At 70.8% G+C, this 40,917-nt stretch carries 29 protein-coding genes and 1 pseudogene; 22 read left to right on the forward strand and 8 right to left on the reverse strand.

Annotation, left to right across the window (positions count from 1 at the left end; genetic code table 11):
- The 4 genes from B1729_RS12125 to B1729_RS12140 form a co-directional block, all read left to right on the forward strand.
- On the forward strand, positions 1-263 hold a 263-nt coding region (locus B1729_RS12125), incomplete at its 5' end, for an HNH endonuclease signature motif containing protein (protein ID WP_163632940.1).
- Between the two features lie 187 nt (positions 264-450).
- A complete protein-coding gene (locus B1729_RS12130; RefSeq protein WP_163632943.1) occupies positions 451-948 on the forward strand; it encodes a hypothetical protein in 498 nt (165 codons plus the stop codon).
- A 106-nt stretch (positions 949-1,054) separates the two neighbouring features.
- On the forward strand, positions 1,055-1,813 hold the full coding sequence (locus tag B1729_RS12135; protein WP_239539615.1) for a Pr6Pr family membrane protein: 759 nt from the start codon (positions 1,055-1,057) through the stop codon (positions 1,811-1,813).
- Positions 1,814-2,017: 204 nt separating this feature from the next.
- Complete coding sequence (locus tag B1729_RS12140; RefSeq protein WP_163616366.1) at positions 2,018-2,752, forward strand: Pr6Pr family membrane protein; 735 nt, start codon at positions 2,018-2,020, stop codon at positions 2,750-2,752.
- A gap of 70 nt (positions 2,753-2,822) precedes the next feature.
- On the opposite strand, the gene B1729_RS12145 is transcribed toward B1729_RS12140, so the two are convergent.
- Positions 2,823-9,884, reverse strand: coding sequence for a DUF5979 domain-containing protein (locus tag B1729_RS12145; protein WP_163632945.1), 7,062 nt, complete (start codon positions 9,882-9,884; stop codon positions 2,823-2,825).
- A 186-nt stretch (positions 9,885-10,070) separates the two neighbouring features.
- On the opposite strand from B1729_RS12145, the gene argG reads away from it, so the two are divergent.
- The 8 genes from argG (at position 10,071) to B1729_RS12185 (ending at position 20,741) form a co-directional block, all read left to right on the forward strand.
- Positions 10,071-11,513, forward strand: a complete 1,443-nt coding sequence (argG, locus tag B1729_RS12150) for an argininosuccinate synthase (RefSeq protein WP_163632947.1) — start codon at positions 10,071-10,073, stop codon at positions 11,511-11,513.
- A gap of 298 nt (positions 11,514-11,811) precedes the next feature.
- Complete coding sequence (locus B1729_RS12155; protein ID WP_163616359.1) at positions 11,812-12,468, forward strand: helix-turn-helix domain-containing protein; 657 nt, start codon at positions 11,812-11,814, stop codon at positions 12,466-12,468.
- Positions 12,465-13,301: a hypothetical protein gene (locus tag B1729_RS12160; protein ID WP_239539616.1), complete on the forward strand. Its 837-nt coding sequence runs from the start codon at positions 12,465-12,467 to the stop codon at positions 13,299-13,301. Before B1729_RS12155 ends, B1729_RS12160 begins: the two co-directional genes overlap by 4 nt.
- A complete protein-coding gene (locus tag B1729_RS12165) occupies positions 13,298-15,151 on the forward strand; it encodes a YhgE/Pip domain-containing protein (RefSeq protein WP_163616358.1) in 1,854 nt (617 codons plus the stop codon). Before B1729_RS12160 ends, B1729_RS12165 begins: the two co-directional genes overlap by 4 nt.
- Positions 15,152-15,356: 205 nt before the next feature.
- Entirely contained in the window at positions 15,357-18,023 is a 2,667-nt protein-coding gene (locus B1729_RS12170) for a penicillin acylase family protein (RefSeq protein ID WP_163632949.1), read from the forward strand.
- The gene (locus B1729_RS12175) at positions 17,960-18,433 is read left to right on the forward strand and encodes a hypothetical protein (protein WP_204318911.1); all 474 of its coding nucleotides are present in this window, start codon (positions 17,960-17,962) and stop codon (positions 18,431-18,433) included. The genes B1729_RS12170 and B1729_RS12175 overlap by 64 nt, the downstream gene beginning before the upstream one ends.
- Before the next feature lie 50 nt (positions 18,434-18,483).
- Positions 18,484-19,350 (forward strand): AraC family transcriptional regulator, encoded by an 867-nt coding sequence (locus B1729_RS12180; protein ID WP_163616354.1) that lies wholly within the window; start codon positions 18,484-18,486, stop codon positions 19,348-19,350.
- Positions 19,351-19,463: 113 nt separating this feature from the next.
- Positions 19,464-20,741 carry an FAD-dependent oxidoreductase gene (locus B1729_RS12185; protein WP_163632953.1) on the forward strand — a complete coding sequence of 426 codons (1,278 nt, stop codon included), beginning with the start codon at positions 19,464-19,466 and terminating at the stop codon, positions 20,739-20,741.
- A gap of 33 nt (positions 20,742-20,774) precedes the next feature.
- Here B1729_RS12185 and mnhG read toward each other — a convergent pair whose 3' ends face one another.
- From mnhG to B1729_RS12215, 6 genes are read right to left on the reverse strand one after another with little or no spacing between them, the layout of a single operon-like run.
- Positions 20,775-21,149, reverse strand: coding sequence for a monovalent cation/H(+) antiporter subunit G (gene mnhG / locus B1729_RS12190; RefSeq protein ID WP_163632955.1), 375 nt, complete (start codon positions 21,147-21,149; stop codon positions 20,775-20,777).
- The gene (locus B1729_RS12195) at positions 21,149-21,415 is read right to left on the reverse strand and encodes a monovalent cation/H+ antiporter complex subunit F (RefSeq protein ID WP_163616349.1); all 267 of its coding nucleotides are present in this window, start codon (positions 21,413-21,415) and stop codon (positions 21,149-21,151) included. Before B1729_RS12195 ends, mnhG begins: the two co-directional genes overlap by 1 nt.
- Positions 21,412-22,035 (reverse strand): Na+/H+ antiporter subunit E, encoded by a 624-nt coding sequence (locus B1729_RS12200; protein WP_163632957.1) that lies wholly within the window; start codon positions 22,033-22,035, stop codon positions 21,412-21,414. The genes B1729_RS12195 and B1729_RS12200 overlap by 4 nt, the downstream gene beginning before the upstream one ends.
- Positions 22,032-23,615: a Na+/H+ antiporter subunit D gene (locus tag B1729_RS12205; RefSeq protein WP_163616345.1), complete on the reverse strand. Its 1,584-nt coding sequence runs from the start codon at positions 23,613-23,615 to the stop codon at positions 22,032-22,034. The genes B1729_RS12200 and B1729_RS12205 overlap by 4 nt, the downstream gene beginning before the upstream one ends.
- Positions 23,612-24,175, reverse strand: a complete 564-nt coding sequence (locus B1729_RS12210; protein WP_163616343.1) for a Na(+)/H(+) antiporter subunit C — start codon at positions 24,173-24,175, stop codon at positions 23,612-23,614. Before B1729_RS12210 ends, B1729_RS12205 begins: the two co-directional genes overlap by 4 nt.
- Positions 24,172-27,108: a Na+/H+ antiporter subunit A gene (locus tag B1729_RS12215; RefSeq protein ID WP_163632959.1), complete on the reverse strand. Its 2,937-nt coding sequence runs from the start codon at positions 27,106-27,108 to the stop codon at positions 24,172-24,174. The genes B1729_RS12210 and B1729_RS12215 overlap by 4 nt, the downstream gene beginning before the upstream one ends.
- 298 nt (positions 27,109-27,406) lie before the next feature.
- Here B1729_RS12215 and B1729_RS12220 point away from each other — a divergent pair, with 298 nt between their 5' ends.
- Positions 27,407-29,254: a hypothetical protein gene (locus B1729_RS12220; protein ID WP_204318912.1), complete on the forward strand. Its 1,848-nt coding sequence runs from the start codon at positions 27,407-27,409 to the stop codon at positions 29,252-29,254.
- 163 nt (positions 29,255-29,417) lie between these two features.
- Here the strand turns inward: B1729_RS12220 and B1729_RS12225 are convergent, their stop codons facing one another.
- Positions 29,418-30,485: a LacI family DNA-binding transcriptional regulator gene (locus tag B1729_RS12225; protein ID WP_163616339.1), complete on the reverse strand. Its 1,068-nt coding sequence runs from the start codon at positions 30,483-30,485 to the stop codon at positions 29,418-29,420.
- Between the two features lie 82 nt (positions 30,486-30,567).
- Here B1729_RS12225 and B1729_RS12230 point away from each other — a divergent pair, with 82 nt between their 5' ends.
- From B1729_RS12230 to B1729_RS12270, 9 genes and pseudogenes are all read left to right on the forward strand, one after another.
- Positions 30,568-31,791 carry an MFS transporter gene (locus B1729_RS12230; protein WP_163616337.1) on the forward strand — a complete coding sequence of 408 codons (1,224 nt, stop codon included), beginning with the start codon at positions 30,568-30,570 and terminating at the stop codon, positions 31,789-31,791.
- Between the two features lie 140 nt (positions 31,792-31,931).
- On the forward strand, positions 31,932-33,146 hold the full coding sequence (locus tag B1729_RS12235; RefSeq protein WP_163616335.1) for a histidine kinase: 1,215 nt from the start codon (positions 31,932-31,934) through the stop codon (positions 33,144-33,146).
- Positions 33,143-33,799, forward strand: a complete 657-nt coding sequence (locus tag B1729_RS12240; protein ID WP_204259974.1) for a response regulator transcription factor — start codon at positions 33,143-33,145, stop codon at positions 33,797-33,799. The genes B1729_RS12235 and B1729_RS12240 overlap by 4 nt, the downstream gene beginning before the upstream one ends.
- A gap of 76 nt (positions 33,800-33,875) precedes the next feature.
- Positions 33,876-35,003, forward strand: coding sequence for a hypothetical protein (locus B1729_RS12245; RefSeq protein WP_163632961.1), 1,128 nt, complete (start codon positions 33,876-33,878; stop codon positions 35,001-35,003).
- Between the two features lie 58 nt (positions 35,004-35,061).
- Positions 35,062-35,757 (forward strand): endonuclease NucS, encoded by a 696-nt coding sequence (gene nucS, locus B1729_RS12250; protein WP_163616331.1) that lies wholly within the window; start codon positions 35,062-35,064, stop codon positions 35,755-35,757.
- A 115-nt stretch (positions 35,758-35,872) separates the two neighbouring features.
- Positions 35,873-38,803 (forward strand): glycosyl hydrolase, encoded by a 2,931-nt coding sequence (locus B1729_RS12255; RefSeq protein ID WP_163632963.1) that lies wholly within the window; start codon positions 35,873-35,875, stop codon positions 38,801-38,803.
- 50 nt (positions 38,804-38,853) lie between these two features.
- A complete protein-coding gene (locus B1729_RS12260) occupies positions 38,854-39,351 on the forward strand; it encodes a MarR family transcriptional regulator (protein ID WP_163616328.1) in 498 nt (165 codons plus the stop codon).
- Between the two features lie 57 nt (positions 39,352-39,408).
- A complete protein-coding gene (locus tag B1729_RS12265) occupies positions 39,409-40,128 on the forward strand; it encodes an HAD hydrolase-like protein (protein WP_163616326.1) in 720 nt (239 codons plus the stop codon).
- Positions 40,121-40,917 (forward strand): annotated as a pseudogene (locus tag B1729_RS12270) (hypothetical protein); the annotation flags it as partial. The gene B1729_RS12265 and the pseudogene B1729_RS12270, both read left to right, overlap by 8 nt.

Consider the following 40,917-nt stretch of genomic DNA (forward strand, 5'->3'; position numbering starts at 1 on the left):
GCTGCGGGATGCCGGCCTCCCGGTGCGATATCGACCACAACGTCGACTGGGCGCTCGGCGGACACACCGAACTCACGAACCTCGGGCCGCTGTGCGAAGGCCATCACACCGTGCGGCACCACACCGACTGGAGCATCCGACAAGTCGCCGGCTCCGGCGGCGCGATCCTCTGGACATCACCCTCCGGTCGTCGCTACCTGGTCGAGCCGGAACGCGCAGTTCCCGTGTTCCGCTCCACCGAAAGCGTCGGCGCCCCCTTCTGACTGCACGACACGTGCATCTCACCGCACGACACGTCCTTCTGATCGCACGACACGTGCATCTCACCGATTGACACGTCCGACGATGCGACATTCGCGCGGCTTCCTCGCGAATCCGACGGCGCGACCTCCTGTGTCCGATGCCGGCGGAGCGCAGAGACGGTCCGTGTGTCGCTAACCTGCTGTCGATATGAGCTTCGATGTGAATACGTGCGGCGCGAACGCCGTGACCTGGGCTCTCGCGCACGCGGGCTCGACCGCGTACGCGACCCGTTGCCTCGCGTTCGTCGAGGACGCGATCGAGCGCTCGAACGACCTCGAGATCTTCGGCGGCGACCACGCGGCCGAATCGGCGCAGCTGTACGGCGCGCCGGCGAACACCGGTGCGCCCCCTACCCACGCACTGGTGTTCTACGAGGGCGTCGGCGAGCTCTTCGGTGATCGCCGCGACTGGGGCCACGTCGGCCTGAGTCTCGGCGACCACCGCGTGGTCCACGCCTGGGATCGAGTGCGCGTCGACGACTACCGCGACCTCGAGGCGCTGCCACCCGCGCCGGGCTGGGAGCCCCTGCGCTGGGTCGGCTGGGTGCCCCTCGCCCGCGTGCTCGAGGGCGCTCAGCCGCGCATCTGGGATGAGGATGCCGCCACCGCCGCCCTGCGGATGCAGGTTGATCGCTTCGGCAGCTGATCAGCCTCTGGGTGCGAGCGGGACGCAGCACGCGGCGACGAGTCCCGCGCCACGCCGGGTCGCACCGCGCCGCGACACCACACACGCGGATCGCTATGGTGTGGCCATGACGCGTTCTCGGGCATGGGCGACGGTGTGGACGGTGCTGCGACTGGCGATGGCAGCTGTCACCGTCACGGCCATCACGGCGCAGATGGCGAAGTCGATCGGCACCGCGACCGAGCTCGGCCGCGACGTCACCACGACGGTCGTCAACTTCTTCAGCTTCTTCACGATCCTCTCGAACGCCCTGGCGGCGATCGTGCTGATCTGGGCGGCGGTCTGGTACTTCACCCGCGGACGCAAGGCGGTCGCGGAACCCCCCGTTCTGGCCCTCGCGCTCGCCTGTGTGAGCACCTACATGATCATCACCGGCATCGTCTACAACGCCTTGCTGCGCGGCATCACACTGCCGCAGGGAAGCGAACCCATCCCGTGGTCGAACGAGGTGCTGCATCTCATCGGCCCGCTGTTCCTCCTGGCGGACGTCTTCGTCGGCCCCCTGCGCCGCGCGCTGCCCTGGCGGAGCCTGTGGGCGGTGGTCGCCTTCCCGATCCTCTGGGTCGCCTACACGATGATCCGCGGACCCCTCATCACCAACCCGGTGTCGGGCGATCCCTTCTGGTATCCGTACCCCTTCCTGAACCCGAACAACCCGGGCGGGTGGCCCTCTGTGCTCGTCTACGTCATCGGCATCGCGGTCGCGATCGTCGCCGTGGGAGCCTTCGTCCTGTGGTGGGGCCGCCGGTCCGGCGCGACGGACACGGATGCCCCGGCCGCAGCGCCGGCGGCGGCATGGGTCCCCTCCTCCGCCCTGTCGGACTGACGCGAAACGGCCACGAACGGCCGTTTGTGAGTTCTGTCCCCCGAACGGTGGACACGTTGTAGATTCCGCACAACGAGCCCGAGTTTGCAGGGGCTTTCCCTCCCCTGCCGGCACACATGTTTCCGCCGCGACGGTATCGGCAGGAGTACATCTGTGCTCGGGGAAGACGACACGCATCCGCGTGGTGTCGAGAAAGGGGGGAACATGCATTGGTCATGGTTTCGAATCGTCGCGGCGATCACCGGGTTCTCCGGGGTCGTCGCCGGATTCATCGTCAACGTGGATCGCGCGGCGCGTCAGGGGCACGGACTCGACGAGGTGCTCGCGAACTATTTCAGTCTGTTCACGATCGTGTCGACTCTGCTCGCTGTCCTCACGCTGCTCGTCGCCGCATCATGGGGGATGCGGCACACGGGCACGGAGCGCGAGCCGCTCGGCATCGCGCTCGCCCTGGCCGCCGTCACGGGGCCGGTGCTGCTGCTCGGCCTCGTCTACAACGCGCTGCTGCGAGGCCTGCCGGCTCCGGTCGCCCTCGGCGACTCGGTCGGCATAGGGATGCTCGACAGCTACGCCGCTGAGGTGCTGCACGTCGTGCTGCCGATCTACTTCGTGCTCGACCTGCTGCTGGCACCGCACCGGCGCGGACTGCCGTGGTGGTCCCTCGCCGTGCTGGTGGGCTACCCGCTCGGGTGGACGGCGTACACGATGGTCCGCGGCGAGCGCGTCGGCAATCCCGACGGGACCACGGCGTGGTGGTACCCGTACCCGTTCCTCGACCCGCACGGTGCAGGCGGATACCCGTCGGCACTGCTCTACATCGGCGCGATCCTGGCGGGCTTCCTGGCGATCGGCACCGCGATCATCGTGATCGGCCGCTACCGTGAGCGGCGGGTGACGCGCCACGGCGCACCGGCGACCCGGGGAGCACTGCCGGCCTGAACGAGCGGCGGAGCCGCGGCAACAGCCGCCGCACATGTGGGCGGGGGCATGATGCCCCCGCCCATCGACGTCACACCGTGCGGTTGCGGCGGCGCACCACCACCGTCGCGAGCGCGCCCGCGAGGACCGCCAGGATGCCGATCGCACCGAGACCCGCCATACGAGCCCCGTCCGCTCCCGTCGCCGGCAGCGCGGTGTCGAACCGGTTGTCGATGGCGAGGGATGCCACTTCGTCAGCGCCGACGGTGACGAGGGCCTGGTTCGCGGCATCCGGATCCGCGGGTGTGTAGGTGACGGCATCCGCTCCGCCGTTCCCGGTCTCGAGCACCGCGCACTCCGCACCCACCGGCAGATCCTCGTAGACGACAGGGCCCGCCGTAGTGAGCTCCCGCAGCGCGCCACCGGGCACCTGGATGTCGGCGCCGTTCCACACGCACGTGGCGGTGACTTCGAACGTGTCGCCCCGGTGGAGGGCGGCGTCACCGCCCGAAACGGTCTTGACGACCTCGATCTGCCCGACGTCGAACGTGTTCGTGACGTTGACCTCGGTGTCGGCCTCGACGATCTCGATCGTCTCGACGGGCTCGCCCTCGGCATCCGTGATCGTCGACGCGTGGGCACCGCCGGCGTCGGTCTCGGTCAGCGTGCACTCGAGACCGACCAGCAGCGATTCATAGGTGTACGCGTAGTCGTTCTCCTCGTTGAGCGTCTGCTCGGCGCCGCCCGGGATGGCGACGGGTTCGCCCGACTCGTCGAGGCAGTCCAGCACGACGGTGAAGGGTCCCGCGCCCCACAGCTCCGCTCCCTCGCCGTCGATCACTTTCGTGACCGTCAGCGCGCCGGCGCCGAACGTGTTGACGGCCGCGATCTCCACGGTCTCTCCCGAGGCGACGGTGAACGCCGACGGCGTGATCTCGACGGATGTGGCGCCCGCGTCGTCACTCTCACGGATGGAGCAGTCCGCGCCTGCGGCGACGTCGTCGACCCGGCCCTCGTAGCCGTTGCCCTCATCGAGGGTGAGGAAGCCCGCCCAGACGATGCGACTGCCGCTGCCCGTGTCGAGCGTGCAGACGACGGCGAACTCGAACGGGCCGGCGCCGAAGTCGTCTGCCGCATCGCCGACACGCTGCTTCACGACGTGGAACGAGCCGACGCCGAAGGAGTTCGTCGCAAGAACCTCGACGGCGGTGTCCTGCTGGATCACGACATCGACCGACGTGCCCTCGACGGGCTCTGCGGGCTCGCCGCCGACGGTCACCCGCATCGTGGTGCCCGCGGCATCCAGGTCGTCCGTCTCTTCGATGGTGCACGTAGCGTTCACGGGAAGCCCGCCCAACGCCCACGACTGCTGGGGGGTGAGCTCGGCCATCATCGGGTCATCCGGCCCGTACCCGTCGGCGTATGCCGGCTGGCCATTCAGTTCACACGTCGCCTCGAAGGCGAAGGGGCCGTAGGGCACCGGATCGCCACCGCTGTCGACGGCGTCCGTGTCGACCGCCTTGCGGACGACCAGACTGGCGACGTCGTACACGTTCTCAACGGTCACGAGGCCGATCTCCTCGGTGTCGAGGGCGACCGTTGCGGTGCCGATGTCCTGCTCGGTCTGGCCCCACTGCCCCTCGGTCGCCGTGCACTCCGCTCCGAGAGGCAGCCCGTCGAAGACGACGGGCTCCGCCCCGGGCACCAAGTCGACCTCGGCCAGCCCTTCGACGGGCACGCCGTCGATGGTGCATGTGAGCTGCACCGGGAACGAGTCCGGTGCGAAGTCGGATGCCGGACCCGACACGATCTTCTCCAGCGCGATCGATCCCGTGGGATATGCGACGCCGACGCGACGGCCCTCGGTTGCCGGCACCAGCACGCTCGTCTGGCCGCTGAGGGCGGCGCCACCGGTCGCGATGGTGTTGTAGGCGGTCGGCTGGTCCGCGTCGACGACCGCGTTCGGTGTCGTGCGGGTCTGGAACTGCAGCGTCAGCGAGTCGCCGGGCTCGAACTTCTCCTCACCGGGGAAGCCCACGGTGATCTTCAGGCTCCGCACGATCGCCGGATCGACGGTGTCGTCGAGCGGCAGCCACGCCCCCGGCGCGCAGGGCGTGCCGAGAGGATTGAGATCGGCGGTGCACGGCGTCGAGGACGTCGAGTAGTACAGGGTGATCTGCGCGTTGGAGGGTGTCGTCGGCCCGACGAGCAGCAACGGGTTGCCCACATAGGTCGGCTCCCACTGGCTGCCGCGCGGGATCGTGACGATGAGTCCCTGGTCGCCCGGCGTCGGAAGGTTGTCGATCGACACGAGCTGGGTGATCGGCACCGTGCCGGCGTTGGTGATGCGCAGCCGCCAGGACTCGGTGTCTCCCGGCAGCGTCATCGGGACGCACGGGTACCGATAGAAGCCGTCGACAGTGGCCATGCCATCGCACTCGAAGTTGGTGTCATCACTGCGGACGTTCGGGATGCCGGGAAGGTTCGGAGGGCTGTCGGCGCGCACGTACTTCACCGTGCTGAGCGCCGGAACCGCGAGCGGGCGCACCGTGGCGGTGTCGGCGCAGAGTCCGGTGGCAGGGTCATAGCTGGGCACGCACTCGTCGAGCGGCTCGGCGATGTCGATCGTCGCGGTGTTGGTGACGGAATCGTTCGGAGTGAGCCCCGGCCGCAGCATCATGCGCAAGGTGATCGTGTAGGTCTGCCCCGGCTCGAGCACGGACCCCTCCGGCATCGTGAAGACGATGCTCGTACCAAGGTCCTGCACGTCGACCTCTTCGGGGTCGACAGGCAGGGGATCTCCGTTCGGCGGAGTGGGTGCGGCGCCGGTGAGCGCGAACGACCACGGTGGCACGCTCGGGTCGCGGTCCGGGTCGAAGATGAGCTGCGGCTCACCCGTGGCCGTGAGTGGCAGATCATCGGTGAAGACGACGTCTGTCAGCGCCCGCTCGCCGGTGTTCGTGTACGCGAGGGTGAACGGGATCTCGACGCCGGGCCGCACATCGCCGGTCGGCGACTTCGCCACGCTGACCGATGCCTGGAGGTGGACGTTCCGATACTCGGCCTCGGCCGTCTGTTCGTCGTCGAGCCGCACACCGGGCGCGATGAACGCGGACAGGCCCGAGACGGTGATCGTGTCGACGAAGACGCCGGCATCCTCCTCGCCGGGCGCCGGAATCTGGTCGCTGCGGGTCGTGGGCGTCGGCTCACCGGTGCGCAGGTCGGCTCGCCGCTCGACGAAGAACGGGACGTTGATGATCGGGTTGACAGGGTTCAGCCACCCGAGCTCGGCGGCGGACCAGAACTGGAAGCTCAGGCCGTGCAGCGTGCTCGGCGCGTTCTCGAGGAACGTCTTGGCCGCCGCGACTGAGAGATCCCCCAGACGCGGCATGCACGTCCAGGTTCCGCCGACGTCTCCGGTGATCACGTTCGCGTCGGTGAAGTCGCCGCCGTCGAGGTAGCAGACCTGGACCTTCGCGACGGGCGGCGGAAGCTGCCACCCGGGATCGGGGCCGACGAAGTCCATGGCGTTCCAGAAGGTCGGATCGTCGTCGTTCATCGTCATCGTGTAGGCGCGCGTCGAGCCGGCGGGCTGGCCCGAGAGCGTCACCGTGACCGGTGAGAAGTCGTCCTCTTTCTGCTGCGGGGGCGCGATCGTCTTGCCTGCCCTCACCGAGAACGTGGGTTCCTCGATCGCGATGGATGCCGCGCCGTCGTCGCAGGCCCAGCGCGCTCCCTCGGGGGGCGGGCAGGTCGTGAATGGATCGACGTCCGCGACGACACCCTCGGCGGTGTTCGCGATCGGCGAGTTCGCCGGCGAGACCCGCTCCGTGGTGCCGCGCCAATACGGCCGCAGCCGGAGATCGAACGCGACGACGCCGGCGGCATTGGACGCGATGCGCCCGGTGTACGTCACCTGGACCCCCGACACCTCGCACGGCACGGTCGCCGGGGTCAGTGCGAGCGCCTCGTCACGGGTGAGCTCGACCGGTGCTCCGTCGAAGCACGACAGGGTGACGAGTGTGGCGGTCGCACCTGTCGGCACGTCGATGCGCGCGAAGCTGTTGAGCGTGAATGCCTCGAACGGATTCGTCTGGGGCGGCGTCGGCGTGCCGGGCGCCAGGTCGGTGATCTGCAGCATGTCGACCTTGGCGGGAGTCGTGTTGCGTGTCGTCACGGTGACCCGGCTGAGCGGGAACTGACTGGCCGGGATGGTGGGGTCGGTCGGCGCCGCGATCGGTCCACCCGCCCAGTTCTTGTCGGTGGTCGTCGTCAGCGGCACATCGACGATGACGACGTCGTCTTCGTCGCTGGCGGTGAGGGAACCGCTGTCGAACGGATAGCCCGTAGCGCTCGCAGTGTTGCGGACAACACCTGGAGTCGGCATGTTGTACAGCTCGTCACCGAGAACCGGTGTTCCATCCGACCGTCGAGTGTCGCGGACCTGCCAGGTGAGGGTGACAGGGCGATCGTTCGTGAAACTCCGGGCGACTCCCGACCCGACCGGTGGCGCGGTCGGGTCGCCGACGGATGCCGCGGCTCGGTCGGGGCTCTCCTCGAAGATCAGTCGAACCCCGATGGCTGCCGCCCTCTCGGCCGCCGTCAGAGTCACGCCTGGGAACTGTCCGACGCAGGCGCTGGGGCAGGGGTCGTTCGCGGCATCCACCCATGTCGTCCCGGTCCACAACTCGACGCTGCGCACGGCGTCGTATGCGATGAGCGGATCGGTGGCGGGAGTGATCGGCTGGACGCGGACGAGGTCGAATGCGTCGTACACACTGTCGACCACGAGCGTGCGCGGCGGATCGGCTGAATCCATGATGTCGACATGCTCGAGGTTCGAGTAGCCGCCGGTCGACCAGGTCAGCGTCGACGGGATCGTGTCGCCCGAACGAGCGATGACCGACTTGATGCCGCCCGAGCTCGAGGTGCCGAACGACTTGTCGATGAGGTCGGCGTTGCCCGGGTCCGGCGGGATCAGCTCGAGCACGGGGCAGTCGTCGGGCGGAAGGACCGCCTGGCCGTCCGGCACTGCGGGGTTGGCGCTCGAGGCGGAGGTCTGCGCGCAGTTGGGGATGAGCGTGTTCGTCTCGTCGTCGTACGGCGGACCCGCTTCGTAGCGTCCGTCCGCCCGCAGGGACGACGTGAAGTTGGGTGAGAAGTCCGTGCCGGGGGCGAACCCGCCCGCGTCACCGGTGTAGTCGTAGACGAACCGCACTCCGCCGGCGACCTCGCTGATGTCGGCAGGCACCTGCTCCGAGTAGATGGTGGGGCCGTCGATCGGTCCCGCGAGGATCTCCCACGTCCCGGTCGTCGTGTCGTAGTACTCGACGGTCAGCGTGGAGTCCCCGGGCACCGCGGTCTGCGTGATCGCGGTGAGGTCGAACGCATTCCACCAGGGGTCTCCCTCGACCGGGTCCTCGGGATCCTGGATCACGACCTGCTGAGCGCGTCCGGTGGTGCCTGTGGGGTCGTCGGGCGGAGAGGGCCGCTCGGTGAGCCCGCCGTTGAGAGTGACCGTCACGACCTCGCCGGGTACGGCGAGGATCGGCGTCGGGCGGATCTGCTTCGAGATGTAGGGCTCGATCACCTCGTCGTAGATGTAGAGGTCGGCGGGCGCCTCGGCGGCGGCTGTCGCTCCGTCGTTCTCTCCGGCGACACCGACGACATTCGTCACCGTGAGCGGAAGCCCTCCCAGGTCGGGGTCGGTGTCGACGGTGAACGGGACCGAGGTCTCGCCGCCCGGGACGATCTCTCCGGTGAAGACGAGCTGCAACGACGCGACGTCGGCGGCATCGACGCCGGCGGGAAGCGCCGGCGTCGTGCCGTCCGCGAATGCGACCGTCTCGGTCCCGCCGCCCTCGAGCGTGTAGACGACTTCGCCGGAGGTCGCACCCGCCGGCCAGTCCACCGGACCGGTGAACCCGCCGAACGCGTACGCCGCCGGGAAGGAGCCGGCCTCGGGCTCGGTGATCGTGAGCGTGTCGATGGGAATCGCGGAGGTGTTGCGTCCGCCGATGGTCACCGCGGTGGACTCCCCGGCGACGACGAGGGTGGGATCGAACGACTTGCTCGCCCCGACGGCCACGGCGTTCTGGCGCAGGGTGAAGTCCGCACCCGCCGTTGCGGTCGCGGTCTGGTCGCCGACAGCGACGGTTGATACCACGCCGTTGGCGACCGTGGTGCCGTCAGGCTCGGCTGCCGCGGCATCCGTCACCGTCAGGTTCAGGGGGACAGACCCGGTGGCGCCCTCGGGGATGGCTCCGTTGAAGGTGACGCGGGTGCCCTTCACCTCGTCGGGCGTGATGTCGGCGGGCAGGGTCCCGCCGGGTGCGGGGATCCACGCGCCGCCGACGTACACCTCGTAGGTGGTGAGTGCCGGGTCGGCACCGGACGGCGGCGTCACCGTGCCGAACCCGGCGAAGGCGAGCGAGTCGAAGGGGTTGGGGACGGCATCCGGATCGACGGGATCCTGGATCGACAGCGAGTCCACGGTGGCGTTCGACGTGTTCGTGGCGCCGAGCGCCGCCGACACCGGCGTTCCGGGCGTCGCGATCGCCTCGGTGGGGGCGAACGACTTGCTGGCCGTCGTGGCGAGCTCCAGCGGAATGACCGGAGTCACCTCGACCTCGGCATCCTGATCCACGAAGTTGACGCCCTCGATCGTGGCATCGTTGACGACGGGCACGCCGTCGACGTCGGCGGATGCGTCCGCCGGCAGCTGCGCGGTGATCTCGATGATGCCGGTCGTGGAGTCGAGGATGCCGACCGTGCCGTCGCCGAGGGGTGTCGCCCACGTGACGGTGACCGAGTTGCCGTCGATGGCGGGCTCTGCCGCGGTGTTGTCGCCCGCGCCCACGACGGCATCGACCACGACGAACGGTGCGGGCACGACGTCGTTGACCACGGCGCCACGACAGCCGAGGTCGGTGATGGCCGAGCAGCCGACAGTCAGCGTGTAGGTGAACGTCTCGCCCGGCCCGACCTCGGTCACCGAGGCGGTCTTGTCGAGCGTCGCCGCCGCCGTGATGGCGGTGGGCTCCGGATCGGGCAGGATGGGCGCGGCCGCAGCCGCCGGTGCCACCAGCGTCGCCGTGGCGACCGCCAGAACCGCGATGGCAGCTGCGATGCGTGACCGCGCTTTCGAGAACACGTGACCCCCCGGTCCGGTGCCGCTGATCGAATCCCCGGTCGTGCTGCGAAAATGCGCGCCCGAGACATTGCTCGTGGTCAGCCTAGCCAGGCGCGAAGCCGGCCCGCCAGTGTTGCTGGTGGTACCGGTGTGACAGGAGAATGCCGAGCCGGGGCTGCGCCGCATCCCAAACTAGACTTAGGGACCATGTCGAAGGTCCTTCAGTCCCTGCCCGTCGGCGAGCGCGTCGGCATCGCCTTCTCAGGGGGCCTTGACACCTCCGTCGCGGTCGCGTGGATGCGCGACAAGGGGGCGATCCCCTGCACCTACACCGGTGACCTCGGTCAGCCCGACGAAGACGACATCGACGCGATCCCCAGCCGCGCACTCGAGTACGGCGCAGAGGTCGCGCGTCTGGTCGACTGCAAGCCCGCGCTCGTCGAGGAGGGCTTCGGCGCCCTCGCGTGCGGCGCGTTCCACATCCGCTCCGGCGGGCGCACCTACTTCAACACGACGCCGATCGGCCGTGCCGTCACCGGTACCCTGCTCGTGCGCGCCATGAAGGAGGACGGCGTCGACATCTGGGGCGACGGCTCCACCTACAAGGGCAACGACATCGAGCGGTTCTACCGCTACGGCCTGCTGGCCAACCCCGCCCTGCGCATCTACAAGCCGTGGCTCGACGCCGACTTCGTGACCGAGCTCGGCGGCCGCCAGGAGATGAGCGAGTGGCTCGTCGAGCACGGGTTCCCCTACCGCGACTCCGCCGAGAAGGCGTATTCGACCGACGCGAACATCTGGGGCGCCACGCACGAGGCCAAGACCCTCGAGCACCTGAACGTGTCGCTCGAGATCGTCGAGCCCATCATGGGCGTGCGGTTCTGGGACCCGTCGGTCGAGATCGAGACCGAGGACGTCACGGTCACCTTCGAGGCCGGCCGGCCGGTCGCGCTGAACGGCGTCGAGTACCCCGACCCGGTCGCGCTCGTGTTCGAGGCGAACCGCATCGGCGGCCGCCACGGCCTCGGCATGAGCGACCAGATCGAGAACCGCATCATCGAGGCCAAGTCGCGCGGCATCTACGAGGCCCCCGGCATGGCGCTGCTCTTCACCGCGTACGAGCGCCTGGTCAACGGCATCCTGAACGAGGACACCCTCGCGACCTACCACGAGCAGGGCCGCCGCCTCGGCCGCCTGATGTACGAGGGTCGCTGGCTCGAGCCGCAGTCGCTCATGCTGCGCGAGTCCATCCAGAAGTGGGTGGGATCGACGATCACCGGCACGGTGACCCTGCGCCTGCGCCGCGGCGAGGACTACACCATCCTCGACACCTCCGCCCCGCGCCTGTCGTACCACCCCGACAAGCTGTCGATGGAGCGCGTCGGAGACGCCGCGTTCGGCCCCACCGACCGCATCGGCCAGCTCACCATGCGCAACCTCGACATCGCCGACTCGCGCGTGCGCCTCGAGCACTACGCCGCGGCCGGCATCATCGGCGGCACGACCGGCGAGCTCGTCGGCCACCTCACGCAGGGTGAGGCGGGCGAGATCACCGAGCGCGCCGAGGGTTTCAGCGCCGAGCAGGAAGAGCTCGCAGAGGCGACGGATGCCGCGAACGAGGCATCCGCGTTCGACTCCGGCACGGACTGAACCGCGCACCTGAGCGGCCCGTTCTCTCCGGCGACCACAGCAGACAGGGGTTGCGGGGACCCCTGCGTCCGGACATCGCCGGTTTCGCGCGTTGAAAAGCCGCGATACCTGGACCGCAGAGCACCCGAACCCGCGGTATGCGGTCGGTCCAGCCTTCCCGCACGCGACGACGCTTCCGCCCGGTCCGCGGTCCGGACATCGCCGGTTCCAGGCCTCGAAAAGCTGCGATACCTGGACCTTGGCCGTGCGTTTGTTTGATAACTTGCACAGCTCTGTGCAAGATATCTAACCTATAGGCATGGATTCACGGATCGATGCCGCGCGCCGGCCGCGGCGCGACGCCCTGGAGAACCGCGCCGGCATCCTGGCTGCGGCACTCGTCGCTCTCGCCCACGACCCGCGTGCGTCGGTCGACGCGATCGCCCGGCAGGCGGGACTGTCGCGGCGAGCGCTGTACGGGCACTTCGACGACCGCGACGCACTGGTCCGCGAGCTCGTGACGCAGGGTGCGCAGCGGTTCAACGCCATTGCCGCGACGGTCGACGACGCAGACCCGCGCGTGGCACTGGCACGGCTGGCCGCGGCCCTCTGGACCGAGGCGTCGCACGTCCAGGTGCTCGCGGCGATCGCCCTCGACGAGGCCCACCTCGAAGAGACGGCGACCGCTCTGGCCCCGCTGCGCCGCACGGTGGTGCGCATGGTCCGCGAGGGCCAGGAGGCCGAGGTGCTGCGTACCGACGTCGCCGCCCCGACGCTCGCGCGGCTCGTCGAAGAGACCGCGCGCACCGTGATCACCCGGATGGATGCCTCGTCCCCCGCCGCCCGCGACCTCGCGGTGCGGTCGGTGCTCAGCATCGCCGGCCTCTCTTGGCGCGAGGCGGCGGCGCTGCTCGAGGCCCACCCCGACGTGCTGGTCCCCGCCACCGCGGCGACCCCCGAGGCTCCGGGCGCGTGAAGGTCGAACTCGACGCGGTCGGCAAAGGCCGTCGCGAGCACGCACTGCCGCTGACGTCCGCCGTCTTCGAGTCCGGCCGCGCCGCCCTGGTCGCTGCCGAGACCGAGCAGCGGCCCACGGTGCTCGGGCTCATCGCCTCGGGGCGCATGCGGCCCGACACCGGACGCGTCGCCGTCGACGGGCGGACGGACTCCTCGGCCCTCCGCCGCCGGGTCGCCCTGGTCGACGCCCCCGGGATCTCGGAGCCCGAGCCGAACGTCACGCTCGCCGGCGTGGCCGCAGAGGAGCTCATGTTCGCGGGCCGCCGCTCGGACCCTCTCGCCGTGCGGCGCTGGCTGGAGGAGCAGGGACTCGGAGATGCGGCATCCCTCCCCGTCTCGAACGTCGAGCCCGCCGACCGCGTGCGCGCGCTCTGCGAGCTCGCCGTGCTGCGCAAGGGCGTCGAAGGCTTCGTGCTCGTCTCACCCGACCGCCACGGCGGCGAGCCCGCCGCGTGGTGGGCGATCGCCGAGGACTTCGCCGCCCGCGACCTCGCCGTGCTCGTGATCGCCGGCCAGGCCTCGCAGTCCGTCGTTGCTTCCCCGGTCGCTCCAGCCCCGGTGTTTCTCCCCCCGGTCGTTGAGCGAGCGAAGAACGCGGTCGTTGAGCGACCTTGCGAGCCGAAACGCAGAGACGAAACGCCTCGGACCGTCCCGCACATTCAGGGCGTTTCGTCTCGGTCGCTGGCGCTCCCTCGCTCAACGACAGGAAAGCCCCGGCACCCGACAACCCCGGTGAACGGTCGTCCGCGACTGCGCCGCCTCACTACTCGCACGAAGGTCGTCGCGGCATGAAGGTCCCGCAGATGATCCTCGCCGAGCTCCGGCGGCTGACCTCGACGCGCATGTCGCTCATCGCCCTCATCGCGCTGATGGTGGTGCCGATCCTCTACGGCGGCCTGTACCTCTGGGCGAACCGCGACCCGTACGGCCAGCTCGACCAGGTGCCGGTCGCGCTCGTCGTCGCCGACACCGGCGCCCCGCTCAACGGCACAGACCGCAACCTCGGCGACGAGGTCGCCCAGGAGCTCATCGAGGACGGCACGTTCGACTGGCACCTCGCGACGGCCGACGAGGCGGACGCGGGCCTCGACGAGGGCGCCTACGACTTCGCGATCGAACTGCCCGCCGACTTCACGGCATCCATCGCGTCCATCACCTCCGGCGAGCCACGCACCGCCGACATCGTCTTGCACACCAGCGACGCCAACAACTACCTCGCCTCGACGATCGGCACGCAGGCGGTCGAGCGCATCCAGACCACGATCACCGAGAAGGTCGTCGCCGAAGCGGGTCTCACGATGCTCGATGCCCTCGACACCATCCGCATCCAGTTGACGGATGCCGCCACCGGCGCCACGCAGCTGGTCGACGGTCTCGCGCAGGCCGGCGACGGCGCGTCACAGCTCACCGTCGGCGCGTCACAGCTCGCCGAGGGGATCGCGCAGCTGCGCGACGGCGCCGCGCAGCTCTCGACGGGTGCCGGTCAGGTGGCCGACGGCGCCGCCCAGGTGGCAGAGGGGACCGCGCAGCTCGACGCGATCGCCGATCGGATCGGCACCGCCTCCGCCGACGCGGCATCGGCGCTGCCGCAGGTGCGCGACGACATCTCGACGGCCCTCACCGAGGCCGGGCTCGACCAGACGCGGATCGACGAGGTGCTCGCCAAGCTCGACCCCGTGGGTACGCGGCTCACCGCGGTCGATGAGCGGGTGCAGGGCGCGGTGGCGGAGATCGATCGTCTCGACGACGGCGCCCAGCAGGTGTCGGCGGGCGCCGCGACCGTCGCCACGGGTACTGCCACCCTCGCCACCGGCACGGCGACCGCCGCGGACGGCGCGGCGCAGGTACAGGGCGGCGCCGCAGCACTCGACGGCGGCCTGACTCAGCTCGAAGACGGCGCGACCCGCCTGCGCGACGGACTCGCCGACGGCGCCGCCCAGCTGCCCTCGTTCGACGCCGGCGTCCGCCAGGCGCAGGCCGACACGCTGGCGGCTCCGGTCCAGATCGAGCGGACGTCGCTCACGCAGGCGCAGAACTACGGTGCCGGCCTCGCGCCGTTCTTCGCCGCCCTCGCGGGGTGGATCGGCATCTACGCGCTCTTCCTCATCGTCAAGCCGGTCTCCAAGCGTGCCGTCACGGCGCTCCACTCCCCGATCCGCATCACGCTCGCCGGGTGGGCGACCCCGGCTCTCCTGGGCGGGCTGCAGATGCTCGGGCTCTTCGGCGTGCTCGCCCTCGCGCTGGGCTTCTCGTTCGCGCATCCGCTGGCGACGCTCGGCATCCTCGTGCTCGCCAGCGCGGCGTACGCGGCCATCGTGCTCGCCCTCAACGTCTGGCTGGGCTCGGTCGGGCAGTTCCTCGGACTCGTGCTGATGGTGCTCCAGCTCGTGACCGCGGGCGGCACGTTCCCCTGGCAGACGCTGCCGGCGCCGCTGGCGGCGCTGCACCACGTGCTGCCGATGGGCTACGTCGTCGACGCGATGCGGCAGGTCATGTACGGCGGCAACGCCGACCGGGTCTGGCTCGACCTGGCCGTGCTGCTCGCGTGGCTCGTCGGCGCGGGGCTCGTCGCGGCGATCGGAGTGACCCGCATGACCCACTTCCGCACGCTCCGCGACCTGCAGCCCAGCGTCATCGGCTGACCCTCGGCTCTCACGCCGCGGAGGCCGGCATCACCTCGATGCGACAAGCGGCCGGCCGCGCGCCGAAAAGCGAACACGATTCGGCACAACCTGCGAGTCGGGGTTAGCATGCGGAGCGGTGCCTGTGCCCCCCGAACGCAGGGACCCGATCCCGCGGTGCCTGGCACCGCGTCTCTCCCCCCACCCTCGCTCGGAAAGCCCTTCAATGCCGAAGCCCCAGCCATCGCCCTACGCCGTCGACGACACCGCTCCCCGTCGATCCGTCGGGCGGACGGTCGGCATCACCCTGTTCAGCATCGTCGCCGGCATCGTCGTGCTCGCCCTCATCGCCGTCGGCTTCGTGGCGTTCACCGCGCAGCGCTCGTTCCCGCAGCTCAGCGGCGAGGTGAAGGTGCCGGGCCTCGATGCACAGGTGACGGTGCAGCGCGATGTGCTCGGCATCCCGACCATCACCGCGGACTCTTCGCGCGACCTCTTCTTCGCGCAGGGATACGTCCAGGCGCAGGACCGCTTCTGGGAGATGGACTTCCGCCGTCACGTGACGAGCGGCCGTCTGTCGGAGCTGTTCGGCGAATCGCAGCTCGGGACCGACAAGTTCCTGCGCACCCTCGGCTGGCACGCGACCGCCGAGCAGGAGGTCGAAGCGCTCGACCCGATCGCGCGTGCCTATTACGACGCCTACGCCGACGGCGTGAACGCCTACCTCGCCGAGAACCCGGGCGCCGACGCTTCCTTCGAGTACGCTGTGCTGGGTCTGCAGAACCCGGACTACGTGATCGAGCCGTGGACCCCCGCCGACTCGGTCGCGTGGCTGAAGGCGATGGCCTGGGACCTCCGCAGCAACATCGAGAACGAGACGGAGCGGGCGGTCCTCGCCCCGGGCTTCACCGAGGCGCAGATCGACGGTCTGTATCCGGGGTACCCCTTCGACCGGAACCCCGTCATCGTACCCAAGATCTCGACCGTGCCCGCCGTCGGGACGGCCCCCGACCTCCCCGCGGAGGGCGAGGGCGCTGAGGGCACGGAGGGCGAGCCCGAGGGCGACACGGCAGGCGACGCTTCGGGCGACACGGATGCCCCCACCGCCGCCATCGAGTGGACCCGGGCCGACACCGTCATCGACGCGGTGAGCGAGCTGGTCGGCGACGCCGGCGAGGGCATCGGCTCGAACTCGTGGGTCGTGTCGGGCAGCGTGACCGAGACCGGGATGCCGCTCCTCGCGAACGACCCGCACCTCGGCGCCTCGCTCCCGAGCGTCTGGCACCAGATCCAGCTGAAGTGCTCGACAGTCACCGAGGAATGCCCCTTCGACGTCGCCGGCTTCGGCTTCTCGGGCCTGCCGGGCGTCGTCATCGGCCACAACGCGCGCATCGCCTGGGGCTTCACGAACCTGACCACCGACGTCACCGACCTCTACCTCGAGAAGGTCGACGGCGACTCGTACTGGTACGACGGCGCGCTCGTGCCGCTCGAGACGCACACCGAGACGTTCAAGGTCGCCGGTGGCGAGGATGTCGAGCTCGAGGTGCGCTCCACGGCGAACGGCCCGATCGTCTCAGGCCTCACCGACGACTTCACCGCCATCGCCGAGAACCCCTACATCGGCACCGGCGGCACGGTCGTCGCTCCGACCGATGCACCGGCGGGCGACTATGCGGTGAGCCTGCGCTGGACCGCCCTGGAGCCCGGGACGACGGCATCCGCCATCTTCGCGCTCAACACCGCGCAGGACTTCGACGACTTCCGCGGCGCTGCCGCCCTGTTCGACGTGCCCGCGCAGAACCTCATCTACGCCGACGTGGACGGCAACATCGGGTACCAGACGCCCGGAAAGCTGCCGATCCGCGGTGCGGGCGACGGCTCGATGCCGCAGCCCGGCTGGGACTCGACGTACGCGTGGCAAGGCTTCATCCCGTTCGAAGAGCTCCCGGTGTCGTACAACCCCACCGAGGGCTACATCGTCACGGCCAACAACGCGATCGTCGCCGCCGACTACCGGTACGGCCTCACGACCGACTGGGACTACGGCTGGCGCGCCGCACGCATCGACGAGCTGATCCAGCGTGCGATCGCGAAGGGGCCGGTCACGGCCGACGACCTGAACGCCATCCAGGCCGACAACTATTCCTTCATCGGCATGCGTCTGACGGCGGCCTACTCCGAGATCACGACCGGCGACGACGAGACGGATGCCGCCCTCGACCTGCTGCAGGAATGGGATGCCCAGAACAGCGCCGACTCGGCAGCCGCCGCCTACGCGAACGTGCTGTGGGACACCCTGGTCGAGAACATCTTCGTCGACGGACGCGAGAACCCGGCGCCGCTGAGCGGCCAGGGCCGGCTGTTCCTCGTCGTGGACGCGCTGCTCGAGGACGACGCATCGCCGTGGTGGACCAACGAGGAACTGGGTGTATCGGGCATGGCCGACATGCTCAAGCGCTCGGCGATCGACGCGTACGAGCGGCTCGTCGACGAGCAGGGAGACAACCACTCGCGATGGAACTGGGGCTCGCTGCACGCGCTGCCCCTGACCAACGAGAGCTTCGGCGAGTCGGGCATCGCGCCGATCGAATGGCTCTTCAACCGCGGACCCTTCCCGGTCGGCGGCGGCTCGTCAGTGGTCAACGCGACCGGCTGGGACCTCGGGCAGGGCTTCGAGACCGTCACCGTGCCGTCGATGCGCATGATCGTCGACCTCTCGGACTTCGACGACTCGCGCTGGAACCAGCTCACCGGCCAGAGCGGCCACGCCTTCCACACGAACTACACCGACCAGGTCGAGTCATGGCAGAAGGCCGAGCTGACGCCGTGGGCGTTCTCGTCGAAAGCGGTCGACGCCGCCGCCACCGACACCCTGGTGCTGATGCCCTGACGCGCCTCGACGAGCCGCCCTTCCCCGCAGGGGTGCAGGACGTTTCGTCTCGCTCGTTCCTCGCTCGCTCAACGACCGAGGTAAAGGTCCCGGTCGTCGAGCGAACGACGCCCACGACCGAGGTAAAGGTCCCCGTCGTCGAGCGAGCGACGCCCACGACCGAGGGACAGGTCCCGGTCGTCGAGCGAACGACGCCCACGACCGAGGGAAAGGTCCCCGTCGTCGAGCGAGCGACGCGCACGACCGAGGGACAGGTCCCCGTCGTCGAGCGAGCGACGCCAACGACCGAGGGAGAGGTCCCGGTCGTTGAGGGAGCGAGCGCTAGCGAGCGAGACGAAACGCCTGAGCCCGCGGCGAGCGCGGGTGGATCGATCGCGAGGTGCGCCGCCGATCGAATCGGACCGCGATAGTAGGGTGCGGATTGCCACCGACGGCCAGGCTGGATGTCGAAGGAGGAACCGTGATCGCGATTCTCAACCGCATCGTCGAGGACGTCGAGGACCACCTCGCCGACGACATCGACATCGCCGGCCTGGCGGCGAGGCTCGGCACGACCGAGTACCACGTCCGTCGGATGTTCTCGTCGCTGGCCGGGATGCCCCTGTCGGAGTACATCCGGCGACGGCGCATGTCCGTCGCGGCGGCCGATGTCGTCGGCGGCGATGACCTGCTCGGAATCGCGGTCCGCTACGGCTACAGCTCCACCGAGGCATTCGGTCGAGCCTTCCGGGCGGTGCACGGCGTCGGCCCCGGCGACGTGCGCCGGGACGGCGGTCCCCTTCGTACGCAACCGCAGCTCAGGTTCCGCCTGACCGTAGAAGGGAACACACCTATGGACACCCGTATCGCCGACCTCCCCGACCTCCGGCTCGTCGGCCACGCCGCCCGCGTGCCGCTCATCCACGAGGGCGTCAACCCGCACATCCAGGCGCACATAGCCTCGATTCCCGCCGAGGAGCATCTCCGCCTCAAGACGCTGGGCAACGCCGAGCCGGCCGGTCTGCTGCAGGTGAGCGCCGACGTCGACCCGGACTACACCGAGGGCAGCCACCTGACCTATCTGCACGGCGTCGCCGTCAGCGAGGGGACCACCGTGCCCGACGATCTCGACGTGATAGAGGTGCCGGCCGGAAGCTGGGCGGTCTTCCGCACCTCCGGCCCGTACCCGGCGGCCCTGCAGTCCACCTGGGCCGCGACCGCCGCCGACTGGTTCCCGTCCAACCCGTGGCGGCTGCGACCGGGGCCCTCGATCGTGGCCATCCTCGAGCGCGCCGACGACTTCAGCACGGCGACCACGGAGCTCTGGCTGCCGGTCGAACGCGGCTAGCCGTTCGGGGACGCGGCGGTCGTACCCTGGGTGCGGATGGTGCTCGGCGGAGCACGCGGACTCGAGGAGGCGTCGAAGGTGGAGACCCGACCGGTGCTGAGACGGATGCCGACATGACCGCCGATCCCGATGCAGACGGGTCGACGCGGACGACGTGCGCCATCGTGGGAGGTGGCCCCGCCGGCCTCGTGCTCGGCCTCCTGCTCGCCCGGGCGGGAGTGAGGGTCACGGTGCTGGAGAAGCACGCCGACTTCCTCCGCGACTTCCGCGGCGACACGGTCCATCCGACCACGCTCGGCCTGCTCGACGACCTCGGTCTGTTCGACCGGTTCGACGCGCTGCCCCATTCGCGGATCAGCCGGGTCGTCCTTCCCGGGCCCGCGGGGCAAGACATGCAGATGGCCGACTTCTCGCGCCTGCGGGTGCGGCATCCGTATATCGCGATGGTGCCGCAATGGGACCTGCTCGACCTCATCGCGGATGCCGCCGCCGCCGAGCCGTCGTTCACCCTGCGCACCGAACACGAGGTGACCGGTGTCATCCGCAACGGCGATCGTGTGGTCGGCGTGGAGTACTCGTCACCGGAGGGTGACGGCCGGCTCCTCGCCGACCTCACGGTCGCGTGCGACGGCCGCTGGTCGGTCGTCCGTCGGTCCGTCGGCCTGCCGGCGCGGCAGCTCCGGGTCGGCTTCGATGTCTGGTGGTACCGCGTGAACACCGCGAAGCCGCTCGGCGAGTCCCTGCTGCCTCGCATCGGCAAGGGTCGCGTCGCCATCGCGATCCCCCGCAAGGGCTACGTGCAGGTCGCGGCCCTGGGGCACAAGGGCACCGACGCCGCCGTCCGTCGCCGAGGAGTCGACGTATTCCGGGCCGACACCGCGCAGCTCCTCCCCGAACTCGCCGGAGACGTCGGCGGCATCGCATCCATGGACGACGTCAAGCACCTCGACGTACGCCTCGATCGCCTGCGCCGCTGGCACGCGCCCGGTGTGCTCTGCATCGGCGACGCCGCACACGCGATGTCGCCCGTCGGCGGCGTCGGCATCAACCTCGCCGTGCAGGATGCCGTCGCCACGGCCCGCATCCTCGCGAACCCGCTGCGTCGCGGCACGTTCCGCGTGTCGGCTCGCGACGGCGAGCGCGTGCTCGCGCGGGTGCAGCGCCGGCGGACGCCGCCCACGGTCCTGATTCAGGCGCTGCAGCGCTTCATCCACGCCCGGCTCATCATGCCCGCGCTCAGCGGTGCGGGTGTCACGCCGCCGCGCCAGCTGATCCGCCTCCTCCGTCGCCTGCCCGGACTGACCGTCATCCCCGCGTTCATCATCGGCGTCGGCCCCCGGCCCGAGAAGGCGCCCACCTGGGCTCGCCGCCCCCGGACCACCCCGAGCTGACAGCGCCTCGGGTCCCTGGCCTCAGCTCCCGCCTCAGCCGCCGGCGGCGGGCGGAGTCTGCTTGGAATCCGCGAGCTCGTCGACGTGAAGCGCCGTGTGGTCGATCGTGCCGTTGCGGTACGCCTGACGCCCGACCATGTGCGCCGAGAGCGGCGCCGTCGCGAGCTGGATGAGCACGATCGGCACGAGGAACGCCACCACCGGCCACGATCGCAGCGACAGCGCGACCGCGAGACAGATGAGGATCAGCCCCAGCACCTGGGGCTTGGTCGCGGCGTGCAGGCGGGTCGGCACGTCGCGGAACCGCAGCAGTCCGATGGCGGCGGTGAGGCACAGCACGGCGCCGATGAGGATGAGGATCAGCGACGCGACGTTCAGCCCGGCGTCGAGGGCGGTCGCGGCATCCATCACTGTCCCTGATCCCTTCTCGCCACGAACCGCGCGATCGAGATCGACCCGAACACGCCGACGGCGGCGATGATCAGCAGCACCGGGAGCGTCCGCGTGTGCTGGTTGATGGCCATCTCGGCCCCGAGCACGCACATCACCTCGGTGAGGAGCACATCGGATGCCACGGCCCGGTCGAGGATCGACGGCCCGATCACGATCCGCCACAGCGTCAGGAGCGCCGCCACGCCGAAGACGACGTAGATCGCCAGCATCAGCACGTTCATCGCCCACTCCCCCCGCTCTTCAGGGTCCCTGAGCTTGTCGAAAGGCCCCGGGCTGCGGCATCCGCCCGAATGGCCCGCAGCTGCGCCCGCGAACCCACCGCACGGACGATGCGCGCCTCCCAGGAGTGAACGCTCGCACGCTGCTTCTCGACGTCGGCGTCGTCGCGCACGCCGACCACGTGCAGGTACACGATGCGGCGGTCCCGATCGGTCTCGACGATCAGCGAGCCGGGGATGAGGGATGCCGTCACGGCGGTGTGCGTCATGATCAGGTCGTCGTCGGTACGCAGCTGCACGGCGATGATCGCGGCGCCGGGCTGCCGGCGGAAGTCGAGCACCTGCCACGCCACCGTGAGCGAGCCGCGCACCACCGCCACGAGGAACTCGAGCACGAAGATGAAACCCCACCAGAGGTTCACACGACCCGAGAGCTCGACGGGCGGCAGGCGGAAGATGCGCGTCACGATGACCGCCGCGATCAGTCCGGTGAGGAAGGCGAGCCACGTGAACTGCCCCCACAGCAGCATCCAGAGCGCGATGAGCCAGACGAAGAACGGCAGCTGCCGCCACACGGTCAGTGTCGCGCGGTGCAGGCGGTTCCGGGGCAGGTCGGGGCTCACGGCGTCTTCTCCGTACCCTGCAGGTCGTCCTGCAGCTGCGTGAGCGACACCGGCTGCAGCAGCGACTCGCCGATGCGCGTGCACACGTCGTAGAGCGGTCCGGCGAAGACCGTGAGCGCGACCGTGATCGCGACCATGCCGGTCGTCGCCGCGGTCATGATCTTCGGGATGACGCGGCGCTCGGTCTCGACGCCGGCCGCCGGCGCCGAGCCGAGGTACGAGATGCGGGCCTCGGTCTCGGCCGAGTCGTCCTCTTCGCGCCAGAACGACAGGTTCCACGCGCGCATGAGGGCGTAGAGCGTCAGCAGGCTCGTGACGATGCCGCCCACCATCAGCACGATCATGATCGGCGTGCCGACCTGAGCGGCGGCATCGAAGAGCGCGAACTTGCCGATGAAGCCGGAGAACGGCGGCAGCCCGCCCAGGTTCACGGCGGGGATGAAGTAGAGCACGGCGATTACCGGCGCCGCCTTCATCAGCCCCTTCACGCGGAGGATCGACGTCGAGCCGGCGCGGCGCTCGACGAGTCCGACGGCGAGGAACAGGGTCGTCTGCACCACGATGTGGTGGATCATGTAGTAGATCGTCGCCCCGATAGCCGCCGGGGTCGCGACCGCGAGCCCGAAGATCATGTAGCCGATGTGGCTGACCAGGGTGAACGAGAGGATCCGCTTCAGCTCCGCCTGCGCGACGGCTCCGAGCACGCCGACGATCATGGTCGCGAGCGCCACCCACATGAGCAGCTGGTTCACGTCGTTGTACAGGAACAGCTCGGTCTCGGTGCGGATGATCGCGTAGACCCCGACCTTCGTCAGCAGGCCCGCGAACACGGCGGTCACCGGCGCCGGGGCGGTCGGGTACGAGTCGGGAAGCCAGAACGAGAGCGGGAACACCGCCGCCTTGATGCTGAAAGCCAGCAGCAGCATAAGGTGCAGGATCAGCTGCGTCTCCTGTGGCAGCTCGCCCATCCGCTCGGAGATCTGCACCATGTTCACGGTGCCCAGCGCCCCGTAGATCATCGCGATCGCCGCGAGGAACAGGATCGACGACACCAGCGACACCACGATGTACACGACGCCGGTGCGGATGCGGGACTCGGTCGAGCCGAGGGTGATCAGCACATAGGAGGCGACCAGCAGGATCTCGAACCCGACGTAGAGGTTGAAGAGGTCGCCCGCGATGAACGCGTTGAAGATGCCCGCACCCAGGATCAGGTATGACGGGTGGAAGATCGAGACCGGGGTGTCGTCGTCGCCGTCCGCCGCGCCCTGGCCGACCGAGAAGAGGAGGACGGCGAGGAGCACGATGCTGGACACGACGACGAGCAGCGCCGAGAGGCGGTCGACGTAGAGCACGATCCCGAAGGGGATGGGCCAGCCGCCGACCGAGACCGCGATCGGCTCGTCGCCCGCGTCGACGACGTACAGCAGGACCGCCGCGATCACGAGCACCGCGGTGAGGGTCACCACCGAGACGGCGACCTGCGTCTTGCGGTGGCGTCCGGCGATGAGGGCGATGGCGGCGCCGAGCAGCGGCAGCGTCACGAGCAGCGGAACGAGGGCGGGGGCGATCTGCGTCATGCGTCATCACCCCGCTCGCGCTCGTCGGTGCCACCGCGAGGGCCCTGCTCGGGGCGGTCGACCGGGGCGTCGTCGCGGAGCCCGGCGAAGTGGCGTGTGCCGAGGATGATGATCGGAGCGGTGTCGGTTCCCACGAAGTCGGTCGTGGCGTCGTCGTCCGTGTGCTCGATCTCGGTCTCCTCATCCATCGTGTCCTCGTCCTCGGGGCCGCGCTCGCGCACCTCGAGGTCGGCGACGTCGTCGACCACCGTGTCGGCCTGGCCGAGCTGCCACGAGCGGTAGATGAGGGCGAGCAGGAACGCCGAGACGGCGAACGTGATGACGATGGCGGTGAGCGTGAGGGCCTGCGGCAGCGGGTCCGACATCTCTTCGACGGATGCCGCGCCGAAGAACGGCGCGACACCCGGCTCCCCCATCACGATGAGCAGCAGCAGGTTCGCCGCGTTGCCGAGCAGCAGGAAACCGATGAGCACGCGGGTGAGACTGCGTTCGAGCATCGCGTACACGCCGCATGCGAACAGCACGGCCATCACGATGATGAGGATGAGCGAGACGTTCACGAGACGCTCACCCCCTGCTGCTCGCGGGCTTCCTGCGCCTGACGGTCGACCTCCGCGCCGAGGCTGCGCAGCACGTCGAGCACCAGACCGATCACGACGAGGTAGACGCCGACGTCGAAGATGGTCGAGGTCACGAACTCGACATGGCCCAATACCGGCAGCGTGGTCTCGAAGAAGACGCTCGACAGCGGCGGCAGCCCGAAGAACACCGGCACCACCGCGCAGGCGACCGCGATGGTCATGCCGGCGCCGAGCAGGCGTCCGGCGTCGGTGGGCGCCGCGGCGCCGAGCTCGTAGCGGCCGCCCGCGACGTACCGCATGACGAGAGCCATGCCCGCCACGAGGCCGCCCGCGAAGCCGCCGCCCGGCAGGTTGTGGCCGGCGAAGAGCAGGTACAGCGACACGATGATGATCGTGTGGAACAGGATCCGCACGATCACCTCGAGCATGATCGAGCGGTTCTCGGGCCGCACCCGCTGGCCGCCGACCAGCCACGCCATGCGCCCGCTGCCGCGCTCGTCGCCCCGCTGCTTGAGGCCGTCCGACGTCTCGACGAGCGGGCGGCGGGCCCGCGTCGCGCCCGAGGGCAGCGGCTGGATGAACCGCGACAGCGTGTCGGCCCGGTGGGTGACGAACACGAGAGATGCCACACCTGTCGCCGCCAGGATCAGCACCGACAGCTCGCCCATCGTGTCCCAGCCGCGCAGGTCGACGAGCGCGACGTTGACGACGTTCTTCCCGTGCCCGAGCTCGTAGGCCAGCTCGGGGAAGCGCTCCGAGATCGGCTTCTCGACCCGCGCCCCGGTGGCGACGATCGCGACGAGTGCCATGGTGACGCCGACGGCCGCACCGAGCACGGCGCGGGCGACGGGCCAGACCGAGGCGTTGTGCTCGCCCAGCCGCGAGGGGATCCGCCGCAGCACGAGCGCGAAGGCGACGAGCGTCACGGTCTCGACGAGGATCTGCGTGAGCGCGAGGTCGGGCGCGCCGCTCGTCGCGAAGAGGAGCACCATGCCGAGCCCCGTGACCGAGACGAGCACGACGCCGGTGTAGCGCTTGCGGGCCCGGATCGCGATGAGTCCGGCGGCGATCATGAGCGGTGCGACGAACAGCTGCGTCGGCGTATGGAAGGCGTCGAGCTGTGCGCGCCACTCGTTGCTCGCGATCAGCGCCGTGCCCTCGGCCGCGACGAAGACGACGAAGATCGTGCCGACGTACACGGGCAGCGAACCACGCTGGGTGAGGCTGGTCGTCAGGACCGAGAGGCGCGCGATCCCGCGGAGCGCGCCGTTGTAGGCCTCGGCGGCTGTGAAGGGCAGCAGCCGCTTGACGGGACGCCAGCCGCGGGTCGCCCAGAAGACGAGCACCCCCAGCGCGATGGAGGCCAGCGAGATCCACAGCGCCGCCTCGAAGCCGTGCCAGACGAGCAGATGCGCGGGGTGCTCGGGAGCCGTCACGCCGACGGTCGCGGCGGGGGCCTGATCGGCGTACGGGGTGAAGACCTTGTCGAGCCACGGGGCCGCGACACCGGCGACTGCGGTGAGGCCGGCCAGCACGATCGGCGCCACGAGGAACCCGATGGGCGGGTCGGGCCATTCCGTATCGGGCATACGGTCGCCGTCCGGCTTGCGCTTGGTCGCGAACGCGCCCCACACGAAACGGATGCCGTACCCCGCGGTGAGCACCGAGCCCAGCGCGATGCCGACGAGAGCCACGATGCCCCACACCGCGCCGCCGAGCGCCTCGTGCAGGAGCGCCGCAAGCGCACCCTCCTTGGCGACGAACCCGATGGTCGGGATGATGCCGACCATCGAGGCGACGGCGATGATCGAGAACGTGGTGAGCACCGGCGCCTGGCGTCCGACACCCGACAGCTCGGTCAGGTCGCGGGTGGAGAGCTGGCGGTCGATGACGCCGACCACGAGGAACAGCGCCGACTTGAAGAGCGCATGACTGAGCAGGAGCGCCAGACCTGCGAGGGCGGCATCCCTGATCCCGTACCCGAGCACCACGGTCAGCATGCCGAGCTGACTCACCGTGCCGAACGCGAGCACGCGCTTGAGGTCGGTCTCGCGGAGTGCCTGGAAGCCGCCGAGCAGCATCGTGAAGACGCCGAGCCCCACCACGATCGGTCGCCAGGTGGGGGCGATCGCGAAGACCGGGGCGAGGCGGGCGATGAGGTAGATGCCCGCCTTCACCATGGCGGCCGCGTGCAGGTAGGCGCTCACCGGTGTCGGCGCGGCCATGGCGCCGGGCAGCCAGAAATGGAACGGGAAGATCGCCGACTTACTCAAGGCGCCGACGAGGATCAGCACGAGAGCGGCGTCGACGACCGGACCGGTGGGCGCCTCGGCCAGGATCGTCGAGATGCTCGATGTGCCCGCATCGACCACGAGCAGCACCACGCCGATCAGCATGACGAGTCCGCCGAGCGTGGTGACGAGGAGCGCCTGCAGCGCCGCACGACGGCTCGCCGCGCGCTTGTTGTAGTACCCGATGAGCAGGTACGACAGCACGCTGGTGACCTCCCAGAACATCACGAGCACGACGAGGTCGTCGGTGAGGACGAGCCCGTACATCGCGCCGGCGAAGGCGAGGAGCACCGCGGCGAACTGGCCGAGGTTCTCGGTCTTGCCGCGGAAGTACCAGCGGCAGTAGATCATCACGAGCGCCCCGACGCCGGTGACCACCAGCGTCATGAGCCACGAGAGCGTGTCCATGCGCATCGACAGGTCGATGCCGAGCGGCGGGATCCAGGCGTATGTCTCGAACGGAATGTCCCCCGCGACGATGCGCGGCGTGAGTACGGCTGCATGCACGAAGCCTGCGATCGGAAGGACCGCGGCGACGTAGAACGCTCGAGCGCCGATGCGGGCCACGAGCCAGGGCAGCAGGATCGGGACGACCGCGAACGCGCCGAGCATGAGGAGCATTCAGGCCTCCTCGTGGTCGTCGGCCTGCGTCTGTCGAAGGTGGACAGCACAAAGCCCAGGCGATCGGGGTGTCGGAACCATCCTACCCGGCGCATTCCGGGGCTTGACCGCCGCGGCATACATCCGTCGCGCGTGCGGCACGTCGGCGTGCCGCTGCATCCTCGTTTGAGGAGATACGCCGAGATGAGGGCCGTCGTCCGGCGCGTTGCTCCTCACCTCGGCTCCATTCCTCAGTTGAGGACGGGGAGGGATGCCGCGCCGCTCGGTCTGCGGTCGACCCGCGTGGCAGAGTGAGGCGGTGGCCGACAACACCGTGCCCGATGCGCGGGAAGTGCGCGGGCTGCCTGGCTGGGCGCGCGAGCTGCTCGGCGTCGCGGTGGCGGTCGCGGTCGCCATCGCGGTGGTGGCTGTGGTGGCGGCATCCGCTCGCTCGGAACTGCTGTTCCGCGACGCCGACTCGCTCGTCACCACGCTGGTGATCCACTCGCTCGCCGCCGTGCAGCCGCAGGACTGGGCCATGTCGTCGGTGCTGTTCCTGCCCGAGATCGCGATGCTCCGGCTGCTGTCGCTGCTCGGGCTCGGCACGAACGGCACGCTCGCCCTCGCCGGCGTCGTCAACGTGGTGGCGCTCTACGGCGCGCTGCGCGTCGCGGCCGGCTCGGTCGCCCGAGCACGCGCGCCGATCGCCGGCGCCCTCACCGGGCTCGGCGGCTTCGCCCTCTTCGCCGCGTCGGAGTCGTCGCCGTCGCGCGATGCGCTCGAGCTCGCCTCTCTCCTCACGACCACGACGTACTACAGCGCGACCGTGATCGGTGCGGTGCTGGCGATCGGCCTCGTCCGGCGCGCCCTCGACCGCGGCACGTCCGCGCGGGCACCGCGGGCTTCGGGTGTCACGACACGCGGCAGCGCCACGGCCGAAGCCACGCAGCGCGACCCCCGAACCTCGCACACCGCCGCCGACCCCGCTTCGGGTGTCACGACACGCGGCAACCCCGCGGCCGAAGCCACGCAGCGCGACCCCCGAACGTCGAGGCGAGTGCCGTGGGCAGCGGTGGGGGGCATCGCGGCGGTGGCTGCGGCATCCGTGCTCACCAACCCGCTGTTCGCGGCGTGGGTGACGGTGCCGGTGGCGCTCGTGCTCGGCGTCGTCGCCGTGCGGGAGCGTGTGGCGCTGTGGCTGGCCGGTGCCCTCATCGCCGGCTCCCTCGTCGGGTACGTCGGACGGATGCCGCTGGACCTCGTGCTCGGACAGACGCAGCTCATCGCGAACACCGGCGCCGGCTACATCGATCCGGCGCAGTGGCTCGCGTCACTCCAGTACTACGGGGCGCTGCTCGCGGAACGGTGGAGCGCGACGTGGGGGGCGGCATCCGTCGTCGCCGTCGTGGTGCTGTGGAGCTGGAGCGTCGCCGCAACCATCCTGCTCGCGCGACGGCGCGATGGAGCCGATGCCGCCGGAGGCTCCGCTCGACCCACCGACGGCGAGCGGCGTGCGGTGGGCGCCGCCTTCGTGGCGGCGTGCGGCTGGGTCGTGCCGCTGCTCGTCGTGGTGGGGGCCATCGCGCTCGGCACCCACGCGGCGCGCTATCTGCAGCCCGTGGTGTTCGCGCCGCTCCTCGGGCTCGTCGTGCTGCCGGAGCTCCTGTGGCGCCCCGCACCGGATGCTGTCGCGTCGTCGACGACACCGGAGCCGACCCGAGCCCGTCGTGCGGGCGGATGGGGAGCTGTGCTGGCTGCCGGCGCCGCGGCGGTCGCACTCGTGGCCGCCGTCGGCATCGGAGTGCCACGCATCTCCGCCGCCGCGCACGCACCCGACACCGACCTGGCGTGCGTCGTGGACTGGACCGAGCAGTCGGGGCGCACGGGCGCCGGCCAGTTCTGGACGATCCGCCTCCCCAAGACCCACCTCGCCGACCCGCGTGCGCTGGTGCAGGTCGACCACCGGCTACGCGGCTACGCCTGGCTCGTGAACCGCGACGACTTCGCCGTCGGGGAGGTGTCGTTCCTGGTGACCGACGCGCAGTCCCCGCCCTTCGAGCTGCCCGGCGGCGCCTCGATCCAGGATGCCGAACTCATCTCCTGCGGCCGCTACACGATCGCCGACTTCGGGTCGTCGACGCTGCGGCTCGGCCCTCAGCGCTCCTAGGCCTCCAGCCACGCCGATCGCGCCCAGCCCGCTCGTTGAGCGAGGGAACGCCGGCGACCGAGCCGAAACGCCCGAGCCTCGCTGCTGCGCCGGGTGCAGAGCGTTTCGTCTCGTTCGTCCCTCGCTCGCTCAACGACCGAGCGGCTCGTTCCCGTACGGCGGGTCAGCGCCCGGGAGCGACCGGACCCGTGGTGTTGCCCTCGCGGAACGTGCAGGTGAAGCGGATCGAGGCAGCTGGGGCGCCCTCGAGCATCGCGGCGACCGCCTCCCCCGCGGCGCGGCCCTTGTCGGTCGCCGGCTGCACGAGGGTCGTGAGCTCGTAAGGGGCGAGGCCGTCGACGACGATGCCGTCGAAGCCGGTGACGCTCACATCCTCGGGCACCCGCAGGCCCGCCTCCTCGGCCGCGCGGATCACGCCGGCGGCGAGCAGATCGCTCTGCGCGATGACGGCGGTGGGCCGGCGCTCCGGGTCGGCGAAGATCTCGCGGCCGGCCGCGTGCCCCTCGTCGATGAAGCTGCCGGCGGCCGCGTAGGTCGAGGCATCCGGGAAGACGTCCAGAGCACCGGCGAGCCGCTCACGCGTGACGTCCACCGCGATCGCCGCGCCGTCGTCGATCCAGCCGCGCTCCCACCCCGCACGCACCGGCAGCGCGACGACGGCGACCTCGCGGTGCCCGAGGGCCCGCAGGTGACTGGCCGCCTGGCGCTGCGCCTCGCGGTTGTCGAGGCCGATGCGAGGAACACCTTCGCCGGCATCGCCCTCGATGACGACGACCGGGATGCCGCGCGCCTTGACCATCTCGAGTGACTCGCGCAGCAGCCCGCTGCAGCCGATGAGCACGGCCGCGTCGAGGGGCGCAGTCGTGAGCGAGGGCCCGACACCGGTCGGCTCGTGGTCGCGGAGCAGGAGGAGCCCGGCGCCGATCGGCGTGACGGCGTCGGCGAGGCCGTCCATCATCAGCGTCTTCACGGGGTCGAGGAACGCCGTGCGCAGATGCTCCTCGAAGACCACGCCGACGATGCCCGAGCGCCCGCGACGCAGTGACGCGGCTCGGGGATCCGGACCGGTGTAGCCGAGGCCGGCTGCCGCGTCGAGCACGCGGCGCCGGGTCGCATCCGACACGGGCGTCTTGCCGCTGAACACCACGGAAGCGGTCGACGGTGAGACGCCTGCCTCACGGGCGACGTCCGAGATCGTGGCACGGCGGGTGCCGGAGTCCTGACGGCTCATGTCGTGATGATCGTAGCCCGTCGCGAGCCACGCCGAGCTACCCGTGCGAAGCGTGGTCGAATCGATTCGGTAAAGTGTCCGGATGGACACCGTGCTCACCCGGACGCAGCTGGTCGGCTGGCGCACCGCGATCTTCACGATCTTCTTCGTGACCGGCCTGGGCTTCGCGTCGTGGGCATCGCGGCTGCCCGCAGTGAAGAACGACCTCGGCATCACCGATCTGGAGATCGGCGTGCTGCTGTTCGTCTCGGGCGCCGCGTCCATCGTCGGGCTGTCGCTCGCGAACGTCATCGTCGTGCGGTGGGGGGCCCGGCGCGGCATGATCGCGACGATCATCGCCTTCTCGCTCGGCGTGATCGTCGTCGGCCTGGGCGTGCAGGTCTTCCAGTCGTATGCGATCACGGCCGTGGGACTGGGCCTCATGGGCATCGGCATGAGCGCCACCGACGTCATGATGAACGTCGAGGCGGCGGCCGTCGAGCAGGCCTTCGAGCGCACGCTCATGCCGCTCTTCCATGCGTTCTTCAGCATCGGCACCGTGGTGGGCGCGGGGATCGGCGTGGCGATGGCCGCGTGGAACATCGGCGTCGGGTGGCACCTCTGGGGCATCGGGGTGCTGGTGCTCGCCGCCGGGCTGCTGTCGCTGCGGGCGGTGCCGTCGCGCGAGATCGTCCACGACGATCCGGCGACCACGACGACCCGCCGGGAGCGATTCGCCGAGGTGCTCTCCGTCTGGCGCGACCCCCGCACCTACGCGATCGGCGCGATCATGCTCGGCATGGCGTTCGCCGAGGGCAGCGCCAACGACTGGCTCGCGATCGCGGTGGTGGACGGACACGGCCAGACCGAGGCCGTCGGCGCCGTCGCGCTCACCGTCTTCTCGGTGGCGATGACCGTCTTCCGCATCCTCGGCGGGCCTCTCGTCGACCGCATCGGCCGGGTGTGGACGCTGCGGATCCTCGCCGTCATGGCCGTGATCGGCCTCGTGATGTTCATCCTCGCGCCGTCGCTCCCGATCGCCTTCATCGGCGTCGCGCTCTGGGGTGCGGGTGCCTCCCTGGGCTTCCCGCTCGGCATGTCGGCAGCGGCCGACGACCCGGCCAAGGCCGCGGCATCCGTCTCTGCCGCCGCCACGATCGGCTACCTGGCGTTCCTCTGCGGCCCGCCGATCCTCGGCTGGATCAGTCACGAGATCGGCATCCTCCCGACCCTCTGGATCATCGTCGGCCTCATCGTCATGTCGGGCCTCGCGTCGGGCGCGGCCAAGCCGATCGCCGGTTCGAAGGTCGGCGCCGGTCACGTCTGATCCCGGCCGGCGCACCGCCCGGCCGGGCATCCCGAGCCGGACCGCGCGGCCAGCGGCGTGCCTGGCCCTCTGATCTCCGCGCGCCCGAGTTCACCCGCGGGGGTGAGGCCGACTTCGCCGTCGCGTGCCAGCATGGGTGGATGCCGCCGGCCACGGACCGCGTCCCGCACCGCTCCGCCGACGCGGGCCTGATCGCAGCGATCGTCGCCCTCATCGTGCTGCTGCCGGTCAGCCTCGCCGCGGCGGCGACCGCGCCGCCACCGTTGGACCCGATGACGGTGGGGCTGCTGTGGTCGTGCTTCGTGGCGCTGCACGCGGCCTCGCTGGTCGCGGTGCGTTTCCCCGTCGGTGCGTTCGTGGCCGCGAGCACGGTGATGCTCGTCCTCGTGCTCGCTCCGGCCGCTCGCGATGCGGCCGGCCCGCTCTACCCGTCCTCGGTCGCATACCTCCTGTGTCTCGGCCAGGTCGCGGTGCATCGGCCGGCGCGCTTATCGGTCCCGGCGCTGGCTACGGGGATCATCGGCGCCGGTGCGATCGCCGTGCTCGAGCCGGCGTTGGAAGCGGGCGACAGCGACACCGATACGGCCCTGCTCCGGTTCGGCGTCTTCCTCGGTCTCGCCGCCGCCGTCACCGCCGCGTGGGCGATCGGGCTCCTGCTGAGGGTGCGCGCCGCGCGCCTCGAGGAGCAGACTCGCGCGCGCGTGGAGCGGGCGCTCGCCGACGAGCGCATGCGGATCAGCGGGGAGCTGCACAACGTCGTCGCGCACGCGATGACAGTGATGATCGCGCAGTCCGAGGCCGCGCGCCTCATGATGCCGACGCGCCCCGCCGACAGTGCGCGGGCGCTCGAGGTCGTGGCGCGCACCGGCCGTGACGCGCTGCGCGGCATGCGCACCATCGTGGCAGTGGACGGTCGGGCGCCACTCGCTCCCCTGCCGACACCGGAGGCCCTGGACGAGCTGGTCACGGCTGTACGCAGCCCCTCATGCGACGTGGTCCTCACCGAGTCCGGTGACCGGCGAGAGCTGTCGGCGCCGGTGGCGCTGGCGCTCCACAACGTGGTGCGCGAGGCGATCACCAACGCGGTGCGGCACACGATCGCGCCGATACGGATCGACGTGTCGCTCGCGTGGGGCGAACCGCTCGTCGTCGAAGTCGTCGACGACGGCGGCGCCGGACCGGCGGCGTCGGACCTGGGCGGCGGCACGGGACTGGTCGGACTCGCCGAGCGGGTGCGGCTGGCCGGTGGGGCGTTCCACGCCGGACCGCGGATGCCGCGGGGTTGGGCCGTCCGGGCGCAGCTGCCGGTCGGTGTGGAGCCAGCCGATCCGGCCGACGGCGAGGTCGGGCGATGACCCTGCGGGTGCTGCTGGTGGACGATCAGGCGCTGTTCCGCGAGGCGGTGGCCGTCATGCTGAGCTACGACCGGCGGATCGGTGAGGTCGCGACGGCGGCGTCAGCCCGGGAGGCGATCGCGCACGTGCGCGCCCATGCCGTCGACGTCGTGCTCATGGACATCCGCATGCCCGGGGTGGACGGGATCGAGGCGACCCGCGAGGTGCTGCGGCTGCGTCCCTCCACGCGCGTGCTGATGCTCACGACCTTCGACCTCGACGCGTACGTGGTGGGCGCGATCCGCGCCGGCGCCAGCGGTTTCCTGACCAAGGACGCGACCCCCGAGCGGCTGGGCGACGCCGTGGCGGCGGTCGCCGCCGGCGACGCCGCGATGTCGCCCGCGGCGACCTCCGCCCTGCTCGGCTTCGTGCGCGAAGGCGTCGCGGCGCCCGATCCGGCGGCGGCCCTGTCGCAACTCAGCGCTCGCGAGCAGGAGGTCGCACGGGCGCTCGCGTCTGGCGCGTCGAACGAGGCGATCGCACGCGCCCTGTTCCTGTCCGAGAACACCGTGAAGACGCACGTGAAGTCGGTGCTCGCGAAGCTCGGCCTCCCCGATCGCGTGCACGTCGTCATCTGGGCGTACGAGAACGGCGTGCTGCGGCCGCGCGGCTGAATCACCCGCACGGGCGAGGGCAGACCGCCCACAGGGGCGAGGCGCGGCGGGCACCGGCCTCCATACCGTGTGAGGCATGAACCCTCTCACACGTTTGGTCCTGCTGCTCGTGGCCGCTGCCGGGGGTCTGGTCGTGGCGCTGCTCGGCGCCCTCCAGCTGCTCGCGCCGGGTGTCGTCGCCGACGGGGTCCCGCCCAGCCTGCTGGCCGCGTGGATCGGAATGCCGGCAGCCGGCGCCGTCGCGATCGCGGCGGGGCTCGCCGCCCTCGCCGTCGCCGCGGTCGCGCTTCGGGAACGGCGGTCGGTGACCTCCCGTCGGATGCGCACGATGCTCACGCTCATGGCCCTCGTCGTCGCACTCGTCGTGTCGACGCTGACGCCGGGGGGCACCATCCCCGTCGCCGGGTACTCGTTCGTTCTCGTCTTGGCCGCGGGAGTCGTCGCCACTCTGGTTCTCCTGGTGATCCGACGGCCGGTCGTAGGACTCGTCGTCGTCGCGGCCGTCGCGGGCGGCGTCGTGCTGGTGTCGCTGCGCCTGCCGACCGGGCTGTTCGCACAGATGGTGGTCGGCGGGCTGGCCCCGCGCATGCCGTTCCTCATGATCGCCCTGGCGCACCTGGTCACCGCCGGCGCCCTGGTCGCATGGACCGTCGGCGCTCCGCCGACCGCGGGCCGGTTCGACGCGTGGGCCCTCCGCCACCGCCGGCCGGTCACGGTGGCCGCCGCACTGTGCGCACTCCCGTACGTGGCGCTGCGCGCGTCGTGGCTCACGCCGTGGCCGCTTTTCGGGCCGGCCGATGTCGCCGAGCACCCCGACGTCCTCCTGACAGGACTGCTGCTCGGCTGCGCGATGCTGACCGGCGGCCTGCTGACGCTTCTCCTCGCCCTCCCCTGGGCGGATCGCTTCCCGCGCTGGCTCGGCTTGGTCGGCGGACGCGCCGTGCCCGTCGCGCTGGCCGTGATCCCCGCGAGCGTGGTCGGCGTACTGTTCACGGCCGGCGGCATCGAGCTCGTCGTCGCGACCGCCGGTTCGCTCGGGGTGCTCGAGGTGACGCTCGTCTTCCCGTTCTGGCTGTGGGGCCCGCTCCTCGTGCAGGCGACCCGCGGGTACGCGCTGCACCGCGCCGCCTCTGCCGACACCACCGCAGCCCCGAGCGAGCGGATGCCGCGGCCGCCGGCATCCACGATCTCCGAGGCCGCCTGACCGAGCACCGCCGCCCTGCCCAAGCCTGGACCGTCGCGGCCCGGGCTAGGCTCGTCGGGTGCGTCTCGTCATCGCCCGGTGCTCCGTGGACTACACGGGCCGGCTCAATGCCCATCTGCCGCTCGCGACCCGCCTGCTGGTGCACAAGGGCGACGGCTCGCTGCTGGTGCACTCCGACGGCGGCTCGTACAAGCCGCTGAACTGGATGAGCCCGCCGTGCCGGTTGGACGTGGAGATTCCGGATGCCGACTCCGCCGCGGCCGGAGTGCTCGAGCACTGGCGGGTCACGCACGCGAAGACCGGCGACGCACTGCTCGTGCGCATCTACGAGGTGCTGCACGACACGTCGCATGAGCTCGGCATCGACCCCGGCCTGCAGAAGGACGGCGTCGAGGCCGATCTGCAGCGCCTGCTCGCCGAGCAGGTCGACGTCATCGGCGACGGCCTGACTCTCGTGCGGCGGGAGTTCCCCACGGCGATCGGCCCCGTCGACCTCCTGCTCCGCGACCCCGAGGGCGGCACGATCGCCGTCGAGGTCAAGCGCCGCGGCGACATCGACGGCGTCGAGCAGCTGACCCGCTACCTCGAGCTGCTCGGCCGCGACCCGCACCTGGCGCCGGTGACCGGGGTCTTCGCGGCGCAGGAGATCAAGCCTCAGGCCAAGGTGCTGGCCGCGGACCGCGGCATCCGCTGCGTCACCCTCGACTACGAGGGCATGAAGGGCATCGAGTCCGGCGCCCCGCGCCTCTTCTGACCGTCGCCCGCCCTGCACCCCACCGCGTGACAGCGGCGAGGGGTTGTGTCATGTCGTCAGGAAAGTACATACTGTCGCATAGACAGTTCTTGTCCTGACGAACGGATGCCGCGCAATGACGCTCGACGACTTCCGGCGCGCGATCGCCGAACCCGCCATCGACTTCCGCCCCGAGCTGCGGTGGTGGCTCGCGGAAGGGCTCCACAGCGATGCGACGCTGCGGCGGGAGATCGAGGACGCGCACCGCCTCGGCTTCGGCGGCATGGAGTTCCTCGCGATGGATGAGGGCGCGATCGACCACGCGCGCTACGGCTGGGGCTCGGAGGAGTGGGTGCACGACTCGCAGATCGTGGTCGAGGAGACCACGCGCCGCGGCATGTCGGTGAGCTTCACGTCGGGCACGAACTGGTCCAACGCGAACCTCCCGACGATCGACCCCGACCAGCAGGCTGCCGCGCAGGAGCTCGACGTCGTGCACGAGACGCTCTCAGCCCGTCAGGCGCGCAGCGGGCCGCTCCCGCGGATCGACCTCGAGGCTCCGATCGCCGAGACGACGCTGCCTGGCCATCGCGGCACCATCACGCAGCAGCACCTCGTCGCCGTGGTGGCGGCGCGCGTCGCGGGCGACGGGCTGCTGGATGCGGCATCCGTCATCGATCTCACCGCGGAGGTCGACGGTGAGGCTCTGGAGTGGACCGCGCCAGGTGGCGAAGGCGAATGGCGCCTGTTCGCCTACTGGATGCACGGCACGGGACAGACCGCCTCACCCTCCGCCAGTGTCAACTACACCGTCAACTACCTCGACCGCGACGGCGTGGACGCCGTCATCGCCTACTGGGATGACGTGGTGCTGACGCCCGCCCTGCGAGCCGAAGTCGCCCGCAACCCGCGCGCGCAGATGTACATGGACTCGCTCGAGCTCTCGACCTTCGGCGCCGGCGGCATGTTCTGGGGCTTCACCGTCGCCGATGAGTTCCGCGCCCGGCGCGGCTACGACATCGCGTCGTGGCTGCCGTTCCTCACCCGCGACGCCCCCTTCATGGCAGTCTCGACCGTCTACCACCACGAGCCCGCCGACGAGGCCGACCGCGTCACCGTCGACAAGGTGCGGTTCGACTACGTGCGCACCCTCACCGACCTCTACATCGAGAACATGCTGCGCCCGTTCGCGGCGTTCCTGCACGAGGTCGGCATGACGCTGCGCGCCGAGATCAGCTACGGCCTGCCGTTCGAGCTGACCCGCCCCGGTCCCGAGGTCGACGGCATCGAGACCGAGTCCCTCGAATTCGGGGCGCAGATCGACGCGTACCGGCTGATGGCGGGCCCCGCGCATCTGTTCGGTAAGCAGTACTCGTCCGAGACCGGCGCGACGACGCGCAACCACATGCTCGACCACCGCTTCTACGACCAGATCATCGCGACGCAGCTGGCGGCGGGCATCACCAAGACCGTCCTGCACGGCTGGGCGAGTCCCGCCGGCGCCGAGGGCGTGACGGAGTGGCCGGGCCACGAGGGCATGTGGCCGATGTTCTCCGAGCGGTTCGACACCCGCCAGCCGGGATCGGAGTTCTACCCGCTGTGGACCGCCGCGATCGGGCGCCTGCAGTACGCACTGCGGCGCGGCCGGCCGCGCATCGACGTCGGCATCCTCCGCACCGACCACTTCACCGACAACCTCATCGGAATGGCGCTGATCGGCCCGAACGGCGAGCGCATCCCCGACGAGGTCGCCTACGGCACGATGTGGATGCGCGACCGCGAGAACCACTGGTGGCAGGACCTCGGCATGCAGGACGCGGGCATCACCTACGAGTTCTTCGACGGCTCGCTGCTCCTGCGAGACGACGTCTCGTTCGACGGTGACGAGGTGCAGCCCGGCGGCCCGGGCTACCGCGCGCTCGTCGTCTACCAGAGCACCCTCGACGCCGATGTCGCCGCGCACCTCCTCACCTGGGCGCGCCGCGGTCTGCGGCTCGTGATCGTCGACGGCGCCCGCGAGCTCGAGTCGCTCATGGCCGGACGCCACCGCACGCACGAGCTCGCGGCATCCGCCACCCCCGGTCTCGACGGGCGGGACGACGAGCTCGCCGCGATCATGGCGGAACTGCGACGGATGCCGGGGGTCCGCGTCACGGCACCCTCCGGCGTCGTCGCGGCCCTCGACGACCTGGGCGCCGGGGGCCGGGCGCGGTTCGTCGATGACGACCCCCACGTGCTCACCCACCTGCGCCAGGACGGCGACCTCACGGTGCTGTACGCGTACCACTTCCTCTACGAGACCGCGGAGCCGACGACGGTCGGGATCACGCTGGAGGGCACCGGCTCCACGCACCGGCTCGACGTGTGGACGGGCGAGCTGCGCCCCCACCGCGGCGCGCGCCGCGACGGCCACCGCACGGTCGTCGAGCTCACGCTCGCGCCGGGAGAGGTGGCCGTCGTCGTCCTCGACAGGGCGTCGGATGCCCTGGACTCCGCCCCGCCGGCGACCACCGAGGTCGCCCGCGCCGAGCGGTGGCGCCTGATCGTCGAGAGCTGGGACGCCGGCGAGCCCGAGGTGCTGACGGAAGACCGCGGCCTCGGCTACGTCTCGCGCGAGGTCCGCCCGACCACCGCCGTCACGCGCCTCGACCCCGGCGAGACCGAACTCGCGCCCTGGTCCGAGATCCCCGCGGTCGGCCCCGACGTCTCGGGTGTCGGCGAGTACACCACGACGATCTTCGTTCCCGACGTGGAGACCGGCGTGCGCTACGTCCTCGACCTCGGCTCGACGTGCGGGGGCCTGGGCTCGGTGCGCGTCGGCGACGGCCTGGCGCGGGGATTCGACACCGCGCACCCGGTCATCGACGTGAGCGGCGACATCCGTCCGGGCGAGAACGCTGTCACCGTGCGCGTCGGCAGCTCACTCAACAACCGCCTCCGCGCCCGCGGATACTATGAGCGCGTCCCCGACATCGGGGTGCAGCTCACCGGGGAAGAACGCACGCAGAACGCGGTCGTGCGCGAGTACGGCCTCGTCGGACCGGTGCTGCTGCTGCGCGAGGACTGATCCCGGCGCCGCCCACCCGGGTGGCCCGGCACCGAGAGGAACGAGGAACGATGGCCCGAGGTGACGTTGACCCGGGCGCCTCCGCCGACCTGAGTCCCGTCATCGGCGCCGACCCGCTCGACCTGCGTCTGTCGCTCGCGTCGATCGTGCACTGGGCCGACAGCACGGCCGTCCGCCGCGACGTGATGACGAAGGTCGCGTTCCCGATCGACGACATGGGCATGTTCCTGGTCGTCAATCAGCTCTCGTACAACGGCGCGATGCGCCCCGTCGAGCTCTCGCTCGCATTGGGCATGACGCCGACCAACATGAGCAAGATCGTCGGGCGGCTCGTGCAGGCCGGCCTCACGGTGCGCGTCGCCGCTCCCGACGACGACCGCGGTGTGCTGGTGGCGCTGACCGACGAGGGGCGCCGCATCGGCGAGCGCATCATGGCGACGGCCGAGACGAACATGGAGGCCCTCCTGGCCGACTGGTCGCCCGCCGAGCTGGATGATCTCCGGCGCATGATGGCGCGGCTCGCGCGCGTGCACCGGCGGGACCGCTGAGACCTCTCCACGGGAGCCGGCGCGGAGCGGCGGTCGCCTGGCGAATAGGCTGGTGGCATGCCGAGACGATCGCCGTGGACCTGTGTGCTGTGGGACGTGGACGGAACGATCGTCGACGCGTCCGAAGGCATCCTCCGCCGCCTCACGATCGCTCTCGAGCACTTCGGCAGGCGCCCGCCGACCCGCGCCGAGCTCGTGCACTGGATCGGACCGCCGATGTACGACTCGTTCCAGGTCAACGTCGGCATGACGCCCGAGCAGGCGACCGAGGCCGTCGCCTTCTACCGCGGCCTCAACAAGATCGACGGCTACTCGACGGGTGCCAAGCTCTTCCCCGGCATGGGTGAGCTGATCACGGATGTCGCAGCCGCGGGCATCCCGCAGGCCACCGCCAGCTCGAAGCCCGAGGTGCAGGTCGTCGCCCTCATGGACCACTTCGACCTCTCGATGTCGCTCACCGCCATCGTCGGCGCCACGCAGGACGAGAAGACCCTCAGCGCCAAGGCCGACATCGTCGCCGAGGCGCTGCGCCGGCTCGCCGCGGCGGGGGTCGACACCAGCCGTCCGGTGCTCGTGGGCGACCGGCACCACGATGTCGAGGGCGGGGCCGCCCACGGCGTGCCGGTGATCTTCGTGCGATGGGGCTTCAGCTGGCCGCACGAGTCCGAGGGTGCGCAGGCCGCCGTCGACGACGTCGATCAGCTTCGCGCACTGCTGCTGTTCGGCGAGACCGCGCGGGAGACCGCCGACGACGCCGTCGTGGGCGCCGATGGCTGAGCTCTCCACCGCGATCGTCGGGTGGCTCGTGCCGGCCCTGGTCGTGTTCGGCGTGACGGCGATCGCCGTCGCCGTCCTGGTGTGGGCGGTGCGGCGGGCACGGCGCTCGCCTCGCGCCCGCGCTGCGGCCGAGCAGACCCGGGCGAAGGCCGGTGCCACCCTCGTGCGGCTCGACGACGAGGTCGGCGAGCTCGACCTCGAGGTCGCGCTCTCGGGAGCGCTCTACGGCGGGGATGCGCCGTCGTCGCTCCGGCGGGCGCGCCTCACCGCGCAGCACGTCCGCGACGACGCGTTCGAGGATTACCGCGCGATCAGCGACCCCGCCGTCGCCCCCGCCGAGGTGCGCCGCGTCTCGGCACGCATCGACAAGCGTGCCGGCGAAGCCCTCGCCACGGTGGCCGCCGCGCGCCGGGAGCACGGCGCGTGGGTCACCGCGCATGTGTCGGCCGCGGGCCAGATCGATGCGACCCGCCGCCGACTGGCCGAGCTGCGTGCGTCGATGGGCGACCCGGCCGCGCTGGTCGCAGAGCTGTCGTCGCGCTTCGCCGAGGAGGAATGGCACACCGCCTCGCGTTCCGCGCATGCGGCCCTGTCGCAGGTCGCCGTCGCCGAGCGGCACCTCGACGCCGCCGCCGCGCGCGCCGCCGACGCCTCGCTGAGTGCGCTGCCCGATCTCGCCGCCGCCGAACGGGCGCTCCGCCAGGCCGAAGCCGACGCGCGCAACCTCGAAGAGACGCACCGCCTCGTCCTGCAGGCGGCGCAGGCCGCTCCCGGCGAGATCGCGGCGGC

Source organism: Microbacterium sp. B35-04, assembly GCF_010634885.1.
Lineage (GTDB): Bacteria > Actinomycetota > Actinomycetes > Actinomycetales > Microbacteriaceae > Microbacterium.

Bases quoted from the DNA above. Each gene is read 5' to 3' on its own strand.
- mnhG (WP_163632955.1), bottom strand. From the start codon at position 21,149: ATGGATGCCGCGACCGCCCTCGACGCCGGGCTGAACGTCGCGTCGCTG.
- B1729_RS12235 (WP_163616335.1), top strand. From the start codon at position 31,932: ATGCCGCCGGCCACGGACCGCGTCCCGCACCGCTCCGCCGACGCGGGC.
- B1729_RS12240 (WP_204259974.1), top strand. From the start codon at position 33,143: ATGACCCTGCGGGTGCTGCTGGTGGACGATCAGGCGCTGTTCCGCGAG.
- B1729_RS12185 (WP_163632953.1), top strand. From the start codon at position 19,464: ATGACCGCCGATCCCGATGCAGACGGGTCGACGCGGACGACGTGCGCC.
- B1729_RS12255 (WP_163632963.1), top strand. From the start codon at position 35,873: ATGACGCTCGACGACTTCCGGCGCGCGATCGCCGAACCCGCCATCGAC.
- B1729_RS12215 (WP_163632959.1), bottom strand. From the start codon at position 27,108: ATGCTCCTCATGCTCGGCGCGTTCGCGGTCGTCCCGATCCTGCTGCCC.
- B1729_RS12245 (WP_163632961.1), top strand. From the start codon at position 33,876: ATGAACCCTCTCACACGTTTGGTCCTGCTGCTCGTGGCCGCTGCCGGG.
- B1729_RS12205 (WP_163616345.1), bottom strand. From the start codon at position 23,615: ATGACGCAGATCGCCCCCGCCCTCGTTCCGCTGCTCGTGACGCTGCCG.
- argG (WP_163632947.1), top strand. From the start codon at position 10,071: ATGTCGAAGGTCCTTCAGTCCCTGCCCGTCGGCGAGCGCGTCGGCATC.
- B1729_RS12225 (WP_163616339.1), bottom strand. From the start codon at position 30,485: ATGAGCCGTCAGGACTCCGGCACCCGCCGTGCCACGATCTCGGACGTC.
- B1729_RS12170 (WP_163632949.1), top strand. From the start codon at position 15,357: ATGCCGAAGCCCCAGCCATCGCCCTACGCCGTCGACGACACCGCTCCC.
- B1729_RS12165 (WP_163616358.1), top strand. From the start codon at position 13,298: ATGAAGGTCCCGCAGATGATCCTCGCCGAGCTCCGGCGGCTGACCTCG.
- B1729_RS12265 (WP_163616326.1), top strand. From the start codon at position 39,409: ATGCCGAGACGATCGCCGTGGACCTGTGTGCTGTGGGACGTGGACGGA.
- B1729_RS12135 (WP_239539615.1), top strand. From the start codon at position 1,055: ATGACGCGTTCTCGGGCATGGGCGACGGTGTGGACGGTGCTGCGACTG.
- B1729_RS12140 (WP_163616366.1), top strand. From the start codon at position 2,018: ATGCATTGGTCATGGTTTCGAATCGTCGCGGCGATCACCGGGTTCTCC.
- B1729_RS12130 (WP_163632943.1), top strand. From the start codon at position 451: ATGAGCTTCGATGTGAATACGTGCGGCGCGAACGCCGTGACCTGGGCT.
- B1729_RS12230 (WP_163616337.1), top strand. From the start codon at position 30,568: ATGGACACCGTGCTCACCCGGACGCAGCTGGTCGGCTGGCGCACCGCG.
- B1729_RS12155 (WP_163616359.1), top strand. From the start codon at position 11,812: ATGGATTCACGGATCGATGCCGCGCGCCGGCCGCGGCGCGACGCCCTG.
- B1729_RS12260 (WP_163616328.1), top strand. From the start codon at position 38,854: ATGGCCCGAGGTGACGTTGACCCGGGCGCCTCCGCCGACCTGAGTCCC.
- B1729_RS12195 (WP_163616349.1), bottom strand. From the start codon at position 21,415: ATGAACGTGCTGATGCTGGCGATCTACGTCGTCTTCGGCGTGGCGGCG.